Source organism: Kitasatospora sp. NPDC005748 (genome assembly GCF_040630735.1).
Classification (GTDB): Bacteria; Actinomycetota; Actinomycetes; order Streptomycetales; family Streptomycetaceae; genus Kitasatospora.
Genome location: NZ_JBEXYD010000050.1, coordinates 1 through 56,834 on the forward strand (window position 1 = coordinate 1; position 56,834 = coordinate 56,834).

Annotated in this window: 51 protein-coding genes (1 of these 51 running past the window's edge); 33 read left to right on the top strand and 18 right to left on the bottom strand. The window is 73.8% G+C overall.

What is annotated here, in order from left to right:
* Positions 1-159: 159 nt before the first annotated feature.
* The 6 genes from ABZ495_RS27935 to ABZ495_RS27960 all read left to right on the top strand — a co-directional run bounded on the left by ABZ495_RS27935 (position 160) and on the right by ABZ495_RS27960 (position 6,219).
* Positions 160-1,164, top strand: a complete 1,005-nt coding sequence (locus tag ABZ495_RS27935; RefSeq protein WP_329486915.1) for a proline racemase family protein — start codon at positions 160-162, stop codon at positions 1,162-1,164.
* A gap of 22 nt (positions 1,165-1,186) precedes the next feature.
* Entirely contained in the window at positions 1,187-2,560 is a 1,374-nt protein-coding gene (locus ABZ495_RS27940; RefSeq protein ID WP_329492054.1) for an aldehyde dehydrogenase family protein, read from the top strand.
* Positions 2,560-3,588: a proline racemase family protein gene (locus tag ABZ495_RS27945; protein WP_359807222.1), complete on the top strand. Its 1,029-nt coding sequence runs from the start codon at positions 2,560-2,562 to the stop codon at positions 3,586-3,588. The genes ABZ495_RS27940 and ABZ495_RS27945 overlap by 1 nt, the downstream gene beginning before the upstream one ends.
* Positions 3,589-3,755: 167 nt before the next feature.
* Positions 3,756-4,622 (top strand): ornithine cyclodeaminase family protein, encoded by an 867-nt coding sequence (locus ABZ495_RS27950; protein ID WP_359807309.1) that lies wholly within the window; start codon positions 3,756-3,758, stop codon positions 4,620-4,622.
* A gap of 183 nt (positions 4,623-4,805) precedes the next feature.
* Positions 4,806-5,519 carry a GntR family transcriptional regulator gene (locus ABZ495_RS27955; protein ID WP_352290960.1) on the top strand — a complete coding sequence of 238 codons (714 nt, stop codon included), beginning with the start codon at positions 4,806-4,808 and terminating at the stop codon, positions 5,517-5,519.
* A 103-nt stretch (positions 5,520-5,622) separates the two neighbouring features.
* On the top strand, positions 5,623-6,219 hold the full coding sequence (locus ABZ495_RS27960; protein ID WP_359807225.1) for a Uma2 family endonuclease: 597 nt from the start codon (positions 5,623-5,625) through the stop codon (positions 6,217-6,219).
* A 1-nt stretch (position 6,220) separates the two neighbouring features.
* Here the strand turns inward: ABZ495_RS27960 and ABZ495_RS27965 are convergent, their stop codons facing one another.
* A complete protein-coding gene (locus ABZ495_RS27965; protein ID WP_359807228.1) occupies positions 6,221-6,901 on the bottom strand; it encodes an ABC transporter ATP-binding protein in 681 nt (226 codons plus the stop codon).
* Positions 6,898-7,974 carry an ABC transporter permease gene (locus tag ABZ495_RS27970; protein ID WP_359807231.1) on the bottom strand — a complete coding sequence of 359 codons (1,077 nt, stop codon included), beginning with the start codon at positions 7,972-7,974 and terminating at the stop codon, positions 6,898-6,900. Before ABZ495_RS27970 ends, ABZ495_RS27965 begins: the two co-directional genes overlap by 4 nt.
* A gap of 185 nt (positions 7,975-8,159) precedes the next feature.
* On the opposite strand from ABZ495_RS27970, the gene ABZ495_RS27975 reads away from it, so the two are divergent.
* The 4 genes from ABZ495_RS27975 (at position 8,160) to ABZ495_RS27990 (ending at position 11,584) form a co-directional block, all read left to right on the top strand.
* Positions 8,160-9,368: a sensor histidine kinase gene (locus ABZ495_RS27975; protein ID WP_359838692.1), complete on the top strand. Its 1,209-nt coding sequence runs from the start codon at positions 8,160-8,162 to the stop codon at positions 9,366-9,368.
* Positions 9,365-10,012, top strand: coding sequence for a response regulator transcription factor (locus ABZ495_RS27980; RefSeq protein WP_359807237.1), 648 nt, complete (start codon positions 9,365-9,367; stop codon positions 10,010-10,012). The genes ABZ495_RS27975 and ABZ495_RS27980 overlap by 4 nt, the downstream gene beginning before the upstream one ends.
* A gap of 61 nt (positions 10,013-10,073) precedes the next feature.
* Entirely contained in the window at positions 10,074-11,102 is a 1,029-nt protein-coding gene (locus tag ABZ495_RS27985; protein ID WP_359838694.1) for a nitronate monooxygenase, read from the top strand.
* Between the two features lie 233 nt (positions 11,103-11,335).
* A complete protein-coding gene (locus ABZ495_RS27990; RefSeq protein WP_359807243.1) occupies positions 11,336-11,584 on the top strand; it encodes a helix-turn-helix transcriptional regulator in 249 nt (82 codons plus the stop codon).
* A 30-nt stretch (positions 11,585-11,614) separates the two neighbouring features.
* Here the strand turns inward: ABZ495_RS27990 and ABZ495_RS27995 are convergent, their stop codons facing one another.
* The gene (locus ABZ495_RS27995) at positions 11,615-13,090 is read right to left on the bottom strand and encodes an aminopeptidase P family protein (protein ID WP_359807246.1); all 1,476 of its coding nucleotides are present in this window, start codon (positions 13,088-13,090) and stop codon (positions 11,615-11,617) included.
* Between the two features lie 214 nt (positions 13,091-13,304).
* Between ABZ495_RS27995 and ABZ495_RS28000 the strand changes: the two genes are divergently transcribed.
* From ABZ495_RS28000 to ABZ495_RS28020, 5 genes are read left to right on the top strand one after another with little or no spacing between them, the layout of a single operon-like run.
* The gene (locus ABZ495_RS28000) at positions 13,305-15,056 is read left to right on the top strand and encodes an ABC transporter substrate-binding protein (protein WP_359807249.1); all 1,752 of its coding nucleotides are present in this window, start codon (positions 13,305-13,307) and stop codon (positions 15,054-15,056) included.
* Positions 15,057-15,069: 13 nt separating this feature from the next.
* A complete protein-coding gene (locus tag ABZ495_RS28005) occupies positions 15,070-16,029 on the top strand; it encodes an ABC transporter permease (RefSeq protein ID WP_329486901.1) in 960 nt (319 codons plus the stop codon).
* Positions 16,026-17,012: an ABC transporter permease gene (locus tag ABZ495_RS28010; protein ID WP_329486900.1), complete on the top strand. Its 987-nt coding sequence runs from the start codon at positions 16,026-16,028 to the stop codon at positions 17,010-17,012. Before ABZ495_RS28005 ends, ABZ495_RS28010 begins: the two co-directional genes overlap by 4 nt.
* Positions 17,012-18,010: an ABC transporter ATP-binding protein gene (locus tag ABZ495_RS28015; protein ID WP_359838696.1), complete on the top strand. Its 999-nt coding sequence runs from the start codon at positions 17,012-17,014 to the stop codon at positions 18,008-18,010. The genes ABZ495_RS28010 and ABZ495_RS28015 overlap by 1 nt, the downstream gene beginning before the upstream one ends.
* Positions 18,007-19,020, top strand: coding sequence for an oligopeptide/dipeptide ABC transporter ATP-binding protein (locus tag ABZ495_RS28020; protein WP_329486897.1), 1,014 nt, complete (start codon positions 18,007-18,009; stop codon positions 19,018-19,020). The genes ABZ495_RS28015 and ABZ495_RS28020 overlap by 4 nt, the downstream gene beginning before the upstream one ends.
* 463 nt (positions 19,021-19,483) lie before the next feature.
* Here ABZ495_RS28020 and ABZ495_RS28025 read toward each other — a convergent pair whose 3' ends face one another.
* The 4 genes from ABZ495_RS28025 to ABZ495_RS28040 all read right to left on the bottom strand — a co-directional run bounded on the left by ABZ495_RS28025 (position 19,484) and on the right by ABZ495_RS28040 (position 24,995).
* Positions 19,484-21,856, bottom strand: coding sequence for an immune inhibitor A domain-containing protein (locus tag ABZ495_RS28025; RefSeq protein ID WP_359838698.1), 2,373 nt, complete (start codon positions 21,854-21,856; stop codon positions 19,484-19,486).
* Between the two features lie 222 nt (positions 21,857-22,078).
* Entirely contained in the window at positions 22,079-24,145 is a 2,067-nt protein-coding gene (locus ABZ495_RS28030) for a prolyl oligopeptidase family serine peptidase (protein ID WP_359838700.1), read from the bottom strand.
* A gap of 114 nt (positions 24,146-24,259) precedes the next feature.
* On the bottom strand, positions 24,260-24,592 hold the full coding sequence (locus ABZ495_RS28035; RefSeq protein ID WP_329486894.1) for a metalloregulator ArsR/SmtB family transcription factor: 333 nt from the start codon (positions 24,590-24,592) through the stop codon (positions 24,260-24,262).
* Positions 24,593-24,620: 28 nt separating this feature from the next.
* Entirely contained in the window at positions 24,621-24,995 is a 375-nt protein-coding gene (locus ABZ495_RS28040; protein WP_329486893.1) for a hypothetical protein, read from the bottom strand.
* 258 nt (positions 24,996-25,253) lie between these two features.
* Here ABZ495_RS28040 and ABZ495_RS28045 point away from each other — a divergent pair, with 258 nt between their 5' ends.
* Positions 25,254-28,109: a DEAD/DEAH box helicase gene (locus tag ABZ495_RS28045; RefSeq protein ID WP_359838702.1), complete on the top strand. Its 2,856-nt coding sequence runs from the start codon at positions 25,254-25,256 to the stop codon at positions 28,107-28,109.
* 68 nt (positions 28,110-28,177) lie between these two features.
* Here the strand turns inward: ABZ495_RS28045 and ABZ495_RS28050 are convergent, their stop codons facing one another.
* The 3 genes from ABZ495_RS28050 to ABZ495_RS28060 form a co-directional block, all read right to left on the bottom strand.
* Entirely contained in the window at positions 28,178-29,080 is a 903-nt protein-coding gene (locus ABZ495_RS28050; RefSeq protein ID WP_329492052.1) for a 5'-3' exonuclease, read from the bottom strand.
* Positions 29,081-29,181: 101 nt separating this feature from the next.
* Positions 29,182-30,261: a cation diffusion facilitator family transporter gene (locus ABZ495_RS28055; RefSeq protein WP_359838704.1), complete on the bottom strand. Its 1,080-nt coding sequence runs from the start codon at positions 30,259-30,261 to the stop codon at positions 29,182-29,184.
* Between the two features lie 273 nt (positions 30,262-30,534).
* Positions 30,535-31,275, bottom strand: a complete 741-nt coding sequence (locus ABZ495_RS28060; protein ID WP_329486888.1) for a gamma-glutamyl-gamma-aminobutyrate hydrolase family protein — start codon at positions 31,273-31,275, stop codon at positions 30,535-30,537.
* 155 nt (positions 31,276-31,430) lie between these two features.
* On the opposite strand from ABZ495_RS28060, the gene ABZ495_RS28065 reads away from it, so the two are divergent.
* The 4 genes from ABZ495_RS28065 (at position 31,431) to ABZ495_RS28080 (ending at position 36,360) form a co-directional block, all read left to right on the top strand.
* Complete coding sequence (locus tag ABZ495_RS28065) at positions 31,431-32,825, top strand: glutamine synthetase family protein (protein WP_359838706.1); 1,395 nt, start codon at positions 31,431-31,433, stop codon at positions 32,823-32,825.
* A gap of 5 nt (positions 32,826-32,830) precedes the next feature.
* Positions 32,831-34,198, top strand: a complete 1,368-nt coding sequence (locus ABZ495_RS28070; RefSeq protein ID WP_359838708.1) for an aldehyde dehydrogenase family protein — start codon at positions 32,831-32,833, stop codon at positions 34,196-34,198.
* Between the two features lie 9 nt (positions 34,199-34,207).
* On the top strand, positions 34,208-35,014 hold the full coding sequence (locus ABZ495_RS28075; protein WP_359807265.1) for a 3-oxoacyl-ACP reductase: 807 nt from the start codon (positions 34,208-34,210) through the stop codon (positions 35,012-35,014).
* 143 nt (positions 35,015-35,157) lie between these two features.
* Positions 35,158-36,360: a DUF2510 domain-containing protein gene (locus ABZ495_RS28080; protein WP_359838709.1), complete on the top strand. Its 1,203-nt coding sequence runs from the start codon at positions 35,158-35,160 to the stop codon at positions 36,358-36,360.
* Between the two features lie 142 nt (positions 36,361-36,502).
* On the opposite strand, the gene ABZ495_RS28085 is transcribed toward ABZ495_RS28080, so the two are convergent.
* From ABZ495_RS28085 to ABZ495_RS28095, 3 genes are all read right to left on the bottom strand, one after another.
* The gene (locus tag ABZ495_RS28085; RefSeq protein ID WP_359807270.1) at positions 36,503-37,426 is read right to left on the bottom strand and encodes a lytic polysaccharide monooxygenase; all 924 of its coding nucleotides are present in this window, start codon (positions 37,424-37,426) and stop codon (positions 36,503-36,505) included.
* A gap of 249 nt (positions 37,427-37,675) precedes the next feature.
* A complete protein-coding gene (locus ABZ495_RS28090; protein WP_359807272.1) occupies positions 37,676-38,134 on the bottom strand; it encodes a hypothetical protein in 459 nt (152 codons plus the stop codon).
* A gap of 97 nt (positions 38,135-38,231) precedes the next feature.
* Entirely contained in the window at positions 38,232-39,464 is a 1,233-nt protein-coding gene (locus tag ABZ495_RS28095; protein WP_359807275.1) for an amino acid deaminase/aldolase, read from the bottom strand.
* 117 nt (positions 39,465-39,581) lie between these two features.
* On the opposite strand from ABZ495_RS28095, the gene ABZ495_RS28100 reads away from it, so the two are divergent.
* Positions 39,582-40,325, top strand: coding sequence for an SseB family protein (locus ABZ495_RS28100; RefSeq protein WP_329486879.1), 744 nt, complete (start codon positions 39,582-39,584; stop codon positions 40,323-40,325).
* Between the two features lie 106 nt (positions 40,326-40,431).
* Here the strand turns inward: ABZ495_RS28100 and ABZ495_RS28105 are convergent, their stop codons facing one another.
* A complete protein-coding gene (locus ABZ495_RS28105) occupies positions 40,432-40,809 on the bottom strand; it encodes a DUF1844 domain-containing protein (protein WP_329486878.1) in 378 nt (125 codons plus the stop codon).
* Between the two features lie 483 nt (positions 40,810-41,292).
* Between ABZ495_RS28105 and infC the strand changes: the two genes are divergently transcribed.
* From infC to ABZ495_RS28150, 9 genes are all read left to right on the top strand, one after another.
* Complete coding sequence (gene infC, locus ABZ495_RS28110; RefSeq protein ID WP_359807314.1) at positions 41,293-42,015, top strand: translation initiation factor IF-3; 723 nt, start codon at positions 41,293-41,295, stop codon at positions 42,013-42,015.
* 139 nt (positions 42,016-42,154) lie between these two features.
* Positions 42,155-42,349, top strand: coding sequence for a 50S ribosomal protein L35 (gene rpmI, locus ABZ495_RS28115; RefSeq protein WP_329486877.1), 195 nt, complete (start codon positions 42,155-42,157; stop codon positions 42,347-42,349).
* A gap of 109 nt (positions 42,350-42,458) precedes the next feature.
* A complete protein-coding gene (gene rplT / locus ABZ495_RS28120; RefSeq protein ID WP_329486876.1) occupies positions 42,459-42,854 on the top strand; it encodes a 50S ribosomal protein L20 in 396 nt (131 codons plus the stop codon).
* Positions 42,855-42,993: 139 nt separating this feature from the next.
* Positions 42,994-43,860 carry an RNA methyltransferase gene (locus ABZ495_RS28125; RefSeq protein WP_359838711.1) on the top strand — a complete coding sequence of 289 codons (867 nt, stop codon included), beginning with the start codon at positions 42,994-42,996 and terminating at the stop codon, positions 43,858-43,860.
* Positions 43,861-43,985: 125 nt separating this feature from the next.
* Positions 43,986-45,089, top strand: a complete 1,104-nt coding sequence (locus ABZ495_RS28130) for an ATP-binding protein (RefSeq protein WP_329486874.1) — start codon at positions 43,986-43,988, stop codon at positions 45,087-45,089.
* A 277-nt stretch (positions 45,090-45,366) separates the two neighbouring features.
* Positions 45,367-46,488 (top strand): phenylalanine--tRNA ligase subunit alpha, encoded by a 1,122-nt coding sequence (gene pheS / locus ABZ495_RS28135; protein ID WP_329486873.1) that lies wholly within the window; start codon positions 45,367-45,369, stop codon positions 46,486-46,488.
* Positions 46,488-48,989 (top strand): phenylalanine--tRNA ligase subunit beta, encoded by a 2,502-nt coding sequence (pheT, locus tag ABZ495_RS28140; protein WP_329486872.1) that lies wholly within the window; start codon positions 46,488-46,490, stop codon positions 48,987-48,989. The genes pheS and pheT overlap by 1 nt, the downstream gene beginning before the upstream one ends.
* A 276-nt stretch (positions 48,990-49,265) precedes the next feature.
* Positions 49,266-50,054 (top strand): chitosanase, encoded by a 789-nt coding sequence (locus ABZ495_RS28145; protein WP_359807317.1) that lies wholly within the window; start codon positions 49,266-49,268, stop codon positions 50,052-50,054.
* A gap of 93 nt (positions 50,055-50,147) precedes the next feature.
* Positions 50,148-50,879, top strand: coding sequence for a hypothetical protein (locus tag ABZ495_RS28150; protein ID WP_329486871.1), 732 nt, complete (start codon positions 50,148-50,150; stop codon positions 50,877-50,879).
* Positions 50,880-51,283: 404 nt separating this feature from the next.
* Here the strand turns inward: ABZ495_RS28150 and ABZ495_RS28155 are convergent, their stop codons facing one another.
* Together ABZ495_RS28155 and ABZ495_RS28160 are read right to left on the bottom strand one after the other, a co-directional pair.
* Positions 51,284-52,153, bottom strand: coding sequence for a 3-hydroxybutyryl-CoA dehydrogenase (locus ABZ495_RS28155; protein WP_329486870.1), 870 nt, complete (start codon positions 52,151-52,153; stop codon positions 51,284-51,286).
* A 246-nt stretch (positions 52,154-52,399) separates the two neighbouring features.
* A complete protein-coding gene (locus ABZ495_RS28160) occupies positions 52,400-53,338 on the bottom strand; it encodes a polysaccharide deacetylase family protein (protein WP_352290988.1) in 939 nt (312 codons plus the stop codon).
* A gap of 256 nt (positions 53,339-53,594) precedes the next feature.
* On the opposite strand from ABZ495_RS28160, the gene ABZ495_RS28165 reads away from it, so the two are divergent.
* Positions 53,595-54,473: an SAM-dependent methyltransferase gene (locus tag ABZ495_RS28165; RefSeq protein ID WP_329486868.1), complete on the top strand. Its 879-nt coding sequence runs from the start codon at positions 53,595-53,597 to the stop codon at positions 54,471-54,473.
* A gap of 187 nt (positions 54,474-54,660) precedes the next feature.
* Positions 54,661-55,167 carry an FBP domain-containing protein gene (locus tag ABZ495_RS28170; RefSeq protein WP_329486867.1) on the top strand — a complete coding sequence of 169 codons (507 nt, stop codon included), beginning with the start codon at positions 54,661-54,663 and terminating at the stop codon, positions 55,165-55,167.
* Between the two features lie 42 nt (positions 55,168-55,209).
* Here ABZ495_RS28170 and ABZ495_RS28175 read toward each other — a convergent pair whose 3' ends face one another.
* On the bottom strand, positions 55,210-55,584 hold the full coding sequence (locus ABZ495_RS28175; RefSeq protein WP_359838713.1) for an RNA-binding S4 domain-containing protein: 375 nt from the start codon (positions 55,582-55,584) through the stop codon (positions 55,210-55,212).
* 77 nt (positions 55,585-55,661) lie between these two features.
* Positions 55,662-56,063 carry a VOC family protein gene (locus ABZ495_RS28180; protein WP_329486865.1) on the bottom strand — a complete coding sequence of 134 codons (402 nt, stop codon included), beginning with the start codon at positions 56,061-56,063 and terminating at the stop codon, positions 55,662-55,664.
* 98 nt (positions 56,064-56,161) lie between these two features.
* On the opposite strand from ABZ495_RS28180, the gene ABZ495_RS28185 reads away from it, so the two are divergent.
* On the top strand, positions 56,162-56,834 hold part of the coding region annotated (locus ABZ495_RS28185; RefSeq protein ID WP_359838715.1) for a methyltransferase (this coding region is incomplete at its 3' end). Its footprint extends 397 nt past the window's final position; 673 of 1,070 annotated nt are visible.

The window sequence follows — 56,834 nt, forward strand, 5'->3', positions numbered from 1 at the left end:
GCCGCCCCCTCGATCCGCACGGGATTTCCGTCCCCGACAAACCGCCGTTCCCAGGTCAGCGGGCATTTCGCGGGCGCGTCCCGTGATCCGTCCGGATGGCTGCTGGGGCAGCCGGCCCGGCCCACCACCCCACCCACCCCCGACGGGAGTCGCCACCAGATGCGCAGCCGCCACGTGTTCCACGCCGTCGACTCGCACACCGAGGGCATGCCGACCCGGGTCGTCACCGGCGGCTTCGGTGTCATCCCCGGTGCCACCATGGCCGAGCGCCGGGTGCACTTCCAGCAGCACCTCGACCACTTCCGGACGCTGCTGATGTACGAGCCGCGCGGCCACGCCGCGATGAGCGGCGCCGTCCTCCAGCCGCCGACCCGCCCGGACGCCGACTTCGGGGTGCTCTACATCGAGGTCTCCGGCCTGCTGCCGATGTGCGGCCACGGCACCATCGGCGTGGCCACCGTCCTGGTCGAGACCGGCATGGTGCCGGTGGTCGAGCCGGTCACCACCGTGCGGCTGGACACCCCGGCCGGGCTGGTGACCGCCGACGTGCGGGTCGAGGACGGCGCCGCCACCGCGGTGACCATCCGCAACGTGCCCTCGTATGCGGTCGCCCTGGACCGCAAGATCGAGGTGCCCGGGTACGGCACGGTCGGCTACGACCTCGCGTACGGCGGCAACTTCTACGCGATCCTGCCGCTCGCCGAGTTCGGGCTGCCGTTCGAGCGCGAGCGCAAGCAGGACATCCTGGACGCCGGACTCGCCCTGATGGAGGCCGTCAACGGCGGCCCGGACCGGCCGGTGCACCCCGAGGACCCGTCGATCCACAGCTGCCACCACGTCCAACTGCTCGCGCCCGGCTCCACCGCCGAGCACTCCCGGCACGCGATGGCCATCCACCCCGGCTGGTTCGACCGCTCGCCGTGCGGCACCGGCACCTCCGCGCGGATGGCCCAGCTGCACGCCCGGGGCGAACTCCCGCTCGGGCGGGACTTCCGCAACGACTCCTTCATCGGGACGACCTTCACCGGCCGCCTGGTCGAGGAGACCGAGGTGGCCGGACGGCCCGCCGTGGTGCCGACCGTCACCGGCCGGGCCTGGATCACCGGCACCGCCCAGTACTTCCTCGACCCGAGCGACCCGTTCCCGGCCGGGTTCCTGCTCTGAACCGCCTGAACACCCCGAAGGGCTGCCTGCTGTGACGATCCTTTCGTACAACCCCGCCGATCCCGAGGACCTCGTGGCCGAGGTCGACGCGCCCGGTGCCGAGGCCGTCCGGGCCGCCGTCGGACGGGCCCGGGCCGCGCAGCCCGGCTGGCTCGCCGCCGGGGCCGCCGCGCGCTCGGCCGCGCTCACCCGGTTCGCCGGGGCGGTCGAGGAGCACGCCGAGGAGCTGACGGCGCTGATCGTCCGCGAGGTCGGCAAGCCGGTGGCCGAGGCGCGCGGCGAGGTCGGCCGCACCGCGGCGATCCTGCGCTACTACGCGCAGGCGCCGTACGCGCCCGCCGGCGCCGTCCACGAGACCGCCGCCGGCGAGGGCCTGCTGCTCACCCGCCGCCGCCCCTACGGGGTGGCCGGGCTGATCACGCCGTGGAACTTCCCGCTGGCGATCCCGGCCTGGAAGGCCGCGCCGGCGCTGGCGGTCGGCAACACCGTGGCGCTCAAGCCCGCGCCGGAGGCCACCGCCTGCGCGCTGCGGCTGGCGGAGCTGGCCTCGGCGGCGGGTCTGCCGGAGGGCGTGTTCACCGTGCTGCCGGGCGGGGCGGAGGAGGGCGCGGCGCTGGTCGACACGGCGGACGTGGTGTCGTTCACCGGCTCGACGGGCGTCGGGCGGGCCGTGGTGCGGGCCGCCACCGAGCGCGGCGTCCCGGTCCAGGCCGAGCTGGGCGGCCTCAACGCGGCCCTGGTGCTGCCGGACGCCGACCCCGAGCAGGCCGCCGCCCACCTGGCGGCCGCCATCGCCGGGTACGCCGGGCAGAAGTGCACCGCCACCAGCCGGGTGATCGCCGTCGGCGCGGCCCACGAGCCGCTGCGCGCCGCCCTGGTGAAGGCGCTCGGCCTGGTCGACGACGCGGCCTGCGGGCCGGTCATCTCGGCCGCCGCCCGGGACCGGCTCACCGGCGCCGTCGAGTCCGCCCGCGCCGCCGGGGCCACCGTGCTCACCGGCGGGGGCGTCCCGGAGCGGCCCGGCTGGTACGTCGAGCCGACCCTGCTCGCCGACGTGCCGGCCGAACACCCGCTGCGGCGCGAGGAGTTCTTCGGACCGGTGGCCGTCCTGCTGGCGGCCGCGGACCTGGACGAGGCGATCGCGCTCGCCAACGACACCCCGCACTCGCTGGCCACCTCGGTGCACAGCCGCAGCCTGGACGTGGCGCTGGCCGCCGCGGACCGGCTGGACGCGGGCATGATCCGGATCAACGCGCCCTCCAGCGGCGTCGACTTCCACCTGCCGTTCGGTGGCGCGAAGGGCGCGAGCCACGGCGAGCGCGAACAGGGCGCGGCCGCGCTCGACTTCTACACCGCGAGCCGTACCGTCAGCGTCCTCCCGGCCGGTGGCGCGTGATGCGGGTCAGCGCCGTGGACTACCACTGCGCCGGCGAGCCGTTCCGGATCGTCGTCGGCGGCGCCCCCGGCGTGCCCGGGGACAGCGTAGCCGAGCGGCGGGCCGTCGCGATCGGCGCGGGCGGCACGGCCACCGCGCCCCGGCCGGGCCCGCTCGACGAGGTGCGGCGACTGCTCGTCCGGGAGCCGCGCGGGCACGCCGGGATGTACGGCGGCTTCCTGGTGCCGCCGGACGACGACGAGGCGCACCTCGGCGTGCTCTTCTGGCACAAGGACGGCTACTCCACCGCCTGCGGCCACGGCACCATCGCGCTCGGCGCCTGGGCGGTGGACTCGGGGCTGGTCCGGGCCCCGGACGACGGGGTGGCCCGGGTGCGGATCGACGTGCCGTCCGGGCGGGTCACCGCCGCCGTGCACCGCGTCGGCGGGCGGACCACCGGGGTGACCTTCCGCAACGTACCGGCCGTCGTCAGCGCGCCGAAGCTGGCGGTGCGGACCTCGCGCGGCACCGTGGAGGTGGCCGTCGCGCACGCGGGCGCCTGCTACGCCAGCGTGCCGGCGGCCGCGCTGGGGCTCGCCGTCGAGCCCGGGCTGCTGCCCGAACTCACCGCCGTCGGGCGGGAGATCCGGGCCGCCCTGGCCGACTCGCCGGCCGTCCGGCACCCGACCGACCCGCGGCTCTCGGGGGTCTACGGGGTGATCCTCCACGACGAGCTGCCCGAGGGCCCGGCCGGGCCCGTCCAGCGCAACGTCACCGTCTTCGCGGACGGCCAGATCGACCGCTCGCCGTGCGGCTCCGGGACGTCGGCGCGCCTCGCCGTGCTCGCCGCCGAGGGGCGGCTGGCCCCGGGCGGGGAACTGCGCCACGAGTCGCTGATCGGGACGGTGTTCACCGGCCGGGTGCTGCCCGGCGGCGACCCGCTCGGCGCCGGTGTGGTCACCGAGGTCACCGGCACCGCCCACCGCACCGGCGAGCACACCTTCCTGCTCGACCCGGCCGACACGCTGGGGACGGGGTTCCTGCTGTGACCGCCCGCCGTCCCGAACCCCTCCTGCTGCCCGGCGCGGCGGCTGAGCCGCTCCAGCGCGTCGCGCCGGGCTCCGACCGGCCGGGCGCGGCCGGGCCGGTTTCCGAAGCTGGGCCCGTTTCCGAGGCCGGACCGGTCCACGTCGTCGGGCCGGGCGCGGTCGGCTCGTTGGGCCCGGCCCGGGCCGCCGAGGCGATCGAGCGGGTGCTGCTGGCCGGCCTCGACCCGGAGGCCGGGCCCGCCCGGTCGGCGGTACCGGTGCCGGCGGGTGAACTGCTGCTGATGCCGGCGGCCACGGCCGAGTACGCCGGGGTGAAGATCGCCGGGGTGGCCCCCGGGAACGCCGCCCTCGGCCTGCCCCGGATCACGGGCAGCTACCTGCTGCTGGACGGCCCGACCCTGCGGCCCGTCGCCCTGCTCGACGGCGCGGCGCTCACCACGCTGCGCACGCCCGCCGTCACCGCCGTCGCGCTGCGGCGCCTCGCCGCGCCGGACGCCGCGCACCTGGTCCTGTTCGGGGCCGGCCCGCAGGCGTACGGGCACCTGGACGCGCTGCTCGCCGTCCGGCCGCTGACCAGGGTCACCGTGGTGGCCCGCAGCGAGGCGCCCGCCGAGGCGCTGGCCGGGTACGCGCGCCGGCTCGGGCTCGCGGCCGCGGTGGGCACGGCCGCCGCGGTGGCCGAGGCGGACCTGGTGGTCTGCTGCACCACCGCGCGCACGCCGCTGTTCGACGGCGCGCTGGTGCCCGACCACGCGGCGGTGGCCGCGGTCGGCTCGCACGAGCCGGACGCGCGGGAGGTGGACGCGGTGCTGGTGGGCCGGGCCGAGCTCTACGTGGAGGCGCGGGCGGCCGCGCTGCGGGAGGCGGGGGACCTGCTGATGGCGGGGGTCACCGGCGCCGGTCCGCTCTGGAACCTGGCCGAACTGGTGCGCGGCGAGGTGCCGGTGCCGAGCGACCGGCCGCGGTTCTTCAAGAGCGTCGGGATGGCCTGGCAGGACCTCGCCGTCGCGGCGGAGGTCCACCGCCGGGGCTGAGCCCGGCGGGGGCGGGGGTCCTCCGGCGGGGTGGCCGCCGACCGTTGCGACGGGCGGCGGCCACTGCCACGATGGGCCCGCCGGGACGCGGCCGCCGCCGGCTGTCCGAATCACGAAATGTTGCACACTCAACGTAACGTGACATTGTACGCTGGTGTTCTGCGACCCATCCGGAGGAACACCATGGCCGACCTCAAAGCCCGCACCCTGATCTCCGTGCAGGAGCGGCTGCGCGACCAGGTCGCCCACGCCCTCCGTGCCGCACTGATCTCCGGCGAGCTGCGCCCCGGCGTGGTGTACTCCGCGCCCGCGCTCGCCGCCGACTTCGGCGTCTCCGCCACCCCCGTCCGCGAGGCGATGCTCGACCTCGCCCGGGAGGGTCTGGTCGAGGCCGTCCGCAACAAGGGCTTCCGGGTCACCGAGCTGACCGAACGCGACCTCGACGACTTCACCGAGATCCGCGCCCTGATCGAGGTCCCGACCGTCGGCCGGGTCACCCGCACCGCCACCGCCGAGCAGCTGGAGGCGCTGCGTCCGCAGGCGGAGGCGATCGTGGCCGCCGCCCGCAAGCACGACCTGATCGGCTACCTGGAGGCGGACCGCCAGTTCCACCTCGACCTGCTCGGCCTGGCCGGCAACGCCCGCCTGGTGGAGGTCGTCGGGGACCTGCGCAAGCGCTCCCGGCTCTACGGCCTGAACCGCCTCGACCAGCGCGGCGAGCTGGTCTCCTCCGCCGAGGAGCACCTGGAGCTGCTCGACCTGATGCTCTCCGGCGACGCGGAGGCCGCCGAGGCCTGCATGTCCCGCCACCTCGGCCACGTCCGCTCGCTCTGGGCGGCCGGCCAGGAGGAGGCGGAGGAGGAGGCCCGCCCGGCCCTGCGGCTGCGGGCCCGGTAAGGGCCCCGGGCCGCTCGTTCGGGTGAACACCGACGATCGGGCGGCGGGCGGGGCAGGCGCTCTACGATGATGTTCTCGACATTCGGCAGTCAGGAGGAACTCCATGTCCGCCGCAACAGTGGAAGAACCCGGTGAGCAGCTGACGCTGCTCGAAGCCGCTGAGCTGATCTCCAATCAGCTGGTGGGGCACCGAGTCGAGATCATCGGGGGTCAGATCACAGTGACGCCGCCGCCCAATGGCCAGCACGGCGATGCCCTGACGAGCATCAGCATTCCGCTCCTCCTGGCGGGCCTTCACGGGGAGACGACCCGCGTCATCCAGGGGATGGGCCTCTGGCTGCCGGACGGTCCGTCTGACTTCGCCATCCCCGATCTGTCTGTGGTCGACGCGGACTACGCCGACCATCTGGTCGATCGCAACAGCTACGACCCCGGGGTCTTCCGGCTCGTGCTGGAGGTCACCTCCTCGAACCTGAGTGACGATCTGAAGAAGAAGCCTTCCGCCTACGCGTCCGCAGGCATCCCCGTCTATGTGATCGTCGACCGGACGAACGGGCGGGTATTGGTGCTGACCGACCCGCGGGACGGCGAGTACCGGGTGCACGCCGTCCACCGTCCCGGGCAGTCGTTCACGCTGCCGGGGTCGATCGGGGCGGCGGTGACCTTCTCGGTGGACGGGATGCTGGGGCCCCAGAAGTAGCTCACACCGCCGCCGGCACCGTGAGCCGGCCGTCATGGACCTCGGCGACGCGGTCGACGGCCGTGAGGTGGGCCCGGTCGTGGGTGACCAGCACGGTGGCGGTGGCGCGGCGGTGGGTGAGTTCGGTGATCAGGTCGATCACGGCGGCGCCGCGCTCGTGGTCCAGCGCGCTGGTGGGCTCGTCGACCAGCAGCACCGTCGGGTCGTTCATCAGGGCGCGGGCGATGTTGACGCGCTGGCGCTGACCGCCGGAGAGCTGGTGCGGTCGGCGCGCCGCCTGGTCGCGCAGTCCGACGGCGGCCAGGAGCTCCAGCGCGCGGGGGAGGGCGCCGCGCGGGGAGCGGCCGTCGAGGTGGGCCATCACCTGGAGCTGTTCGGCGGCGGTGAGCGAGGGCAGCAGGTTGGCCTGCTGGAAGACGACGCCGATCCGGCCGCGACGCAGCGCCGTCAGCTCGGCGCGGTTCAGTCCGGTGGTCTCGACGCCGTCCACCACCACCCGGCCGGTGTCCGGGGCGGTCAGCGTGGCGGCGACCGCCAGCAGGCTGGACTTGCCGGAGCCGGACGGGCCGACCACCGCGGTGATCGAGCCCTTCGGCACGGTCAGCGAGACGTCGTCCAGCGCGGTCAGCCGGCCCTCGCCGTCCGGGTAGGTGAGGGTCACGCGGTCGAGGTGCAGGCTCATCGGGCACTCCCCAGGGCGGTCAGCGGGTCGACGGAGGTGATCCGGCGGATGGACAGGGCCGCGCCGACCGCGCCGAGCGCGATCATCACGACGGCCGGGACGAGGACGGTCGGGGCGTCCAGGACGAACGGCACCGCCGAGCCGAGCAGGGTGCCGGCCCCGACCGCGATCGCGGTGCCGGCGGCCGTGCCCAGCACCAGCAGCAGGACCGCCTGGCCGAGCGCGTCCGTGAGCAGGTAGCGGGTGGAGGCGCCGAGTGCCTTCAGCACCGCGACGTCGCCGCTGCGCTGGATCGTCCAGACGGTGAAGAAGGCGCCGATCACCAGCGCCGAGATGGCGAACAGGAAGCCGCGCATCAGTTGCAGCGAGCCGTTCTCCGAGGTGTAGGAGCCGATCGCGGCGAGCGCGTCCGCCCGGCTCCGGGTCTCGGTGCCGTACCGGGCGTCCGCCGTGCCGAGGTCCGCGCCGGGGGCCGTGGTCAGGGCGATCACCGTGGCGTGCCCGGCGCCGCCCGGGGCGACCGCCTGCCAGTCGGTGAGGCTGGTCCAGACCACCGGGGTGTGGCTGAAGGAGGCGTCGCCGGCCACCGCCGCGACCTGGAGCGGGCGGCCCGCCAGGGTGAAGGCCGCGCCGGGACGCAGACCGCCGAGCTCCTCGGCGGCGGCCTGCGACAGCACGGCCCGGCCGGGGCCGACCGCATCGCCCCGGGGGGCCAGCGGCGAGCCGTCCGGTACGCCGAAGGCGGAGAGCGCGGTGGTGCGCTGCCCGGCGGCGGCCTTGGTGGTGGTGATCCCGAGCGGTTGCGCGGCCGTGACCCCGGGGGCCCGCGCCCAGCCCTGCCACTGCTCGGGGGTGACCTGGGAGTCGGTGAAGGAGAGCCGCTGCCCGTCGGCGGGGACGGCGAAGGCGAGGTGGTCGGCGGGCAGGCCGGTGATCGCCGAGACGTTCTGCCGACCGAGCCCGGCCGTCAGGCCGGACAGCAGGCCGACCAGTACGGTGATCAGTACGACGACGGTTCCCATCAGGGCGAACCGCCCCTTCGCGAACCGCAGGTCCCTCCAGGCGACGAACACGTCCGGGCTCTCCTCTTCCTCGGGTCCGCCGCGGCTTGCGCAGCGGCGGCGACGCTCACCACCGTCCCGCGGAAGGGGGCCGTGGGGCATCGCGCGCGGGATTGGAACCTCGGCATCGAAGGGGAGAGGCGGAGTTCAACCTTTTGATTGATCCGTCCGGGCGGCACGGACCCTAGGCTGGACGGATGGCGACCGAACGACCTCGAACCACCCCCGTCGCCCGCGTGCTCCAGGTCTGCCTGCACCTGCTGGTGGCGGGCCTGCTCGCACTCGCCGTGGCCCGTGCCGTGGTCGGCCGCAGCGCCGAGCCGGCGGCCGTCGTCGCCGCCGGCACCGCGATGGCCGCGGTGTACGCGGCCGGGCCGCTGGTCGGGGCCGTCCGGCGGTCGCGGTGGTCCACCGTCCTCTGGCTGGCCGTGCTCGGTGTGACCTGGGTGGGAGTGCTGACCACCACCCAGGACGGCGTCTGGCTCGCCTTCCCGCTGTACTTCCTGGAGCTGCACCTGCTCGGCCGCCGGGGCGGGCTGGTGGCCGTCGCCGTCACCGCCGTCACCGCGGTCGTCGCGTGGTCCTGGCACCAGCACACCGTCGGCTTCGCCGCGGCGATCGGGCCCACGCTCGGTGCGGCCGTCGCCGTCGTCACCGTCTTCGGCTACCAGGCGCTCTACCGGGAGAGCGAGGAGCGCCGCCGGCTGATCGACGAGCTCACCGCCGCCCGGGCCGGCCTCGACGCCGCCCACCACACCGCCGGTGTGCTGGCCGAGCGCGAACGGCTGGCCCGGGAGATCCACGACACCCTCGCCCAGAGCCTGTCCAGCATCCAGCTGCTGCTGCGGGCCGCCCAGCGGGCCCTGCCCGACCGGACCGAGGCCGCCGCCGACTACGTCGAACAGGCCCGTCGGGCGGCCCAGGACAACCTCGCCGAGGCCCGCCGCTTCGTCCGCGCGCTGACCCCGCCCGATCTGGAGAGCGGCTCGCTGGCCGGCGCCCTCGAACGGCTCTGCGCCACCACGACCGCGCACGCCGGCCTGCCCGTCCGGCTGCACGTCTCGGGCGACCCGGTGCGGCTGCCGGTGCCGCACGAGGTCGCGCTGCTGCGGATCGCGCAGTCCGCCCTGGGCAACACGGTGCGGCACGCGAAGGCCTCGCACGCCGAGGTGACGCTCAGCTACATGGAGGGCGAGGTCGCGCTGGACGTGTTCGACGACGGGGCGGGTTTCGACCCGGCGCGGGCAGCCGCCGACGCCGGCGGGGACGGCGGCTTCGGCCTGCCGTCCATGCGGGCCAGGGCGCGGGCGCTGGGCGGTACCTTCGCCGTGGAGTCCGCCCCGGGAGAGGGGACGGCGCTCGCCGTACTGCTGCCCGTCGCCCCCGCCACCGAGGACTCCCCGTGACCGACGCCGTGATCCGCCTGCTGCTCGCCGACGACCACCCGGTGGTCCGGGCCGGGCTGCGGGCCGTCCTGGAGAGCGAGCGGGACTTCGTCGTCGTCGCCGAGGCCGCCACCGCCGAACGGGCCGTGCAGCTGGCGGCGGAGGTCGAGGTGGACGTCGTGCTGATGGACCTGCAGTTCGGGCCGGGCTCGGCGATGAACGGCGCCCAGGCCACCGCCGCGATCACGGCCCGGGCGGCGGCGCCCCGGGTGCTGATCGTCACCACCTACGACAGCGACGCGGACACCCTGCCCGCGCTGGAGGCCGGGGCCACCGGGTACCTGCTGAAGGACGCGCCGCCGGAGGAGCTGGCCCGGGCCGTCCGCTCGGCCGCGCAGGGGCGGACGGCGCTGGCGGCGGCGGTGGCGGACCGGCTCCTGGAGCGGATGCGGACGCCGTCGGCGGCGCTGAGCGCGCGGGAGACGGAGGTGCTGGGACTGGTCGCGGACGGGCTGACCAACCAGGGGATCAGCCAGCGGCTGCATCTGAGCCAGGCCACGGTGAAGTCCCACCTGGTGCACGTCTACGCCAAGTTGGGGGTGGACTCGCGGACGGCGGCGGTCCGCGAGGCACGGGCGCGGGGGCTGATCCGCCGGGGGGCCTGAGGGCCGCGGGCGTAGGGTTGGGCGGAGCCCGAAGCCGTCACGCGCAGTGGAGGAACCCGGAATGGCCGTCCGCCTCGACGAACTCGCCGTGCCCGTCATCGCCGCGCCCATGGCGGGCGGGGCGACCACCCCGGAGCTGGTCGCCGCGGTGAACGCGGCCGGGGGGCTGGGGTTCCTCGCCGCCGGGTACCGGAGCGCCACCGCGATGGTCGAACAGATCGACCGGGTCCGCGAGTTGACCGACCGGCCGTTCGGCGTGAACCTCTTCGTGCCCGCCGCGCCCGGCGATCCGCGGGCCGTCGCCGCCTACCGCGCGCGGCTGCTGCCGGAGGCGCGGCGCCTGGATGTCCGCCTGCCGGAGGAGATCGCGCCGGACCGCGACGACTGGGACGCCAAGATCGCCGCACTGCTGGCCGGGACGCCGGCCGTCCCCGTGGTGTCGTACACCTTCGGGCTGCCCTCGCCCGAGGAGGCGCGGGCGCTGCGGGCGGCCGGGATCCACCAGGTCGCCACCGTGACCACGCCGCAGGAGGCGCGGCGCGCCGAGGCGGTCGGGGTGGACGCCCTCTGCGTGCAGGGTCCGGAGGCGGGCGGCCACCGGGCCACGCACGGCGTGGCGGACCGGCCGGGGGACGTCCCGCTGCTCCGACTGCTGCCCGCCGTGGGCGCGGTGACGGCGCTGCCGCTGATCGCGGCGGGCGGGCTGGCCGACGGCCCGGCGGTCGCGGCCGCGCTGCGGGCCGGGGCGGTGGCCGTCCAGGTGGGGACGGCGCTGCTGCGCGCGGACGAGTCCGGGGCGAACGCGGCGCACCGGGCCGCGCTGACCGAACTCCCGGAGACGGTGGTGACGCGCGCGTTCACCGGCCGCCCGGCGCGCGGGCTGCGCAACGCGTTCATCGACCGGTACGAGCCGTACGCCCCGGCCGCCTACCCGGAGGTGCACCACCTCACCCAGCCGCTGCGGGCGGCGGCTGCCGCCCGGGCGGACACCGCGGCGATGCACCTGTGGGCCGGCACCGGCCACCGCGCGGCCCGCGGCGGCCCGGCCGCGGAGATCGTCGGCGAGCTGTGGCGGGCGGCCCGGAGCTGAGGCGGACGGCCACTCGCCCCACCGGGCGCACACCGGGGGCGCGAGGGATCGGCGGTGTCATCCCCCGCGAGGTGGCGGGACGGCGGAGCCGCGCTACGGCCGGGCCGGTGTGGGGGAATGGGCCGGTGAGGGAGCGCGCGCATGAAGGGTCGTAGCTGGACCGAGGTGAGGGCAGAGTCCTGGAGCGGTTCCCCGCGCCGGCGACGCCGGAGGCGGAGGCGGAGCGGGCGCGGATGCGGGCGCGGATGCGGCAGGAGTCGTTGGCGCGGATCCGTGGTCACGAGCTGGCGGAGCTGCGGCGGAAGGTGGGGCTGACGCAGAAGGAGGTGGCGGGGCTGCTCGGGGTGAGCCAGGCGCGGGTGTCGCGGATCGAGCACGGGCAGGTGGACAGCCTGGACGACCTGCGGGCCTACGCGGCGGCGATCGGCGGCGAGGTGGAGGTCACCGTGCGGCAGGGGGACCGGACGATCAAGGTGGCCTGAGCCGGCCCCCTGCCCGTGGCGCGGTGGTGGTCAGGCGAGCAGTTCGGCCATCCAGGCTTCGACGGCGGTGGCGGTGCGGGGGAGTGCGTCGGACATCAGCCGGGCGCCGTCGGCGGTGATGACGAGGTCGTCCTCCAGGCGGATGCCGAGCCCGCGCAGTTCCAGCGGGAGGGTCTCGTCGTCGGGCTGGAGGTAGAGGCCGGGCTCCACGGTGAGGACGTGGCCCTCCTCCAGGACGCCGTCGAGGTAGGTGTCGGCGCGGGCCTTGGCGCAGTCGTGCACGTCCAGGCCGAGCATGTGGCCGCTGCTGCAGAGGGTGTAGCGGCGGTAGAGGCCGCTGTCCTCGGCGAGGGCCTGCTCGGCGGGGATCCGCAGTACGCCCCAGTCGGCGAGGCCCTCGGCGAAGACCCGCATCGCGGCGAGGTGGAAGTCGCGGAACCGCGCGCCGGGGCGCAGCGCTGCGATGCCGGCGTCCTGGGCGGCCAGTACCAGGTCGTAGGCCTGGCGCTGGGCGGGGCTGAAGGTGCCGCTCAGCGGAAGGGTGCGGGTGATGTCGGCGGTGTACAGGGTGTCGGTCTCGACGCCGGCGTCGAGCAGCAGCAGGGCGTTCGGGTCGAGCGCGCCGTCGTTGCGGATCCAGTGCAGGACGCAGGCGTGGGCGCCCGACGCGGCGATGGTGTCGTAGCCGGTGCCGTTGCCCTCGGCGCGGGCGCGCAGGTTGAAGATCCCCTCGATCCAGCGCTCGCCGCGCGGGTGGCGCAGGGCGGCGGGGAGGGCGCGGACGACGTCCTGGAAGCCGAGCACGGTGTGGTCGACGGAGAGCTGGAGCTGTTCGACCTCCCAGGCGTCCTTGACCAGGCGCAGCTCGGACAGCACCGAGGCGAGGGCGGCGTCGTCCGCGCGCCGGGCGGGTGAGCCGGGCCGGTCGGTGGCGGCGTCCAGGGCGGTGTCGACGCCGGCCAGCACGCGGGTGGCGGGCTGCGGTCCGGTGAGCAGCTTGTCGAGGTCGTCGAGGTGCTCGGTGCGCAGGCCGGTGAGGCGGGTGGCCTCGGCGAGGTCGGGGCGGCGGCCGACCCAGAACTCGCCGTAGCGGCGGTCGCGGTAGAACTCGCCGCCGCGGGCGGAGTCGCCGCCGCGCGGTGAGCGGGGGCGCAGGTAGAGGACGGGCTCGTGGCCCTCGGGGCCGGCGGGCTCCAGGACGAGGATGTGGCCGGGCTGGTCCTCGCCGGTGAGGCCGGTGAGCCAGGCGTAGGCGCTGTGCGGGCGGAACCGGTAGTCGTCGTCGTTGCTGCGCACCTTGAGCTCGCCGGCCGGGACGATCAGGCGTTCGCCGGGGAAGGCGGCGGAGAGCCGGGCGCGGCGGCCGGGCATGGCGGCGTACCCGGGGACGCGCCGGTCGTCGGTGAGCGGGGTGGGGGCCCAGGCGGTGGCCATGTAGGCCTCCAGGGCGGGGGAGGTCGGCAGGTCGTGGCTGCTGGTGTTGAGACCGGTCTGACGGAGGGTCACCGGGGGGTCTCCTCTACGGGGCGGCGGGGTGGCACGGACACAGCTCGATAACGGGACGCGTCATCTCTTGTGCAGTGCAATTTCACATTACTATGTTACGGGTCACACCGCGGAGCGGCCAGACCTGTCGAGGCGCCCTCCCGGTCGATCCCCGGATCACCTCCGGGGTCGGACGACGGGCCATCAACGGCGGCCCCCCACTGCGGAGTTGCACATGAACAGGCGCACCCACGCCGCCCTCGCGGCGGCCATCGCGGCGACACTCACCCTCGGCCTCGGGGCCTGCAAGAACGACAAGAGCGACACCGCCGGTGACACCACGGCCGCCGGAACCAAGGGCCCGGGCGCGGCGGCCGGCTCCATCGTCGGCGGCTCCCCGGTCAAGGGCGGCACGCTCACCGTGCTGACCAACCAGGACTTCGCGCACCTCGACCCGGCCCGCAACTGGGTGCTGCCGCACATGGACTTCGGGACCCGGCTGATCTACCGCACGCTGGTCACCTTCAAGTCCGAGCCGGGCAGCGCCGGCAGCGAGATCGTCCCGGACCTCGCCACCGACCTCGGCAAGTCCTCCGACGGGGGCAAGACCTGGACCTTCACCCTGCGCGACGGCCTCAAGTACGAGGACGGCAGCCCGATCAAGTCCGCCGACGTCAAGTACAACGTCGAGCGGTCCTTCGCCCCGGACCTCACCGGTGGCCCCGACTACGCCATCCAGTACCTGGCCGGCGGCGAGAACTACAAGGGCCCGCTGAACGGCGAGCACCTGCCCAGCATCGAGACGCCGGACGACAAGACCATCGTCTTCCACCTGAAGCGCCCGGTCGCCGAGTTCTCGTACACCGCCACCCTGCCGACCTTCTCGCCCGTGCCGCAGTCGCAGGAGAAGGGCCCCCTGTACGACGCGCGGCCGTTCTCCTCCGGCCCGTACAAGATCGCCTCCTACGACCGCGGGAAGCAGCTCGTGCTGGTCCGCAACACCAACTGGGACCAGGCCTCCGACACGGTCCGCAAGGCGTACCCGGACAAGATCGTGGTCACCCAGGGCCTCAAGGGCGGTCAGGCCGACGACCGGGTCATCGCGAGTGACGGCGCCGACGCCTCCACCATCGAGATGCCGTGGATGCAGCACGAGTCCGTCTCGAAGGTGCTGCCCAAGGCGGACGTCAAGGCCCGCATGGTGGCCGAGCAGACCGGCTGCACCGACATGCTGTACCTGAACACCGCCAAGGCGCCCTTCGACGACCCGAAGGTGCGCGAGGCGATGATGTACGCGGTCGACCGCGAGGCCCAGGTCACCGCCTTCGGCGGCCCGGCGATGGCGGACGTCGCGACCTCCTTCCTGCCGCCCTCGCTGACCGCCGGGGCCAAGGCCGATCCGCTGAAGATCCCGGCCGCCGGTGACCCGGAGAAGGCCAAGGACCTGCTCAAGGCGGCGGGCAAGACCGACCTCAAGGTCTCGCTCCTCGTGTCCATCGGTGACAAGAGCCGCGGCGAGGCGCTCCAGCAGTCGCTGGCCAAGGCCGGCGTCCAGGTCACCGTCAACACCGTGGACGCGTCGGCCTTCTCCGACACCGTCGGCGACACCAAGAACGCCCCCGAGCTGACCATCAACGGCTGGTGCCCGGACTACCCGTCCGCCGCGACCTTCCTGCCCTTCCTCTTCGACGGCCGCACCATCAAGGAGAAGGGCAACCAGGGCAACTACAGCCAGTTCCGGGACCAGGCCACGATGGACCGGATGGACCAGATCGCGGCCATGACCGACCTGGCCGAGGCCAACGCCGCCTGGAAGCAGCTGGACGAGGACCTGGTGAAGAAGGCCCCCGCCGTGCCGCTGATGTGGCAGCGCCGCCCGCTGCTGGTCGGCACCAACGTGGCCGGCGCGTTCGGCAACTCCGGCTACGCCGGCATGATCGACATGGCTGTGGTCGGCCTCAAGGACCCCGCGAAGAGCCAGGGCTGAGGGAACGTCAGCGATGAGTACTACCACTGACCCCGCCGCCGTGGAGGACACGGCGGCGGGCCCCGCGAAGGCCGCCGGGCGCGGGCCCTGGCGGCTCGTCGGGGAGCGGCTGTGGGCCCAGGGCTCGGCCCGGTTCGGCCTGATCACCGTCGCCGTGCTGGTCCTGGCGGCGGCCCTGGCCGGCCCGTTGAGCTCGCTCGGCGGCTGGACCCCCGAGGAGTTCGACAAGCGCGCCATCGACCCCTACATGGGCGGTACGCCGATCGGCGCCTTCGGCGGGATCGGCACCCGGCACTGGCTCGGCGTCGAACCCGGCTCGGGCCGCGACCTGTTCGCCCGCGTGCTGCACGGCGGGCAGGTCTCCCTGCTGATCGCGTTCACCGCCACTGCGCTGGTCGTGATCGCCGGCACCCTGGCCGGGATCGTGGCCGGCTACTTCGGCGGCCGCGTCGACGCGGCGCTCTCCCGGCTGATGGACCTCACGATGTCCTTCCCCTCGCTGATCTTCATGATCGCCATGATGTCGGTGGCCAAGGACGTCAACCGGATCCTGCTGATGACCCTGGTGATCGGCCTGTTCGGCTGGCCCGGCATCGCCCGGGTGGTCCGCGGCCAGACCCTCTCGCTCAAGCACCGCGAGTACGTCGAGGCGGCCAAGGTCGGCGGCGCGCGCTCCTGGCGCATCCTCACCCGGGAGATCCTGCCGAACGTCTCCGGCCCGATCATCGCCTACACCACGCTGCTGATCCCCGGCATGATCGCCACCGAGGCCGCCCTCAGCTACCTCGGCGTCGGCGTCCGCCCGCCCACCGCGTCCTGGGGCCAGATGATCGCCGAGAGCATCCTCCACTACGAGACCGATCCGACCTACTTCCTCATCCCGACGGTCTTCCTCTTCATCGCGGTGCTCGCCTTCACCCTGCTCGGTGACGCGCTGCGCGACATCCTCGACCCCCGGGGAGGCCGGTCGTGATCATCTACCTCGGCCGCCGGCTGATCGGCGTCGCGGGCATCATGCTCGCCATCTGCGCCATCACCTTCACCATCTTCTACCTGCTGCCCAACGACCCGGCCGCGGCCGCCTGCGGCAAGACCTGCAGCCCCGAGCGGCTCGCCGCCGTCAAGGCGGCGATGGGCCTGGACGCGCCGGTCTGGGACCAGTTCGGCAGCTACCTGGGCGGCATCTTCGCCGGCCGCGACTACGGCAGCGGCCCCAGTGCCGTGCACTGCGGCTTCCCCTGCCTGGGCTACTCCTACGAGTACGGGCTGCCGGTCTGGGACCTGCTCACCGACCGCCTGCCGGTCTCCGTCTCGCTCGCCTTCGGCGCGGCGGCGCTCTGGCTGGTCCTCGGCCTCGGCGCCGGCATCACCTCGGCCCTGCGCAAGGGCGGCCTCACCGACCGCACCCTGATGGTGCTGTCGGTCGGAACCGCCTCGCTGCCGGTCTACTTCACCTCGATCATGCTGATCTGGGGCGTCGTGCGGACCGCCGGCCTGCTGCCCTACCCGTCCTACCACGCGCTCACCGAGGACCCGTTCGGCTGGGCCTCCAACCTGCTGCTCCCCTGGATCGCGCTGGCCCTGCTCTACGCGGCCATGTACGCCCGGCAGAGCCGCAACTCGATGATCGAGACGATGGCCGAGCCGTACATCCGCACCGCCCGCGCCAAGGGCCTGCCCGCGCTCACCGTGACGGTCAAGCACGGGCTGCGCTCCGGGATGACGCCCATCCTCACCATCTTCGGGATGGACCTCGGCGGACTGCTCGCGGGCGCCGTCATCACGGAGTCGATCTTCGGTCTGCCCGGGGTCGGCCGGCTCTTCTACGACGGGCTGATCCGCTCCGACCAGCCCGTCATCCTCGGCGTCACCCTGCTCGCGGCCTTCTTCATCGTCGCGGCGAACCTGCTGGTCGACCTGCTCTACGCCTACGTCGACCCGAGAGTGAGGTACTGATGGCACTGTTGGAGGTCGAGGATCTCGCCGTCTCCTTCGACACCCCGCGCGGCACCGTCCGGGCCGTCGACGGCATCTCCTTCACCGTCGCGTCCGGGCAGACCCTCGGCCTGGTCGGGGAGTCCGGCAGCGGCAAGTCCGTCACCTCGCTGGCCGTGATGGGCCTGCACCGCGGCGCCGCCGTCACCGGCTCGATCCGGCTGGCCGGACAGGAGCTGAACGGCCTGGGGGAGCGGCAGCTGGGCACCGTCCGGGGGCGGCGGATCGCCATGATCTTCCAGGACCCGCTGTCCAGCCTGCACCCCTTCTACACCGTCGGCGAGCAGATCGCCGAGCACTACCGGGTGCACTTCAGGGCCGACCGCAGGGCCGGCCGCGCCCGGGCCGTGGAGATGCTGGGCGAGGTCGGCATCCCCGAGCCGGCCCGCCGGGTCGACGAGTACCCGCACCAGTTCTCCGGCGGCATGCGCCAGCGCGTGATGATCGCCATGGCGCTCGCCTGCGAACCCGACCTGCTGATCGCCGACGAGCCCACCACCGCCCTGGACGTCACCGTCCAGGCCCAGATCCTCGACCTGATCGCCCGCATCCAACAGGACCGCGGCCTCGGCGTCGTCATGATCACCCACGACCTCGGCGTGGTCGCCCGGGTCGCCCACGAGGTGCTGGTGATGTACGGCGGCCGGGCCGCCGAACAGGCCCCGGTCGACCGACTGTTCGGCGCCCCCGCGCACCCGTACACCCGCGGGCTGCTCGACTCGCTGCCCCGCCTCGACGACACCGACGACGCCCCGCTGCGGGCCATCCCCGGCAGCCCGCCGTCGCTGATCACCCCCGCCCCCGGCTGCACCTTCGCCCCGCGCTGCGCCCGCACCAGCGCCGCCACCGCCGAGGAGCACGCCCGCTGCCTGGCCGAGCGCCCCGCGTTCGGCCCGCTCGCCCCCGGCCACCAGGCCGCCTGCCACCTGCCGCTGGTGCCGCTGGGAGCCCGCTCATGAACGACCGACCGCTGACGGCCGACCGGCCGCGCTCCGCCGAGCCGCTGCTGTCCGTCCGGGACCTGGTGAAGACCTTCCCCGGCCGGCGCAGCCGCACCGGCCGGGCCGGCGCCCCGATCCGGGCCGTCGACGGCGTGAGCTTCGACGTCGCCCAGGGCGAGACGCTCGGCCTGGTCGGGGAGTCGGGCTGCGGCAAGTCGACCACCGGGCGGATGATCGTCCGGCTGCTCGACCCCACCGCGGGCACCGTCACCTTCGACGGCACCGAGATCGGCGGCCTGTCGCAGGCCGCGCTGCGCCCGCACCGGCGGCACCTCCAGATGGTGTTCCAGGACCCGTACTCCTCGCTCAACCCCCGCCAGACGGTGGCCCGGATCATCTCCGAGCCGCTGCTGGTCCAGGGTGCCGGCGCGGCCGGGGCGCGCAAGCGGGCCGCCGAGCTGATGGAGCTGGTCGGGCTGATCCCCGAACACCTGGACCGCTACCCGCACGAGTTCTCCGGCGGCCAGGCGCAGCGGATCGGCATCGCCCGCTCGCTGGCCACCTCGCCCCGGCTGGTCATCGCCGACGAGCCGGTCTCCGCGCTGGACGTCTCCATCCAGGCCCAGGTGGTCAATCTGATGGAGCGGCTCCAGGACGAGCTCGGCCTGGCGTACGTCTTCATCGCGCACGACCTCTCGGTGGTCAAGCGGGTCTGCGACCGGGTCGCGGTGATGTACCTCGGCCGGATCGTCGAGATCGGCGACAAGGCGGAGGTCTACGGCAACGCCGCGCACCCCTACACCCGGGCGCTGCTCTCCGCGGTGCCGCTGCCGGACCCGGCCGCCGAGCGGGCGCGCGAGCGGATCGTGCTGCTCGGCGACCCGCCGAGCCCGGCCAACCCGCCGTCCGGGTGCAGCTTCCACCCGCGGTGCCCGAAGGCCCAGGAGCTCTGCCGGACGGAGCGTCCGCTGCTGCGGATCGCCGGACCGGGCACCCGGCAGGCGGCCTGCCACTTCCCGGAGGCCTGACGCCCCGGCCGCCGGACCACCCCTGCCCGCCTGTGGGCCGGGCGGTCCGGCGGCACCCCGGGGGCCCGTCCGCGGGCCCTCCTCCCGACCCCCGGTCGGGCGCGGCGGGGAACCTCTTGAGGGCCGCGTCCGACCGGGTTCCAACGTCTCGAAGGCCCGTACCCGCTGGTGGGTACGGGCCTTCTGCGGTCGGGGGGCCGGGGGTCTCGCGGGCCGGTGGGGAGCGTCGGGGGCCGGCCGGTGGGGGCGGGGGCGGACGCTGTGCCCGGTGCGGACGCGGTGCCCGGCGTGCCCGGCGTGCCCGGCGTGGTCGGTGCGGTCGGTGCGGACCGGGCCGGGCGGCCGGCGGGTCGCGGAGCCCGGCCGCCCCCGCGGTCGCGCCCGGCCCCGGACGACGCGAGGCCGTGGCCCCCGGACGGATCCGGGGGCCACGGCCGTTGTGCGGAGCGTGCGGGGGCGGGTCTCAGGAGGCCGGGCCCACCCGGACGGTGGTGATCCGGCCGTCCTGGGCTTCGCGGACGACCTCGATCTTGGTGTTGGTGTCCGGCACCTTCACGCCGAGCTGCGGCGTGGCGGGGTCGGAGTAGACCCCGGTGCGGTCGTTGAAGGCGGCGACGGCCGGCTCGGCGCCGATCCGCACCGGGACGCCGGCCTTGTGCAGGGTGAAGCCGGTGGTCCGCTTCAGCGAGAAGGTCGCGTCGAAGGTCTGCGCGCGGGCGTTGACCAGCGTGCCGTCGGCGAACCGGATCGGCGCCGGGTGGGCGTCGACCGGCAGGATCAGCCCGCCGCCGGGGTGGTCCTTGGTGTTGTTGTCGCCGTACCCGGTGTCCCAGAGCCAGACCAGCACGCCCTCCTGGTACGGGTAGGTGTCGACGATGTCCTTCTTGCCGTCGACGCCCGTGTACCCGAAGTTGTACGGGCCGGTCTTCAGGAAGGCGCCGTAGCCCGCGTACCGGCGGTTCTCCACCAGGTAGGCGCGCGGGTGTGAGGTGACCGCGGTGCGGCCGGTGACCACCGAGAACCCGGTCGCGGTCCAGCCGTCGGCCCCGTTCTCGGCGCCGTCGGCGAAGAGTTCGGTGGCGCCGGCGGCGACCCGGACGGTGTCGACCAGGACGCCGCGGCCGTGGGTGTTGTTGTCCGAGGTGACGTGGAAGCGCAGCCGGACCTGCTGCCCCGCGTAGCCGTCCAGCGGGACGGACAGCTGCCGGTATGCGCCGGACGTGCCGGTCAGACCGGGGGTGTTGGCGGTGGTGTTGCCGATCGGCGTGCCGTCGACGGTGCCGCCGAGCGCCTTCCAGGTCTTCCCCTCGTCGGTGGAGGCCTCGACCGCGAGGAAGTCGTAGTCCTGCTCGATGTCGTACCAGGTGGCGGCGGTCAGCGTGACCGGTCCGCTCACCGGGCGCAGGTCGACCGTCCGGGCCAGCGAGTTGTCCAGGTTGTCGCCCGTCCCGCTCCACCAGTGCTTGGCGCCCTGGTTCGGGTCGGCCAGGTCGGTGCTGGTGGTGCCGTCGGGCAGGTGCACCAGCACCGCCTGGGCCTGGTCGGTGTTGTAGCCGCTGACGCCGAGCGCGTGGCTGGAGCGGGTGGCGGCCTGCGCCTCGTCGTAGTCGAGCCAGCCGAACTGCAGCTTGCTCCAGGCGTCGAGGTCACCGGGGTAGCCGCCGGTGGTGTTCTTGCCCTTGCCGAGGTACGAGCCGGAGGACATCAGCGACCAGAAGTTGACGCTGTTGTCGCCGCCGGTGGTGCTGTACAGGTCGGGCAGGCCGAGGTTGTGGCCGAACTCGTGGGCGAACAGGCCGACGCCGCTGTTCTCGCCGCCCTGCACGTAGTCGTAGACGTACAGGCCGGTGTCGCCGACCGGGGCGCCGCCGATCCGGTTGCCCACCGGGCCGGTCTGGCCGGCCGGGTCCGGGAAGGCCCAACTGCGGTGCGCCCAGAGGGCGTCGGCGCCCTGCGCCCCGCCGCCCCAGGTCTCGTCGACGCCCGCGTGCACCACGATGACGTTGTCCAGGTAGCCGTCAGGCTGGCTGAACTCGCCGTCCTTGTCGTGGTCGTAGCGGTCGTAGACGTCGTACTGGGCCAGCTCGGCCTTGACGTCCGCGGCGGAGCGGCCCTTGCGGACCTCGCCGTCGTACCAGGCCTTGACCGCGTCCCGGACGAACTCCTGCCCCTGCGTCCAGGCGCCGGACCCCTGGGGGCCCTTGTTGCTGCCGTACCGGGCCTCGTTGTACGGCACGGTGACCCAGTCGCTGACCGTGCCCTCGACGTCGTAGCGGCCGGAGGACTGGGTGCGGTAGTAGTTGCGCATCGAGACCGCGCCGGGCGCGTCGTCGAAGAACAGCTGCTGGTAGTAGTCGCGGTCGAAGTCCTTGGACCAGAGCGTGTGGTTGTCGCTCCTGCCCGGCTTGGGGATCGCGTTGTGCTGCGGGCCGGGCGTGCCGCCGTAGCGGGGCTGCCCGTTGTACTCGGTGGTGTTGTCCACCTGGTCGCCGAACTGGGCGAGGATCACGAAGACCTTGTCCGTGCGCTGCTGCGCGAGCTGGACGTAGTCGTTGCCGATCTTCACCCTGGCGGGCGCCCGCTTCTGCGAAGTCTTGGCCACGGAGCCCTTGTTGACCTGCTCCAGGGCCTTGGTGCGAAGCGACTGGCGCTCGCGTTCCTGGGGGGCGAGCGGGCCGGGCGGGGCCTCGGCGCCACCCTCCTCGGCGCCTTGGGCGGCGGCCGCCGCGGTGAGGGCGGGGGAGGGGGGAGCGGCCTGGGCGGGGGTGCCGAGGAGGGAGGCCGCTATCGCGCTCGTGGTGAGCGCGGCCGCGAGTGCCGCGGACAGTCTGCGCAACTGACCGGTCCTTTCCGGACGGTGGGTGGTCTGGGGAGTCGGTGGAGTCGGGAAACAGTCGGTGGAGCGCAGGTAATATTTCACATGTCATGGGTCACACGGAAGGGATGGGACGGGGGCGACGGGCCGGACGCGCGACCGGCCGCCCCCGTGGGAGCGGCCGGTCGCGGTCCTGCGGTGGCGGGCACCCGGGCGTCGACGCCCCGGCGTGCCCCGCCGCCGCTACCCCAGGGCGCCCCGCAGGAAGGCGAGTTCGGCCGCCGTGACCTGCTCGCCCACCCCGTCCGGGGTCATGTGGGTGACGCCCGGCAGCGGCAGCACGCTGTGCGGGCGGCCCGCCCGGGTGAGCGCTCGGGAGAGCAGCAGGGTGTGCGAGGGGTGCACATTGTCGTCGGCCAGGCCGTGGATCAGCAGCAGTGGCCGGGTGAGTGACGGCGCGTCGTCGATCAGGCAGTCCGCCGCGTAGCCCTCGGGGTTGTGCTGCGGCAGGTCGAGGTAGCGCTCGGTGTACGCGGTGTCGTACCGGCGGAAGTCGGTGGGCGGCGCGCCCGCGCAGGCGGCGTGGAAGACGTCCGGGCGGCGCAGCACGGCGAGAGCGGCGAAGTACCCGCCGTAGGACCAGCCGCGCACACCCACCCGGCCCAGGTCGAGGTCGGGGTGGTCCGCGGCGAGCGCGTGCAGCGCGGCGACCTGGTCCTCCAGCGCGGCCGCGGAGAAGCGGCGGAAGATCGCCCGGGTGAAGGCGGGGGAGACGAACGGGGTGCCCCGGTTGTCGGTGGTGACCACCGCGAAGCCCTGGTCGGCCCACCACTGGCGGAGCTGCCAGCGGCGCGGTTCGTTGGCCACCGCCTGGTAGCCCGGGCCGCCGTAGACGTCGAGCAGGACGGGCAGCCGTCGGCCGGGCAGATGGCCGCGCGGGTACACCACGGCGGTGGGCAGGCCGTGTTCGGTGACCCGGGCGAGCCGCGGTTCGACCCGGTACGGCAGGGCGGCGGACAGGTCGGTGGGCGCCGCCTCGCCCCAGGGGCCGGTCAGCCGGCGGCGGACCCCGTCGGGGCCGGCCGAGACGAGCAGCAGGGTGTCGGCGGCGGCCAGCGCGGAGTGCACGCCGGGGCCGGAGCTGACCGGCTCGGGGGCGCCGCCGTCCGGGTCGACCAGGTGGACGTACTGGTCGGCGGGGTCGCCCTGGCCGGTCTCGCAGAGCAGCCTGCCGCGCAGCCGCCCGACCACCCGGCGGATCTGCAGGCCGGTGGTGTCCAGCGGCTCGCCGTCCACGGCCAGGCCGCGGGCGGCGGGGGTGTCGTGGGCGGTGAGCAGCCGGCCGCCGTCCAGCCGGGCGGGGGTGCCGGGCAGGTCGTCCACCCAGAACTCGTCGGTGGTGCGGGAGAGTTCACGGGTGGTGCCGGTGGCCGGGTCGGCGGTGAGCAGCAGCACGTTCTGCTGGAGGCGGTCGGCGACGGTGAGCAGGACCTCCCCGGTGCCGGCCCACTCGGCCGCGCAGAGGTAGGGGAACGCCCCGGCGTCCCAGCGCAGCCGGGTCCGGGCGCCGTCCAGGCCGAGGACCCAGAGCTGGACGTCCGCGTTGGGCCCGCCGGCCTGCGGGTAGGCGAAGTCCTCGGGCCGCTCGTCCGGGTGGGCCGGGTCGGCGAAGTAGCGCCGCGGCAGGGCGGCCTCGTCCACCCGGGTGGCCAGCAGCGCGCCGCCGTCCGGGCGCCACCAGTGGCCCCGGGCGCGGCCCAGCTCCTCGGCGGCGGCGAACTCGGCGACGCCCCAGCGGGCGCCGTCGGCGGGGCTCAGCGGCGCGGGCGCCGGGGTGACGTGGAGGGCGTCGTCGGCGACGTAGGCGACGCGGTGGCCGGCCGGGTCGGGGCGCGGGTCGAAGGCCGGTCCGGTCACCGGGAGTTCGGCGCAGGTGTCGGCGGTGGTGTCGGCGCGGAACAGCCGCCCGTCCAGGGTGAACACGGCGACCGCGAGGTCGGCGGTGGCGGCGAAGGTGCCGATGCCGGCGGCGGTCAGCCTGGTCCGTTCGCGCAGCCGCCGCTCGACGGCGGGCAGGTCGTCGCGGTCGCCGCCGCGGCCCGGGGCGAGCACGGCGGGGTCGGCGACCAGGCGTTCCTCGCCGGTGGCGAGGTCGAGGAGGTGGAGCCGGTCGACCCGGTCCTGCGGGCCGGCCGAGCGGAGCAGCAGCAGTCGGGTGCCGTCCTCGCTGAGGGTGATGGCGCGCGGGGCGCCGTGGCCGAAGCGGCCGGTGCGGGCGCTGAGGTCGAGGAAGGGATCGGTGAGGGTCACGGCCCGATGGTCGCCGGGAGGTACCTTCCCGGACCAGTAGGGTGTCATGTGAAATGTCACACATCACCCGCCGATGTGAGGTGACGCGGCGTCCAGGGGCCGTCGGGCCGGGCGTCAGTCGGCGCCGGCGCGGAGTTCGGCGAGCAGGACGCTCTGCTCGGCGATCAGCCCGGTGAGGATCCGCCGGGCGGTGAGCAGCAGGTCGGCGACCTCGGTCCCGGACAGCGCGTACACCACCGTGCTGCCCTCCCGGGTGGCGGTGACGATGCCGGACCGGCGCAGCACGGCGAGTTGCTGGGAGAGGCTGGACGGTTCGATCGCCAGCTCGGCCAGCAGGTCGCGGACGGGCGTCGGTCCGGCCTGCAGTAACTCCAGCACCCGGATCCGGACGGGGTGGCCGAGCATCCGGAAGAACTCGGCCTTGGCCTGGTACAGCGCGACCGCCACAGCGCTCCTTTCCTGGTGCCCGGCCCGGTCAGATCTCCAGTCCGACCTCGATCCGCTTGAGGTGGTGGCGGGCCATCGCCAGGTTGGCGCGGCTGCGGTTGAGCGCCAGGAACAGGAAGAGCCCCCGGCCGTTCGGCATGGTGAGCGGCCGGAGCAGGTGGTACTGGCTGGTGAGGCTGACCAGGATGTCCTCGATCTCGTTGTCATGGAGGTTGAGCAGCTCCATGGCCCGCATCTTGGCCCGGACCACGTCGGTGTTGCCGGCGGCGGCGACGTTGAGGTCCAGCTCGCCGCCCTCGCCGAGGGTGCCGAGCGCCATGCCGCTGCCGTAGTCGACCAGGGCCACGCCGATCGCGCCCTCGATCGCCATGGCCTCCTTGAGCGAGGTCTCCAGGTTCGCCATCGTCTTCTCCTCCTGTGAGCGGGGGACTCCCCTGCGTGGTGGCTGTGGGACCGAATGTAGGGAGAGGGGACGGCGTGGCACCGGGAATGACCAGAGACGTTCGAAGATGGCCGCTTCGTCGCTGCTTGAAGACATTTGCAACTATGGATGTGAGAGAGAACCGATCCGGTAGCGCGAAAAATCGGTGCTATCGATGTCAGTCCTCCCGGGTAACCTCTCGCTGAGATGCGAGATCACACCAATCACACCCGGACGGCGATGAACACCCCTGAGCCCGAGCAGCCCGAAGACCGGGAGCTCAGCCCCGCCGAGGCGTACGCGGCCTTCCGCCGCCGGGCCAAGGAGCAGGCCAGCGCCCTGTACGGCTTCCAGCAGCTCTACGACTTCCCGCTGGACGACTTCCAGCTGGAGGCCTGCCGGGCGCTGGAGGGCGGCGACGGCGTCCTGGTCGCCGCGCCCACCGGCTCCGGCAAGACGATCGTCGGCGAGTTCGCCGTGCACCTCGCCCTCCAGTCCGGGCGCAAGTGCTTCTACACCACGCCCATCAAGGCGCTCTCGAACCAGAAGTACGGGGACCTGGTCAAGCGCTACGGCGCGGCCAAGGTCGGTCTGCTGACCGGTGACAACAGCGTCAACGGGGACGCCCCCGTGGTGGTCATGACCACCGAAGTGCTGCGCAACATGCTCTACGCCGGCTCCTCCTCGCTCAGCGGCCTCGGCTACGTGGTGATGGACGAGGTGCACTACCTCGCCGACCGCTTCCGCGGCGCCGTCTGGGAGGAGGTCATCATCCACCTCCCCGAGTCGGTGGTGCTGGCCTCGCTCTCCGCGACCGTCTCCAACGCCGAGGAGTTCGGCGACTGGCTGGACACCGTGCGCGGCGGCACCAAGGTGATCGTCTCCGAACACCGCCCCGTACCGCTGTGGCAGCACGTCATGGCCGGCAACCGGATGTACGACCTGTTCGCCAACCCGGACCGCGACGGCCGCCCCAAGGACGCCCCGCGCAACCCGGCCAAGGCCGTCAACCCCGAGCTGGTCCGGCTCGCCCGCTCCGAGCTGGACCGCAACCCGCGCGACCGGTTCGGCCGCGGCCGGGGCCGCTCGATGCCCAACGGCCGCCCGGGCAAGGTCTGGACGCCCGGCCGGGTCGACGTCATCGACCGGCTCGACGCCGAGGGCCTGCTCCCCGCGATCACCTTCATCTTCAGCCGGGCCGGCTGCGAGGCCGCCGTCCAGCAGTGCCTCAGCTCCGGGCTGCGCCTCAACAAGGAGGAGGACCGGGGCCGGGTGCGGGCCATCGTCGAGGAGCGCTGCGCCGACATCCCCGACGAGGACCTGCACGTCCTCGGCTACTTCGAGTGGCTCGACGGGCTGGAGCGCGGCATCGCCGCCCACCACGCGGGGATGCTGCCGCGGTTCAAGGAGGTGGTCGAGGAGCTCTTCGTGAAGGGTCTGGTCAAGGCCGTCTTCGCGACCGAGACACTGGCCCTCGGCATCAACATGCCCGCCCGCTCGGTGGTCATGGAGAAGCTGGTCAAGTGGAACGGCGAGACGCACGCCGACATCACCCCCGGCGAGTACACCCAGCTCACCGGCCGGGCCGGCCGCCGCGGGATCGACATCGAGGGCCACGCCGTGGTGCTCTGGCAGCGCGGGCTCGACCCGGAGGCGCTGGCCGGCCTGGCCGGCACCCGCACCTACCCGCTGAAGTCGTCCTTCCGGCCCTCGTACAACATGGCCGTCAACCTGGTCTCGCAGTTCGGCCGGCACCGCTCCCGCGAGCTGCTGGAGACGTCCTTCGCGCAGTTCCAGGCGGACCGCTCGGTGGTCGGCATCGCCCGCCAGGTCCAGCGCAACGAGGAGGGCCTGGACGGCTACCGCGCGTCCATGACCTGCCACCTGGGCGACTTCGACGAGTACATGGGCCTGCGCCACCAGCTCAAGGACCGCGAGAACGAGCTGGCCCGCGAGGGCAGCAGCCAGCGCCGCGCGGCCGCCGTCGAGTCCATCGAGCAGCTCAAGCCGGGCGACGTCATCCACGTCCCCACCGGCAAGTTCGCCGGTCTCGCGCTCGTCCTCGACCCGGGCCTGCCGCCGGTCAGCCGCAACGGCCGGGTCGGCTCGCGCCACCCCGACTTCCAGGACGGCCCGCGCCCGGTGGTGCTCACCGCCGAGCGGCAGGTCAAGCGGCTCGCCATGATCGACTTCCCGCACCCGGTCGCGGCCCTGGAGCGGGTGCGCATCCCCAAGTCCTTCAACCCGCGCAGCCCGCAGTCCCGGCGCGACCTCGCCTCCGCGCTGCGCACCAAGGCCGGCCACCTGGAGCCCGAGCGGTTCCGCAAGGGCCGCGCGGCCGCCGCCGACGACGCGGAGATCAGCCGGCTGCGCGCCGCCCTGCGCCAGCACCCGTGCCACGGCTGCGACGAGCGTGAGGACCACGCGCGCTGGGCCGAGCGCTACCACCGGCTGCACCGCGACACCGAGCAGCTGGAGCGCCGGATGCGCTCCCGCACCCACACCATCGCCCGCACCTTCGACCGGGTCTGCGGCCTGCTCACCGACCTCGGCTACCTCCGGGGCGACACCGTCACCGACGACGGCAAGCGGCTCGGCCGGCTCTACGGCGAGCTGGACCTGCTCGCCTCCGAGTGCATCCGCGAGGGCGTCTGGAGCGGTCTGGCCGCCGCCGAGCTGGCGGCCTGCGCCTCGGCGCTGGTCTACGAGTCCCGGCAGTCCGACGACGCCGCCGCCCCCCGGGTGCCCGAGGGCGGCACCAAGGAGGCACTCGGCCAGATGATCCGGATCTGGGGCCACCTGGACGCCCTGGAGGAGCAGCACCGGATCAACACCGCCGAGGGCGTCGGGCAGCGCGAGCCGGACGTCGGCTTCGCCTGGGCCGCGTACCGCTGGGCCCTCGGCCACAACCTGGACTCGGTGCTGCGCGACGCCGACATGCCGGCCGGTGACTTCGTCCGCTGGACCAAGCAGCTGATCGACGTGCTCGGCCAGATCCAGGACGCCGCCGGCGAGGACGCCGAGCTCCGCCGGACGGCCCGCAAGGCCGTCGACGGCCTCCGCCGCGGCATCATCGCCTACTCCTCGGTGGGCTGACCGTCGCACGCCGAAGGGGGGCCGTGGTCATCGACGACGGCCCCCCTTCGTGCTGTGCTGCCGGGGTGTCAGCGCGCCGCGAGGACGGCCAGGACTCGCTCCAGGGACGTGCCGAGGCCCCAGCGGGCGGAGAGCTCCTCCAGGGTCATCGGGTCCAGCGGCTCGCGCGGGAGGGCCGGGTCGAAGGGCGGCAGCGGCGCGTCGGCGGCGACCCGGACCACGGTCGGGGCGACGTCCAGGTAGGCCGCGCCCTCGACGATGTTGCGCCGGCGGGCCGGGGTGAGCTTCGAGCGGATGTCGAGGGCGGCGGCCCGGATCGCCGGGAGGTCGCCGTACTCGTTGATCAGCTGGGCGGCCGTCTTCTCGCCGATCCCCTTGACGCCGGGCAGGCCGTCGCTGGGGTCGCCGCGCAGGGCGGCCATGTCGGCGTACCGGGCGCCGCGCACGCCGTACTTCTCCAGCAGCAGCGCGTCGTCGGTGACCTGGAGGTTCCCCATCCCCTTGACCGGGTAAAGCACGGTGATCCCGCGGGCGTCGTCGACCAGCTGGAAGAGGTCGCGGTCCCCGGTGACGATCTGCACCGGGCCCTCGGCCCGGGCGGTGAGGGTGCCGATCACGTCGTCCGCCTCGTAGCCGGGGGAGCCGACCCGGGCGATGCCGAGCGCGTCCAGCACCTGCTCGATCACCGGTACCTGCGGGGCGAGCGTGTCCGGCACCTCCTCCTCGCCGTCCACGGCCGCCTCGGCGACCCGGTGCGTCTTGTAGGAGGGCACGAGGTCGACCCGCCACTGGGGGCGCCAGTCGGCGTCCATGCAGGCGACCAGCTGGTCGGGCCGGTGGTCCTGGACCAGTCGGGCGATGAAGTCCAGCAGGCCCCGGACGGCGTTGACCGGTTCGCCCTGCGGGGAGCGCAGGGAGTCCGGCACGCCGTAGTAGGCCCGGAAGTACAGGCTGGCGGAGTCGAGCAGCATCAGTCGCGGTGCGGTCACGTCTCAGATCATGCCGTACCCGGCCGACAGCCCGCCGGTTCCGGCGCTCCGGGGTCCGCTGTCCCGGCTTCGGCGCCCCGGGCTCAGTGCTCGTGCGGTCCGGCGCGGTGGACCGGGCCGTGCGAGTCGGCGCAGTGCTCGGGGAGGTCGCCGGCGGGGGTGGTGATCTGCAGCAGGGCGCCCGCCTCGTCCTCGCCGACGTGGTCGACCTGGAGGGTGCTGTGGGTGATCCCGTACTCGCCCGCCAGCCGGCGCTGCAGCTCCCGGCGGACGGCGTGGCAGTCACCGCCCGGGGTGACCAGGATGTGCGCCGACAGGGCCGGCTGGCCGGAGGTGATCTCCCAGATGTGCAGGTCGTGGATCTCCTCCACCAGCGGCTGGGCGACCAGCCGGTCCGCCACCGCGTCCGGGTCGACGCCGGCCGGGGCGGCCTCCAGGAAGATCCGCCCGGAGGCGCGGACCAGGCCGATGCCGGCCTTCAGCATCAGCGCCACCACGATCAGCGAGGCGATCGCGTCCGCCCGGGCGAACCCGGTGGTCAGCATCACCGCGCCGGCGACGGCGGTGGCGATGAACGCGTAGAGGTCGGTGACCACGTGCTGGAAGGCGCCCTCGACGTTGAGCGAGCTGCGGTTGGCCTTGGACATGCACCAGGCGGCGGCCAGGTTGACCACGATCCCGATCAGCGCGGTGACCAGCACCAGCGAGCCGGTCACGTCCGGCGGGTCGATCAGCCGGGTGACGGCCTCGTAGCCCAGCCAGGCCGAGAGGACCAGCAGGGTGACGCCGTTCGCCTGGGCGGAGAGGATCTCGGCGCGCTTGAGCCCGTAGGTGTAGCCGCCGCGGGCCGGGCGGGCGGACAGTCGCATCGCCACCAGGGCCAGCACGATCGAGGCGGCGTCGGTGAGCATGTGCGCCGCGTCGGAGATCAGCGCCAGCGACCCGGCGGCGAAGCCGACCACCACCTCGCCGGCCATGAACACCACGATCAGCGCGAGGGCGCTCACCAGCCAGCGGCGGTCGGCGTCGACGGCCACGCCGTGCGAGTGCCCGCCGTGACCGTGCGCGCCGTGACCGTGCCCGCCGTGCCCGCTCCGCGCGGGCCCGTCGCCGTGCCGGTGGTCATGCGCATGATCATCGGGGGAGTGGTCGTGCCCGGCCATCGAAGTCCTCTCCTGGACGCGCGGGGGTGGAGGCAGGGAGGCGAACGCCCCGCAGTCGAAGTGAACCGCAGATCGAAGGAAGATCCAAAGACTGCACTGGAGACCGTTGTCATTGCCGCGGCGCGACCCCCGCCCGGTGCCGCCGCACCACCGCTGAGCAGGGAAAACGGGAATCGGGCAGGTCGGACGGCTCGGCCCCACCGTGGCGGCCGACGCGGTGACCGCGGGGCCCACCGGACCGGTGGCCGTGACCGCCCGGCGGGCCGGGTGGGTCTAACCGAGCGCGCCGACCGGCTCCAGCGGGACCGTCCGGGCCGCCGTCGCAGCCCGGACCAGGGCCTGCATCACCCGCAGGTCGTCCCCCTGCTCGGGGTGCCACTGCACCCCGAGGGTGAACCCCGGTCCCTCCACCGCCTCCACGGTGCCGTCCGGCGCGTGCGCGCTCACCCGCAGCCCCGCGCCGAGCCGGTCCACCGCCTGGTGGTGGAAGGTCGGCACGGTCAGTTCGCTCTCCGGCAGCAGCCCGCCGAGGAGCGTCCCGGGCACCGGCCGCACCGTGTGCTCCCCGTACGTGCCGGGCGTCCCGGCGTGCACGTCGGGGTGCACCACGTCCGGGAGGTGCTGGACGAGCGAGCCGCCGCAGACCACGTTCAGCACCTGCATGCCCCGGCAGATGCCCAGCAGCGGCATGCCCGCCGCCAGGGCCGCCCGCAGCAGCGCCGACTCCCACTGGTCCCGCTCCGGCGAGTCCGCCTCGGTCAGCGGGTGCGGCGGCTGCCCGTAGTACGCCGGGTCGATGTCCGGTCCGCCCGTGATGACCAGGGCGTCCAGCCGGGCGAGCACCTCCGGCGCGCGCTCCGGGGAGTCCGGCGGCAGCAGGAGCGCGATCCCGCCCGAATCCCGCACGTACGCGGTGTACCGCTCGGGCACCAGTGCCACCGGGCGGTTCCGCCAGTCGCTCCAACTCACGTCCACCTGGTAGGTGCTGACGCCGATGAAAGGCCTGCGATCCATGGCGCGCATTCTCCTCCAGCCCCGCCTGATACCCCGTCAACCACGCGTATCGGCGCGCCACACCCGCCCGCCCTCTTCCGCGCTGTCCGTGGCAGGCCGTACGGTTCGCTGTGACCGTGTGATCTCGCTGAGTGAGCGAAGGGGAGGGTCCCGTCATGCCCGACAACACCGCCGCGACCGCGCGGCCGCGCGCGCCGCTCACCCTCGGCGAGCTGCGCACGCTGGTCGACGCCGGCGAGATCCACACCGTCGCGCTCGCCTTCACCGACATGCAGGGCCGGCTCCAGGGCAAGCGCTTCGCCGCCCGGTTCTTCCTCGACGAGGTCGCCGAGCACGGCGCCGAGGCCTGCGACTACCTGCTCGCCGTCGACATCGACCTCAATACCGTCGACGGCTACGCCCAGTCCTCCTGGGAGACGGGCTACGGCGACTTCGCCATGCGCCCCGACCTCGGCACGCTCCGGCTCACCCCCTGGCAGCCCGGCACCGCCCAGGTCACCGCCGACCTCGCCCGGCACGGCGGCCACCCCGTCGACACCGCGCCCCGGCAGGTGCTGCGGCGTCAGATCGAGCGCCTCGCCGAGTACGGCCTGGCGGCCGACATCGGCACCGAGCTGGAGTTCCTGGTCTTCCGCGACACCTACGAACAGGCCTGGCTCGGCGGCTACCGCGGCCTCACCCCGGCCAACCAGTACAACGTCGACTACTCGCTGCTCGGCACCGCCCGGGTCGAGCCGCTGCTCGCCCGGATCCGCAACGAGATGGCCGGCGCCGGCCTCGTCGTCGAGTCGGCCAAGGGCGAGTGCAACCTCGGCCAGCACGAGATCGCCTTCCGCTACGCCGACGCCCTCACCACCTGCGACCAGCACAGCGTCTACAAGACCGGCGCCAAGGAGATCGCCGCCCAGCAGGGCTGCGCACTCACCTTCATGGCCAAGTACGACGAGCGCGAGGGCAACAGCTGCCACATCCACCTCTCGCTGCGGGACCTCCGCGTCCCGGGCGGCGCCCCGGCCTTCGCCGACCGCGACGGCCGGATGACCGACACCATGCGGCACTTCCTGGCCGGCCAGCTCGTCGCCCTGCGCGAGTTCAGCGTGCTCTACGCGCCCAACATCAACTCCTACAAGCGCTACCGGCCCGGCTCCTTCGCCCCGACCGCCGTCGCCTGGGGCCGCGACAACCGCACGTGCGCCTACCGGGTGGTCGGCCGCGGTCCGAGCCTGCGGATGGAGAACCGCGTCCCCGGGGGCGACGTCAACCCGTACCTCGCCGTGGCGGGCATGATCGCCGCCGGTCTGCACGGCCTCCAGCAGAAGCTCGAACTGCCCACGCCCTGCCTGGGCAACGCCTACGCCGTCGACGAGTACACCCGGGTGCCCGGCTCGCTGCGCGAGGCCGCCGACCGCTGGTCGCAGAGCGAGCTCGCCCGCGCCGCCTTCGGCAACGACGTCGTGGAGCACTACCTGCACATGGCCCGGGTCGAGCAGTCCGCGTACGACAGCGCCGTCACCGACTGGGAGCGCTACCGATCCTTCGAGCGGATGTGAGCCGCGTGGGGAGTCCCGCCGTCAGCACCGTCCTCAACCCGGCCACCGGGGAGGTGCTCGGCACCGTCCCGGACACCACCCCGGCGCGGCTGGACGCCGCCGTCCAGCTCGCCCTCAAGGCCCAGCAGGGCTGGGCCGCGCTCGCCCCCGGCGAACGCGCCCGGCTGCTGCGCCGCTTCGCCGACCAGGTCGAGGTGCACATCCCCGAGCTGGCCGCCCTGGAGGTGAGCGAGGCCGGGCACACCGTGGGCAACGCCCGCTGGGAGGCCGGCAATGTCCGCGACCTGCTGGAGTACGCCGCCGGCGGGGTGGAGCGGCTGACCGGCCGCCAGATCCCGGTGGCCGGCGGCCTGGACGTCACCTTCCACGAGCCGATCGGCGTGGTCGGGGTGATCGCCCCGTGGAACTTCCCGATGCCGATCGCCGCCTGGGGCTTCGCCCCGGCCCTGGCCGCGGGCAACGCCGTCCTCCTCAAACCCGCCGAGGCCACCCCGCTCACCGCGCTGCGGCTGGCCGAACTCGCCCTCGCCGCCGGGCTCCCGGAGGGCCTGTTCCAGGTCGTCCCCGGGGCCGGCGCCACCACCGGCCGGGCGCTGGTCGACCACCCTGCCGTCCGCAAGATCGTCTTCACCGGCTCGACCCTGGTCGGCAAGGAGGTCGCCGCCCGGTGCGCCGCCCAGGCCAAGCGGGTCACCCTCGAACTCGGCGGCAAGAGCCCCAACATCGTCTTCGCGGACGCCGACCTCGCCCGCGCCGCCGACCCGATGTCCTTCCTCGACAACAGCGGCCAGGACTGCTGCGCGCGCAGCCGCATCCTGGTCCAGCGCGAGGTCCTCGACGACTTCCTCGCCCTGCTGCTGCCCGCCGTCGAGGCCGTCCGCACCGGGGACCCGGCCGACCCGGCCACCGAGCTCGGCCCGCTGATCTCCGCCGCCCAGGTCCGCCGGGTCGCCTCCTACGTCACCCCCGAGCTGCCGGTGCTGGCCCGTGGCGCGGTCCCCGACGGCCCCGGCTTCTGGTACCCGCCGACCGTGCTCGCGCCCACCGACCCGACCGTGCCCGCGGCGACGGAGGAGATCTTCGGCCCGGTCGCGGTGGTGCTCCCCTTCGACGGCGAGGCGGACGCCCTGCGGCTGGCCAACGGGACCCGCTACGGACTCTCCGGGTCCATCTGGACGCGGGACGTCGGTCGCGCGCTGCGCCTGGCCCGGGGCGTCGCGGCGGGCAGCCTCTCGGTCAACTCGCACTCCTCGGTGCGGTACTGGACGCCCTTCGGCGGGTTCGGCGAGTCCGGCGTCGGCCGGGAGCTCGGGCCGGACGCGCTGGTCCCCTTCACCGAGACCAAGAACGTGTTCATCCAGAGCGAGGAGTAGGAGCCAGCCATGAGCGAGAAGCCTGCCGCGGCCGGGAAGGACGGCCCGGTCTGCCGACGCCTGGTCGGCCGTACCGCCGTGATCACCGGCGCGGGCAGCGGCATCGGCCTGGCCGCCGCCCGCCGGCTCGCCTCCGAGGGGGCGAAGGTCGTGTGCGCCGATGTCGACGAGCCGACCGGCGAGGCGGCCGCCCAGGAGGTCGGCGGCCTCTTCGTGCACACCGACGTGACCGACCCGTACATGGTCGAGGCGCTCTTCGACCAGGCCTACGAGACGTACGGCAGCGTGGACGTCGCCTTCAACAACGCGGGCATCTCGCCGCCCGAGGACGGCTCCATCCTGACCACGGAGCCGGCCGCCTGGCGCAGGGTCCAGGAGGTCAACCTGACCTCGGTCTACCTCTGCTGCAAGGCGGCGCTGCCGTACATGCGGCGGCACGGGCGCGGTTCGATCATCAACACCGCCAGCTTCGTGGCCCGGATGGGCGCGGCCACCTCGCAGATCTCCTACACCGCCTCCAAGGGCGGGGTGCTGGCGATGTCCCGCGAGCTGGGCGTGCAGTTCGCCCGCGAGGGCATCCGGGTCAACGCGCTCTCGCCGGGGCCGGTGGACACCCCGCTGCTGCGCGAGCTGTTCGCCGCGGACCCGGAGCGGGCGGCCCGCCGGCTGGTGCACATTCCGCTCGGCCGCTTCGCCCGGCCCGAGGAGATCGCGGCCGCGGTCGCCTTCCTCGCCAGCGACGATTCGTCCTTCATCACGGCGAGCGAGTTCCTGGTCGACGGAGGCATCGCCGGTGCCTATGTGACCCCGGTCTAGAGTCGATCCGGGGCCGACCGGGGGCTGATCCGGGGCCGATCGGGGCCTTCGTTCGGCCTTCTCACCGTAATCTCATGGAGAATGCCGGAAATCGGCGGTCGCGCTGATATCGCGTTTATCCGGCTGCCTTTAGATTCTCTGACGTGAGCGAGCAGATTCCCGCCGGGTGGTACCCGGACCCGAAGGACACCACCAGCGATCCGCGACCGCAGCGCTGGTGGGACGGTAAGGGCTGGACGGCCGACACCCGGCCCGCACCCTCGGACGCCCCGCCGGAGCCGGTGGCTCCCGCGGCCCCGGGGCCGGACGAGACCGCCGAGACCCGGGTGCTGGAGGGGGAGGTGCTGGGGAGCGGGCCGACGGTCCGCTACCCGGAGCCGCCCCCCTTCGGCGCCGCCTACGGCGCCATCGCACCCCCGGCGCCCACGACCAGGCGCAGGCCGTCCAAGCTGGTGATCGCGGCCACCGTCGCGGCCCTGCTGGGCCTCGGCGCCGGCTCCGGGATCACCTACCTGGCGATGGACGGCCACGGCGAGCCGCGTGCCACGCACCGCACCTCGCGGCAGGCCCCGCCGATCGGCGAGGAAGGCCCGTGGGGCGGTCTGCCCGACCTGGGCGGCCCCGGTAACGACGGTGGCCAGGGCGGCAACGGCGGAAGCGGTCAGGGCAACGGCAACGGCAACGGCAACGGCAACGGCGGCAAGGGCAACGGCCAGGGCCGGGGCAACGGCGGCAGCGGCCAGGGCAACGGTGGCCAGGGCAACGGCGGCCAGGGCAACGGCGGGAACGACGGCACCTCCCAGGGCAGTGACACCGCCGCCGACCTGGTGAACCGGATCACCCTGCCCGTCCCCTCCGGCTGGCAGGGCGGTACCACCCCGGACGGCTTCGCCGCGCTGAGTGTCGGCGCCTACACCTGTGACGGGGGCGGCAGCTGCTCGCTGGGCGGTGCCAACACGGGTGTGGTCGCCGGCGGCACCGACGTCCAGGCGGCGGCCAAGGCCGACATCGAGAAGGCCGCCAAGGACTCGTACAACGACCTCAACTCGCACCAGGAGCTGAAGTCCGAGGCGGTCAAGGTCGACGGCCGGGACGGCTACCTGGTCCGCTGGAAGGTCGACGCGGCGAAGGGCAACGACGGCTACGTGCAGACCGTCGTCTTCCCGTCCACCGACGGCAAGTCGCTGATCTCCGTCCACCTCGGCTTCGACATCGCCGACAAGGCGCCCGACGTCGCCGTGATGGACACCATCGTCAAGGGCATCGCCGCCTACACCGGCAAGCTGCCCGCCTTCCCGGGCGGCGGCGCCGGCCCCGGCGGGGGCACCGGTACCGCCACCACCTGATCGCACCGCTCCGCTCACGTACGGCGGCCCACCCGGACACGTCCTCCGGGTGGGCCGCCGCCGTGTTCACACGCCGAGCTGGGGATCGCCTGGGCCGGACCGCACGGGGGGCGGTGTGCGGTCCGGCCCAGGCCTCCGGCGGTCAGGAGTCGCGTCGAACAGCCTCGAAGCGACGGCGCCGGAGCACCATGCCGGCCCAGCCGACGCTGATCGCGGCGGCGCCGGCCAGCAGCAGCGGACCGGTGGGCGAGCCGCCGACGGCCGCGCTGGCGGTCGGCACCACCGCGCCCGCCGGCTCGTTCGCGTTGCCGCCGTGCCCGTGGTGGGAAACGGTGGACCGGGACTGGCCGGCGGCGATCTGCGCCTCGCTCGGCGCGGCCGGGGCCTGCGCGGCGAGCGCCGACACGGGCTGGTCCACGGCGGCCGCCGTCTTGCCGAAGTCGACGTCGGAGCAGCTGTAGAACGCCTCCGGGCTGTCGCTGCGCTGCCAGACCATGTACAGCAGCTGGCGGCCGGTGCGCTGCGGCAGCGTCCCCGTGTAGGTGTAGTAGCCGTCGGTGGCGGTACGGGTGACCTGCACCTGGGCGACCGGGGCCGACTCCAGGTCGGACCACTTCAGCGGCTTGGTCGGGTCGTAGCCGGCCTTGGTGATGTAGACGGTCTGGGTGCCGACGTGCGCCGCGGTGACGCGGAACTTGAAGGCGAACGAACCGGCGCTGACCGGGGTGGCCGGCCAGTCGGTGCGGGGCATGTCGAGCGCCTTGTACTTGTCGCGGTTGGCCGAGCAGAGCTTGCCGTCCGGGATCAGCGCCTGGTGGTTGCCGTTCGCGTTGGCGATGTTGACCTCGTTCCAGTCGTACAGCGGCTGGGTGCCGCTCATCGCCACGAGGTCCTTGCAGACCTGGGACTTGGGAGTCTCCGGCCCTTCGGCGTAGCAGGCCGCGATGCGGCTGACCGGGTTGGTCATGGCACCGTGGGCGCTGGCGGTGCCGGCGGCGGTCGTCGAAACGGCGAGGACCGCGGCGCCTATGACGCCGAGGGACAGAGCGCTTCTCTTGATGGACATGGGGTGGGGACTCCTTGACCGTGTTCCGGGCCGAGAGTGTGGGGGAGTGGGCACGTCTGCCCGGGGCCCGCCGGCCCGGCGCGCGGGGCCCGGGCTGAGCGTATGATTGGACTAGACCAACTGGCAATAGCCCGTTGTGGCGTACTTTTTGACGGACTGTAGCCGTACGCGCAGCACAGAGGCCCGGGGGGCGCCGGAGTTCGGGCGCCCCTCGGGCCTTCTTAAGGTGGGGGAAAGGCCGGGAAAAGGTCAGCGGCCGCCGGAAGGCCGGCCCGGGCCCTGCCCGTACTGGTGGAAGTGCGCGCCCCCGTGCACGTTCTTGGCCTGGATCACCATGCCGTGCATCGTTCCGCCGGTGATGGTGTTGTTCAGGGACTCGCCGCCCGGTGCGGGCAGCCGCGGCTCGAACTCCGCCAGGATGGCGCGGAGTTCGTCGGCCACCTCGGGGTTCTCCAGGAGTGCCTGGCGGAGCCGGCCGCGCCAGGTGCCGGTCAGGTCGTCGACGGCCCCGGTGTCACCGGTCTCCCGGGCGCGGGCGATGACCGTCCGCGAGCGCTCCAGGGCCGCGGCCTCCGCCTCGTCGGTCTCGCCCCGCCCGAACAGCGCCGCGAAGCGCGAACGCGCCTGGTTCCAGGCCTCGGTGGCCATCAGCCCGACCAGGGTGGTGGCACCCGAGGTCACCAGCCCCTGCACGATCTCGGCCTCCATGGCCCCCCCTGACGTCGCGTCCGGTCCTGTCGAGAACCACCGTAGGGCAACGAGGGCGCCGCGGCGGCCCGTTCGGCCGTGGTGGCGTACCCGGTGGTCAGAGGAAGGTCCGCTGCTCGCCCCGGTAGGTCGGGACGGTGCGCACCACCCGCTCGCCCTCGATCAGGTGCAGCTCGGCGAAGCGCTCGCACAGCTCGCCCGCCTTGGCGTGCCGGAACCAGACCCGGTCCCCGATCAGCAGGTCGTCGGCGGCCGCGCCGAGCAGCGGGGTCTGCACCTCGCCGGCCCCCTCCATCGGGTCGTAGCGCAGCCCGGGCGGCAGGTGGGGCACCGGCGAGCGGTCCGGCCCGGCCGCGCCGGAGGCCGGGTAGCCGCCGCCGAGCACCGTCACCACCCCGAAGCCGGGCCGACGCACCACCGGCTGGCCGAACAGCGCGGCCGGCCGGCCCCGGAACGAGCGGTAGTTGTCGAACAGCCGCGGCAGGTACAGCCCCGAGCCCGCCGCCACCTCGGTGACCGCCCGCTCCGCCACGGTCGACTCGACGCTGCCGGTGCCGCCGCCGTTGACGAACTCCAGCTCGGTCACCCGGCGCAGCCGCCGGACCGTCGCCGCGCGCCGCTCGGCCAGCTCGGCCCGGGCCTTCGCCTGCATCAGCCGGATCATCCGGGAGCGCACCGGCCGCCCGGGCACGCTGTCGCCCACCCCGGCGATGTGTCCCTCGTAGGCCATCAGCCCGACCACCCGGAACCCGCGGCGGCGCTGCACCAGCTCGGCGAAGGCCCCGAGGTCCTCGGGCGTGCGCATCGGCGAGCGCCGGGCGCCGACCCGCACCCGCCCGCCGAACAGTTGCAGCGCGGTGTCCAGCTCCAGGCAGACCCGGACCTCGGCGGGGCCGGTCCGGGCCGCGTCGATCAGGTCGAGCTGGGCCGGGTCGTCGACCAGCACGGTGACGGCGGCGGCCAGCTCCGGATCGCCGGTCAGTTCGGCGAAGCCGGAGCGGTCCGTCGAGGGGTAGGCCAGCAGGACGTCGCGGACGCCCGTGCGGGCCAGCCAGAGCGACTCGCCGAGGGTGAAGCTCATCACCCCGGCGAAGCCGTCCATGGTCAGCACCCGCTCCAGCAGGGCGCGGCAGCGCACCGACTTGCTGGCCACCCGGACCGGCTTGCCGGCCGCCCGGTGGACCAGGTCGGCCGCGTTGGCGTCGAAGGCCGCGAGGTCGACGACGGCCACCGGGCCGTCGAGATGGGCGGTGGCCCGGTCGTACCGGGCTCGGTCGGCGGCCGGCGAGGGCACGGCGGCGGTACGGGCAGCAGCTTCGAGCGTGGCCATGGGCGCAGAGTGCCACACCCCGCTACCGGTGGGTAGGCCTGCGGCGGACGATCCACCCCGACGGCGCGGATCCGCCTCGCCCCGGCGGCGGGTGTGAGGTGGCATAGGGTCGGCCGGGTGGACCGCAAGAACATTCCGAACCCAGGATTCGCCGCCGACGACGGCACCGCCGACCCGGCACTCGCCGAGGCGCTCGCGCGCTGGTCGCAGGAGCCCGGGGCCGAGCCGGAGGTGCTCGCGGCGCTGACGCCGACCCGGCTGATGGTCCCGATCGTCGCCGTCCTCGGCGAGGTGGAGCTGGACGAGCACGGGCACAAGCACGAGAAGACCAGTGACATGGCCGTCCCGGTGATCGAGGCCGCGGACGGCCGGCGGGCGCTGCCGGCCTTCACCTCGATGGAGGCGCTGACCCGCTGGCGCGCCGACGCCCGCCCGGCACCGGTCGCCGCCCCGCAGGCCGCGATGGTCGCCTACTCCGAGCGCGCGGACACCCTGCTGATCGACCCGGCCGGCCCGGTGCCGTACCGGCTGTCCGGGGCCCGGCTGCGCGCGCTGGCGGAGAACCGGCCGTACCTGCCGCCGGTGCGCGACCCCGAGGTGCGCGAGGCCGTCCGGGCGCTGCTGGCGGCCGAGCCGCAGGTGGTGAGCGGTCTGCTGGCGCCCTACCAGGAGGGGGACGGCCTGCTCGCGGTGGTGCTGGACCGGGCGCTGGACCAGGAGGCCGTCCAGGCGGCCGCCCGGCGGATCGGGCAGGCGGTCGCGGCCGACCCGGTGCTGCGGGTCCGGCTCGACCGGGGCCTGAACCTGGCCGTGCTGCCGGCCGACTCCGCGTTGCCCGGCGAGCCGCTGTACCGCCGCTAGCGGTGCCCGGCCCACGCGCGGCGCCCGGCCCACGCGCGGTGCCCGGCCCACGCGCGGTGCCCGGCCCACGCGCGGTGCCCGGGCACCGCCCGTGTCCCGGTGGGGTTCAGGCGTAGACCGGCCCGGTGAACTTCTCGCCCGGCCCGGTGCCCGGCGCGTCCGGCACGATGGACGCCTCGCGGAAGGCCAGCTGGAGCGACTTCAGGCCGTCCCGCAGCGGGGCGGCGTGGAAGTTGCTGATCTCGGGGGCACCGGCGGTGACCAGCCCGGCCAGCGCGGTGATCAGCTTGCGCGCCTCGTCGAGGTCCTTGTCGGCCTCGCCGCCCTCGGCCAGGCCGCACTTCACGGCGGCGGCGCTCATCAGGTGCACCGCGACGGTCGTGATCACCTCGACGGCGGGGACTTCGGCGATGTCCCGGGTGAGGTCGTCGAAACCGATCGCCTCGTCGTCCGCGGCGGGGTTCTGGGTGGGCTCGCTGCTCAAGGGGGGCTCGTTCCGTCGTGCCGGTGTCCGTACCCGAGGAGCGTACAAGGGGGCCGGCCGGGGGCCGGGCCGTGGGGAGCGAGGGGCGGAATACCGGGCGCGGCCGAAACGCTGTATGCTTCGAGACTGACCGGCCAGGAGCTCCTGAGGAGCGCCCGGCCAGCAAGAGGAGGCTCCACCCAGGAGGCCCGAGAGGGCAACCGCGAAAGTCTCCCACCCGATCGGCCTCACGGTCGACGGGTCCCGGTCCGCGACGGGCGCCCAGGCGCCGAGTCGCCCGCTGCACCCCTCACCGGGTGCAGCCCCCGGTTGTGTGGAGCCCCGCTTGTACCGAGCGGGGCTTTTTTCGTGTCGCGGTGCATGCAGTGCCAATCAGCAAGGTAGGCAGCGCAGCACGAATGAAGCCCCGCCCAGTGGTCGAGTCCACTACGTGCGACCGCCGTCCGACGGCCGCATCGCAGAAGGTGCAACCTAGGAGGCCCCATCAGCACCGAGCCCCGCATCAACGACCGGATTCGCGTCCCCGAGGTGCGACTCGTCGGTCCCAGCGGCGAGCAGGTCGGCATCGTGCCGCTTGCCAAGGCGCTGGAGCTCGCGCAGGAGTACGACCTCGACCTCGTCGAGGTCGCGGCGACCGCCCGGCCGCCGGTGTGCAAGCTCATGGACTACGGCAAGTTCAAGTACGAGTCGGCCATGAAGGCCCGTGAGGCGCGCAAGAACCAGGCGCACACGGTCATCAAGGAGATGAAGCTCCGGCCGAAGATCGACCCGCACGACTATGACACCAAGAAGGGTCACGTCGTTCGGTTCCTCAAGCAGGGCGACAAGGTCAAGATCACGATCATGTTCCGCGGTCGCGAGCAGTCGCGCCCCGAGCTGGGCTTCCGACTGCTGCAGCGGCTGGCCAACGACGTCCAGGACCTGGGCTTCGTCGAGTCCTCGGCCAAGCAGGACGGCCGAAACATGATCATGGTTCTCGGCCCGCACAAGAAGAAGACCGAGGCGATGGCCGAGGCCCGCGCGATCGCGGACGCCCGCAAGGCCGAGCGTCAGGGCCGCACCCCCGGCTCCGACGCCGCCGAGGCCGACGAGGACGCAGCGCTTGAGGCCGAGAACGCCGCGGCCGAGGCGGAGGCCGACGAGGCCGACGCCGAGGACGACGCCGCCGAGGTCGAGCAGCCGGCCGAGGCCTCCCAGGACGCCTGAGCCTTCACCGGCCAGGGCGGTTCGGGAGACCGGCCACCAAGGTGAACGGGCGTCCGCCCGGTCATCGCAGATCCATCCTTCACGCCCGCGCGGCGCACACCGCGCGGGCGTGGACGGACCGACGAGGAGATACGGCGAAATGCCGAAGCAGAAGACGCACAGTGGCGCCAGCAAGCGCTTCAAGATCAGTGGCTCTGGCAAGGTGCTGCGCGAGCGCGCCGGCCGCCGCCACCTCCTGGAGCACAAGCCCTCCACGCTGACCCGCAAGCTGGCCGGCACCGTCGTGGTGGCCCCCGCCGACGCCAAGAAGATCAAGAAGCTTCTCGGCAAGTGATCGCCCTCCCGCCCGGCGCGAGCCGTGAGCGGGGCAGCTGATCCTTCCCGACCCATTCGAATGACGGACCGCGTGAAGTAGTCCGTGGTCCAACCCAAGGAGTAATCAAGTGGCACGCGTCAAGCGGGCAGTCAACGCCCACAAGAAGCGCCGGGTCATCCTGGAGCGCGCCAGCGGCTACCGGGGCCAGCGCTCGCGCCTGTACCGCAAGGCCAAGGAGCAGGTCACCCACTCGCTGGTCTACAACTTCAACGACCGCAAGAAGCGCAAGGGCGACTTCCGTCAGCTGTGGATCCAGCGCATCAACGCTGCGGCCCGTGCCAACGGCATCACCTACAACCGCTTCGTGCAGGGACTGAAGGCCGCCAGCGTCGAGATCGACCGCAAGATGCTGGCCGACCTCGCGGTCAACGACCCGGGCGCGTTCGCCTCGCTCGTCGAGGTCGCGCAGAAGGCGCTGCCGGCCGACGTCAACGCCCCGAGGGCCGCCGCCGACGCCGCCTGATCCTCCTGGATCGGCCTGATCCCCCCGGGATCGGTTCGTCGCACCGACCGGACCCGCAGGCTCTCCCTGCGGGTCCGGTTTTGCGTTTCCCCGCCACAGTCCCTGCACGCCACCGGCGCCCCGCCTCAGAGACGAGACCATGTCGAGCACCGACACCCCCCTGCTGACCTCCCTGCGCTCGCCCCGCGTCGTCGCCGCCCGCCGGCTCGCCAAGCGGAACCAGCGCACCAAGGAGCGCCGCTTCCTCGTCGAGGGCCCGCAGGCCGTCCGGGAGGCCGTCGCGTTCGGGACGCTGCCGGGCACGGCCGACCCCGCCGTGGTCGAGGTCTACACGACCCCCGAGGCCGCCGAGCGGCACGCCGGCATCGTCGCCGCCGCCCGCGCCGAGGGGCTGCCGGTGCTCACCGCCACCGACGAGGTCATCGCGGACATCTGCGACACCGTGACCCCGCAGGGCATCGTGGCGCTCTGCCGGTTCATCGACACCCCGTTCGCCGAGGTGCTGGCGGCCCGTCCCAAGCTGGTCGCGGTGCTCGCCCACGTGCGCGACCCCGGCAACGCCGGCACCGTGCTGCGGACCGCCGACGCGGCCGGCGCGGACGCGGTGGTGCTGACCGACGCCTCGGTGGACCTGTACAACCCGAAGGCCGTGCGCGCCTCCGTCGGCAGTCTGTTCCACCTGCCGGTCGCCGTCGGCGTGCCGGTGGAGGAGGCGGTCGGCCGGCTGCGCGAGGCCGGCGTGCGGGTGCTGGCCGCCGACGGCGCGGGGGAGCGCGACCTCGACCAGGAGCTGGACGAGGGCACGCTGGGCGCGCCCGGCGCATGGGTGTTCGGCAACGAGGCCTGGGGGCTCCCGGAGGAGACCCGCGCCCTCACCGACGAGGTGGTGCGCGTACCGATCCACGGACACGCCGAGAGCCTCAACCTCGCGACGGCCGCCGCCGTCTGCCTCTACGCCTCCGCCCGGGCGCAGCGCTCGCCCGGCGGCTGCCGGGCGCGGGCGTAGGCCGTACCCGGACGCTCCCGGAAGTCGTCATCGCGACGCCGCGGGCCCTACTGCGGGGGGCCGCGAGACGCTAGGGTCTGCCTCGGTGGGGGGAAAGACACGGTGGGTAATCGGGGAGGACACCCATGGTCGGCAGCGGGCCAGAGCTCGACCCGGACGACCTGCCGGACGGCCTGGTGGTCGCCGACGCCCTGGGCCGGGTGGTCTGCTTCAACCGCACCGCCGCCCGGCTGACCGGCATCCTCCAGGAGGCCGCGCTCGGCAGCCCGCTGGAGCACGCCCTCCCGCTGGAGGACCTGGACGGCCGCCGCTGGTGGCAGCTGACCGACCCGTACGGCGGCCTGGCGACCCGGACCAGCCAGCCCGAGCGCAATCTGCTGCTCCCCGGCGGCCGCGAGGTGCTGGTGTCCGCCCGCTACGTCCGGACGCGCCCGCAGGCGCCGCTGGAGCGGCTGGTGATCGCGCTGCGCGGCACCGAGGCCCGCCGGCGGACCGAGCGCAGCCACGCCGAGCTGATCGCCACCGTCGCGCACGAGCTGCGCTCGCCGCTCACCAGCGTCAAGGGCTTCACCGCGACCCTGCTGGCGAAGTGGGAGCGGTTCACCGACGGGCAGAAGCGGCTGATGCTGGAGACCGTCGACGCCGACGCCGACCGGGTCACCCGGCTGATCGCCGAGCTGCTGGACATCTCCCGGATCGACGCCGGGCGGCTGGAACTGCGCAAGCAGGTGGTCGACCTGGCCGCCTCGGTGCGCCGGCACGTGGACCGCAAGGTCGCCACCGGCATCCCCGAGGACCGTTTCGACATCCGGATCAGCGAGCCGCTCACCGTGCTCTGGGCCGACCCGGACAAGGTGGACCAGGTGCTGGCCAACCTGCTGGAAAACGCGGTGCGCCACGGTGAGGGAACTGTCACGATCGAGGTGGCACCGGCCAAGGAGGTCGTCGAGGCACCCGTCTGGGAGCGCTCCGGCACTCCGCCCCGAACTGTGGAAGGCACCGCGGTCACCGTGAGCGATGAAGGCACCGGCATCCCCGAGGACTCGATGCCGCGCGTGTTCACCCGCTTCTGGCGCGGTTCCAAGCGCGGCGGCACGGGCCTGGGCCTCTACATCGTCAAGGGCATCGTGGAGGCCCACGGCGGCTCGATCCGCGTCGACCGCGCGCCCGGCGGCGGCGCCCGGTTCCGATTTATCCTGCCCGCCGGCGTGCCCGACTTCATGCTCTGACGGAGCCTGGAGGCAGCCGCACCGGGCTCCGGGGCGGCGCCGCCGCCCCTGGAGCCCGGTGCGGATCGGGAGGCCGGACGGGCTTGACGGCAGCCGCACCATGCGCTGCGACTACACTCGACCTTTGGCGTTGTGGGACGCCCTGCGCGGCCGTGCCGCGGACACCCCTTCCGAGCACCTGCGGCGGGGGCTGCCCGTGCCCCGGCCACGCCGGGCGTCACGCGAAGGCACGAGCCCTTACCTGAGCACGGACGAGCAGGAGCACGGGAAGATAGAGATGTCGGCACCCAACAAGTCGTACGACCCGGTCGAGGTCGAGGCCCTCAAGCCCGAGGTGGTGGAGCAGGCGCGGGACGAGGCCGTCCGGGCCTTCGCCGCCGCCACCAGCCTCGACGAGCTGAAGCAGGCCAAGGTCGCCCACACCGGCGACCGCTCCGCGCTCTCCCTCGCCAACCGCGAGATCGGCGCTCTGCCCCCACACGCCAAGGCCGCCGCCGGCAAGCTGATCGGCCAGGCCCGCGGCGCCGTCAACCAGGCCCTCGCCCGGCGCCAGGCCGAGCTGGAGGCGGAGCGCGACGCCCGCGTCCTGGTCGAGGAGGCGGTGGACGTCACGCTGCCCTACGACCGGACCCCGCGCGGCGCCCGCCACCCGCTGACCACGCTGGCCGAGCGCATCGAGGACACCTTCGTCGCGATGGGCTACCAGGTCGCCGAGGGCCCCGAGGTCGAGGCCGAGTGGCTGAACTTCGACGCCCTCAACCTGGGACCGGACCACCCGGCCCGCTCGATGCAGGACACCTTCTTCGTCCAGGCCCCGGACGGCTCCGCCGACTCCGGCGTGGTGCTGCGGACCCAGACCTCCCCGGTCCAGGCCCGCACCATGCTCGACCGCGAGCCCCCCATCTACGTGGTCTGCCCCGGCCGGGTCTACCGGACCGACGAGCTGGACGCCACCCACACCCCGGTCTTCCGCCAGGTCGAGGGTCTGGCCGTGGACGAGGGCATCACCTTCGCCGACCTCAAGGGCACCATCGAGCTGCTGGTGTCCAAGCTGATCGGGGACGGCCTGGAGCTGCGCTGGCGGCCCTCGTACTTCCCGTTCACCGAGCCGAGCGCCGAGATCGACCTGCAGTGCTTCGTCTGCCGCGGCGAGAGCGTCGGCAACCCGGACCGGCCCTGCCGCACCTGCTCCTCCGAGGGCTGGATCGAGCTCGGCGGCTGCGGCGTGGTCAACCCGCGGGTGCTGGTCGCCTGCGGCATCGACCCGAGCCGCTACAGCGGGTTCGCCTTCGGCCTGGGCCTGGAGCGGATCCTGATGAACCGTCACAACGTCGCCGACATGCGCGACATGGTCGAGGGTGACGTGCGCTTCACCCTCCCGTTCGGGATGGAGATCTGATGCGCGTCCCGCTTTCCTGGCTGCGCGAGTACGTCGACCTGCCGGCCGGCGAGACCGGCCGCGACGTGGCGGAGCGACTGGTCCGGGCCGGGCTGGAGGTCGAGACGGTCGAGCAGATCGGCGGCGACCTCAAGGGCCCGCTGGTGGTCGGCCAGGTCCTCTCCATCGAGGAGCTCTCCGGCTTCAAGAAGCCGATCCGGCACTGCTTCGTCAACGTCGGCGACGCCAACGGCACCGGCGAGCCGCAGGAGATCGTCTGCGGCGCGACCAACTTCGCCGTCGGCGACAAGGTCGTCGTCGTCCTGCCGGGCGCCGTGCTGCCCGGCCCGTTCCCGATCGCGGCCCGCCAGACCTACGGCCACACCTCGGCCGGCATGATCTGCTCGGCCCGCGAGCTGGGCATGGGCGACGACCACGACGGCATCATCGTCCTCCCGCCGGAGTACGAGCCTGGCACCGACGCCGTCGAGCTGCTCCAGCTCGTCGACGAGGTGCTGGACATCGCCGTCACCCCGGACCGCGGCTACTGCCTCTCGATGCGCGGGGTGGCCCGCGAGGCCGCCGCCGCGTACGGGCTGCCGCTGGCCGACCCGGCGCTGCTCGACGTGCCGCCGGCGAACTCCTACGGCTACCTGGTCAAGGTCGCCGACCCGGCCGGCTGCGACCGCTTCGTGGCCCGCACGGTGATCGGCCTCGACCCGACCGCCAAGTCGCCGATCTGGCTCCAGCGCCGCCTGCAGAAGGCCGGCATCCGGCCGATCTCGCTGGCCGTGGACATCACCAACTACGTGATGCTGGAGGTCGGCCAGCCGCTGCACGCCTACGACAAGCAGCGCGTGGACGGCCCCATCGTGGTCCGCCGGGCGGAGCAGGGCGAGACCCTGACCACCCTCGACGGCGTCGCGCGCAAGCTCTCCGCCGAGGACCTGCTGATCTGCGACAACAGCGGCCCGATCGGCCTGGCCGGTGTCATGGGCGGTGCCTCCACCGAGATCCTCGACCCGGCCGCCGGTCCGGGCACCACCGAGGTGATCATCGAGGCGGCGCACTTCGACCCGGTCGTGATCGCCCGCGGTGCCAAGCGGCACAAGCTGCCCTCCGAGGCGTCGAAGCGCTTCGAGCGCGGCGTCGACCCGGAGGCCGCCCGCGCCGCCGCGCAGCGCGCCGTCGACCTGCTGGTCCTGATCGCCGGCGGCACCGCCGAGGCCGGGGTCACCGACATCGCGGCCCCGCACCCGGTGCGCACCATCACCATCGCCGCGGACCTGCCCGACCGCGTCGCCGGCACCGCCTACGGCCGGGAGACCGTCACCCGGCGGCTCCAGGAGATCGGCTGCTCCGTCGCGGGCGCCGACGTCCTGGAGGTCACCCCGCCGACCTGGCGCCCCGACCTCACCGACCCGTACGACCTCGCGGAGGAGGTCATCCGCCTGGAGGGGTACGACAATGTCCCCGCCCGGATGCCCACCGTGCCGCCGGGCAAGGGCCTGACCGAGGCCCAGCGCACCCACCGCCGGGCCGGTGTCGCGCTGGCCGGCGCCGGCTACGTCGAGGTCAACAACTACCCGTTCGTCGGCGAGGCCGCCTTCGACGGGCTCGGCCTGGAGAAGGACGACCGGCGCCGCCGCACGGTGAAGCTGGTCAACCCGCTCAACGACGAGGAGCCGGCGCTGCGCACCACGCTGCTGCCGGGCCTGCTCGGGGCGCTGCGCCGCAACGTCGGCCGCGGCAACACCGATCTGGCGATCTTCGAGACGGGTACCGTCTTCCTGCCCAAGGACGAGCAGTCCGTCGCGCCGCGCCCGGCCGTCGACCGCCGTCCGAGCGACGAGGAGCTCGCCGCCCTCGACGCCGCCCTGCCGGACCAGCCGCGCCGGATCGCCGCCGCCCTCGCGGGCGAGCGGGTGCCGTCCGGCTGGTGGGGCAAGGGCGCCCCGGCCTCCTGGGCCGACGCGATCGAGGCCGCCCGTGCGGTGGCCCGTGCGGCCGGCGTCGAACTGGCCGTCCGCCAGGGCCGGCTGGCCCCGTGGCACCCGGGCCGCTGCGCCGAGCTGGTGGTCGCGGGGACCGACCGGGTGGTCGGTCACGCCGGTGAGCTGCACCCGCGCGTCGTCAAGGCGCTCGGTCTGCCCGAGCGCACCAGCGCGATGGAGGTCGACCTCGACCTGCTGACCGCCGACGGCGCCGTCCGGGTCTCCGGCCCGGCCGTCTCCGCGTTCCCGGTCGCGACCCAGGACGTGGCGCTGATCGTCGACGGCGCCGTCCCGGCCGCCGAGGTCGAGGCCGCGCTGCGGGCCGGCGCCGGCGAACTGCTGGAGGCCATCAGGCTGTTCGACGTCTTCACCGGCGAGCAGGTCGGCGAGGGCAAGAAGTCGCTGGCCTACGCGCTGCGCTTCCGCGCGGCCGACCGCACGCTGACCGCCGACGAGGCCAGCGCGGCCCGCGAGGCGGCCGTGGCCGAGGCCGTCGCCCGGACCGGCGCGGTGCTCCGCGGCGCCTGACGCGCATCCCGGGGGAGGGCCCCGTCGCCGGTTTCCGGCGGCGGGGCCCTTCGTCGTCCCGGCGGTGGCGGTCCGGCCGGTGCGGCTGACCTGGCTCTTTGAGGAGTTTCCGTCAAAACCCTTGCGGAGCGGGGATCGTGGGCGCTATTCCTTGGTTAGGAAAGTTTCCTAACTCCCGGTCGACGGCATCCCCCCGCCGTCCCCCCACGGAACACGGAGCGTCAGATGCACCGTCCCCAGCACCGCACCGTCCGGATAGCCCTCGCCGCCCTGCTGATGGCCGCGCCCGCCACGGTCGCGGCCGCCGGCGCAGCCCACGCGGCGCCGACCGCGGCCGTCGTCCAGGCCAAGGCCGCCGGCCTGGACGACCCGCACAAGAAGGACATCGCGATGCAGCTGGTGTCCAGCGCCGAGAACTCCTCGCTGGACTGGAAGTCGCAGTACAAGTACATCGAGGACATCGGTGACGGCCGCGGCTACACCGCCGGCATCATCGGCTTCTGCTCGGGCACCGGCGACATGCTCGACCTGGTCGAGCACTACACCGACCTCAAGCCGGGCAACGTCCTCGCCAAGTACCTGCCGGCGCTGCGCAAGGTGAACGGCACCGAGTCGCACGCGGGCCTGGGCAGCGCCTTCGAGAAGGACTGGGCCACCGCGGCCAAGGACGGCGTCTTCCAGCAGGCGCAGAACGACGAGCGCGACCGCGTCTACTTCAACCCCGCCGTCAGCCAGGCCAAGTCCGACGGCCTGCGCGCGCTCGGCCAGTTCGCCTACTACGACGCCATCGTCATGCACGGCCCGGGCACCAGCTCGACCAGCTTCGGCGGGATCCGCAAGACCGCCATGAAGAAGGCCAAGACCCCGGCCCAGGGCGGCGACGAGGCCACCTACCTCAAGGCCTTCCTGGACGCCCGCCGGGCCGCCATGAAGACCGAGGAGGCGCACTCCGACACCAGCCGCGTCGACACCGAGCAGCTGGTCTTCCTCAACGCCAAGAACTTCGACCTCAACCCCCCGCTCAAGTGGAAGGTCTACGGCGACAGCTACAGCATCAACAGCTGACCCGTGCCGACCGCGGAGGCCGTTCGCCCGGCCTCCGCGGTCGCCCCGTTTATCGGGTGACACCCCGCCATGATCGCTGATACGTTCGACGACGTGGCAAAGCTGAACCAGATCATCGCCGTCGAAAAGGGCGTCAAGTCCAAGTCCTTCCAGGAGCTGACGCAGTCCCACCAGGACTTGCAGAAGCCCGCGCTGCTGGCCGGCATCTCCCGGACGTACCAGCCCAAGGACGAGGAGGGCGAGCAGCTCCCCCCGGAGTCCACCCGCGTCCAGGTGAAGGCCGAGGACGTCCTGCGGACCACGTCCGCGACGCTGTCCCGGCTGTTCGACGTCACCGCGACGAAGGACTGGGCCAACACCGAGGCCCGCGCCGACGTCGTGGTCGACGGCCGGACGCTGGTGGCCCAGGTGCCGGTCACCTACCTGCTCTTCCTGGAGAAGCAGCTCACCGACCTGCGCACCTTCGTGCGGAAGCTGCCGGTGCTGGACGCCGCCGAGGCCTGGAACCACGACGCCTCGACGGACTCCTGGAAGACCGAGGCGGTGCGCACGATCCGCACCAAGAAGGTGCCGCGCAACCACGTGAAGGCCGAGGCCACGGAGAAGCACCCGGCGCAGGTCGAGGTGTACTACGAGGACATCGCGGTCGGCTACTGGACGACGGTCAAGTTCTCCGGGGCCCTTCCGGCCCGGCGGGTGAACGAGCTCCTGGAGCGGGTCGAGAAGCTCCAGCAGGCCGTCCAGTTCGCCCGCGAGGAGGCCAACGGCTCGGAGGTCACCGACCGCCGGGTCGGTGAGGCGGTGTTCGGCTACCTGTTCGGGTAGCCCCCAGATCGCCCCCGTATGAGAGCGGGGGTGGCGCGAAGAGCGCAAGCTGATACTGAGGTTGAAGCTGATATCAGGGGAGAATGTGGAGGTTCGAGTCCTCCCTCCGGCATTTCGCGCCGGAGTGGCCCAACATGGCAGAGGCGCCCCTGTAAGACTCAGACTCTCGCTCCAGGCTCAGCATTCGCCGCCGAGCGCCGGATCGACCGGGTGTGTGCTGTAAGCGTCGGATGCGGGTTCGACTCCCGTCTGCGCCTCTATCGTGGCGCGGTAGCTTCAATGGCAAAGCGCGATGCTGTGAGAATGACCCACACCCTTAAACGTGCCGGTGCAAGCAATTGGGTGGCACCTCAGGGGCCCGGGTAGCTGGATACCGCTCCCGGGCCCCGTCACCGTTCCCGGGTTCAGACGCTCGCGGTGTAGTCGTAGAAACCGCGGCCGGACTTGCGGCCCAGCAGGCCCGCGTCGACCATCCGGGAGAGCAGCGGGGGAGCGGCGAACAGCGGCTCCTTGTACTCGTCGTACATCGACTCGGCGATCGACACGATGGTGTCCAGACCGATCAGGTCGCACAGCCGCAGCGGGCCCATCGGGTGGGCGCAGCCGGCCTCCATGCCCTTGTCGATGTCGGAGGCGGTCGCCACGCCCGACTCGAACATCCGCACCGCCGACAGCAGGTACGGCACCAGGAGCGCGTTCACCACGAAGCCGGCCCGGTCGCGGGCGCGGATCGGCTCCTTGCCCAGCACCTCGGAGGCGAAGGTCTCGACCCGCTCGGTGGTGGTCGCCGAGGTGGTCAGCGTCGGGATCACCTCGACCAGCTTCTGCACCGGCGCCGGGTTGAAGAAGTGCAGGCCGATCACCTGCTCCGGGCGCGAGGTGGCGGCGGCCAGCTTCACGATCGGGATCGACGAGGTGTTGGAGGCCAGGATGGCGTCCCGGCGCTCGACCACCTGGTCCAGCGTCTGGAAGATCTGGACCTTGATGTCCTCGCGCTCGGCGACCGCCTCGACCACCAGGTCGCGGTCGGCGAAGTCGGCCAGGTCGGTGGTGAAGGACAGCCGGGCCATCGCCCCGTCGCGGTCCTCGGGGCTCAGCTTGCCCCGCTTGACCGCCGTCTCCAGGGAGTTGGTCAGCCGGGTGCGACCGAACTCCAGGGCCTCCCCGCTCGCCTCCGACACCAGGACGTCCAGCCCCGCCCGGGCGAACACCTCCGCGATGCCCGACCCCATCAGACCGCAGCCGATCACTCCGACGCGCGCGATGTCACTCACTCAGTTGCCCTTCGGTGGTGCCGGGGGTCTCCCAGCGACAGGTGTCCCAGCAAGCTGCTGTTCAGCGGGCGGGCGCACCGATAGGTGTGCACCGGTGCACCGCCCCGACGACGTTACTACTCCGTACCCGTCGGTAGGTCATCCCCTCCCAGGCTGAACCGGGTCCGCGGGCGCTGCTCCGAAGGGGTGGGCCCGGGTCGCGGGACCCGTGCGTCCGGGTGCCGGCGCACCCGCCGCCCGCAGGGCTCAGGCGCAGAGCCGGCTGGCGGTGACCGGCGCGAGCCCCGCCCTGGTGAGTCCGTCCAGGATGCCCGGCAGCGCGTCCACCGTGCACTGGTGGCCCATGTGCAGGGCGACCACCGAGCCGCCCTTCACCGAGGCGAGCACCCGGCGCTGGAGTTCCGCGGCGCTCGGATCGCTGTAGTCGCGCGGGTCGACGTCGAAGGAGAGCACGTGCTCGTACCCGACCGCCCGGGCCTGCTCGCGCACCATCGGCGTGGCGTACTGGGCGGCGGAGGGCCGGAACCAGCGGCCGATCGAGCCGGTGAGCCGTTGCAGCCGCTCCGCGCACTGGGCGATCTCGGCGCGCGCCTGGTCGGGGCCCATCGCGGAGATGTTCTGGTGGTTCTGGGTGTGGTTGCCTAGTTCGTGGCCGCCGTCCAGGATCCGGCGGGCCATCTGCGGCTGCTGGTCCAGCCAGCTGCCGACGGCCATCACGGTGAGCGCGGCGCCGCGCTGTTCGGCGATCTCCAGCAGGGCGGTGGCGATCCTCGGGTCGCCGCTGCCGTGGAAGGTCAGGGCGACGTTGCGGCCGGTCCGCGGTCCGTACGCGACCTCGACGGGGGTGCCCGGGGCGAGCGGCGTGAGGGTGGGCGGGACCGGCGGCGCCACGGTGGTGGCGGCCGCGGTGGGGGAGGCCGCCCCCTGCGGTCCGGCCGGGGCGGTGGGGTCCGGGGCGGGGGAGGCGGCGCCCTCGCCGGCCGCCCAGGCCGGGTCGACCGCCGCCGGGTCGCCGCCGGCCGGGTCCACGGTGCCGGGGTGGACGGCGAGCGCCCCCGGGTCGGCCCGGCGGGGGGAGGTCCCGGCGCAGGCCGCGAGCAGGCCGCCGACGGCGGTCAGGGCGGCGAACCTGGCGGTGGCGCGCAGGACGGTGCGGCGGTCGGCGGTCATCCGGTCGGCAGTCATCGGCAGCCAGCATAGAGACGGTGAAACCCCGGGGCGATTCGAGCGCGCCGACCCGACCCGCCGGGAGGACGTGCCCGCACCACGGCCGGGGAGCTGCGGAATCCTGAACTCCCGCTGTCTCCACGGCGTGTCGTCGGATACGATCACCGCGCGCCGCGTGGTGGGCCCGGCAGGCCGGGCCGCCCGCGCAGCGCGGCGCTCCGGCGCCGTGACGGGCAGGCATTCCGGCAGTGGGCTTGAGGGGGCGGAAAGCAGGATGCACGAGGACACCGCGACGACCGACGTCGGTACGGACTGGGACTGGGTGAAGGCCGAGGACTGGCAGCCGCCGACCGAGCTGGACACCGGAGTTCCGCACACCGCCCGGATGTACGACTACTACCTCGGCGGCAAGGACAACTTCGAGGCGGACCGCAAGGCCGCCGAGGCCGCGATAGCGGCCTACCCCGCGCTGCCGCTGCTGGCCCGCACCAACCGCGAATTCCTCGGCCGCGCCGTCGAGTTCGTGGCCGGCCAGGGCATCCGCCAGTTCGTCGACATCGGTACCGGCATCCCCGCCGTCGGCTCCACCAGCGAGGTGGCCCGCCGGGCCGCCCCGGACGCCCGCGTGGTGTACGTCGACAACGACCCGATCGTGGCCACCCACGCCCGCGCCCTGTTGGCGAGCCACAAGGCCGGCCACACCTCCGTCATCGAGGCCGACCTCCGCGAGCCGGCGACCATCCTCGACCACCCCGGCCTGCGCGCCGCCGTCGACCTGGACCGGCCGGTGGCCCTGATGCTGGTCGCGGTGCTGCACTTCATCCGCGACGAGGACGGCGCCCAGGAGATCGTCCGCACCCTGCGCGACGCGCTCGCGCCCGGCAGCGCGCTGATCCTCTCGCACGGCAGCCCCGACTTCGCCTCCCGGGAGAGCGCGGCCGAGGGCACCCGGATCTACCGGAGCGCCAGCGCGCCGCTGGTGCTGCGTCCGCGCGCCGCCGTCGAGCCCTTCTTCGGCGACTTCGGGTTCGCCGGGCCCGGTCTGGTCCAGCTCCCGCTCTGGCGCGCCGGGGCCGGCCACGTCCCGACCGACGAGCTGCCCGCCGGCTGGCAGGACGTCTCCGCCTACGCGGGTGTCGCCTTCAAGGCCTGAACCACCCCTCGGGGGCCCGCGCCGTGCGGCCCCGACCACCGTGCGGACGGCCGGCCCCGGTGTCCGTGCCGGGCGCGGGCCCCGACCCGTCCCGGGCCGCAGGCGGGCGCATCGGGTGGCGCACAGCGGGGCGCTTCGGTGGAAAATGCCGCGACCGCCCGGCGCGCTCGGTGTTACGTTGCGAATCATGAACCCCCTGAGCGAGAACGAGATCCGCGGCTCCTTCGTCAACTGTTCCAAGGGCGAGGCCCGTCGGCTCAACCTGCCCCGGGGTCTGGCCGAACTCCCGTGGGAGCACCTGGACTTCCTCGGCTGGCGGGATCAGGGCGCGCCCGACCGCGGCTACCTGGTCGCCGAGCACGGCGGCGAGCTGGTCGGCGTCACACTGCGGGTGCCGTCCGTGCGCCGCAGCCTGACCAAGACCAACGTCTGCTCGCTCTGCCTCTCCGCCCACGCGGGCTCGGGCGTGGCGCTGCTGGCCGCCCGCCGGGCCGGCGTCTCCGGCCGCGAGGGCAACACCGTCGGCACCTACATCTGCGCCGACCTGGCCTGTTCGCTCTACCTGCGCGGGCTGAAGAAGTCCGCCCTGGTCAGCCGACCCGAGGAGTCGCTGTCGCAGGAGGAGCTGGTGGCCCGCACGGTGGCGAACCTGGACGCCTTCCTGGCGAAGGTCCTCACCGACACCCCGGCCTGAGACCGCCGGGCCCGGGGCGGTCCGCCGGCCGTGCCGCGTCCGCTAGCCGTGCCGCAGCTGGTCGAGCTCGCGGCGGTCCCGCTTGGTGGGCCGGCCGGCGCCCCGGTCGCGCTCGCCGGCCGCCGCCAGCAGTTCGCGCGGCGGCCTCGGCGGGCTGTTGTCCACCAGGCACTCGGCCGCGACGACCGCCCCGACCCGCTTGCGGACCAGCCGCTTCACCACGACGATCCGCTCGAAGCCCTCCTGGCGCACGCGCACCTCGTCGCCGGCCTTCAGCGCCTGCGCGGGCTTGACCCGCTCGCCGTTCACCCGGACGTGTCCGGCCCGGCAGGCGACCGCCGCCAGCGCGCGCGTCTTGGTGAGCCGCACCGACCAGATCCAGCTGTCCACCCGGACGCTTCCCTCGTCTTCGACCATCCTCCGAGCCTACCCACGGCCGGCCCGGCGCCGCGCCGGGGTCTGCGCCGGGCTCCGGGCCGGCGAGGGCGCCGGGGTCAGCCGGGCGGCGACTCCTGGACCGCCCAGCCGTTGCCGTCCGGGTCGTTGAAGAAGACGAACGAGTTCCACGCCCCGCCGCGGCCGTCCACCCGAGCGCCGTCCTCGAAGTGCTGGACCGGGCTCACCTCCACGCCCCGCGCCACCAGCTCGCCGTGCGCCTTGACGATGTCCGGCACCACCAGCTGCAGGCCCTTCACCGAGCCCGGCGGCGCGTCCGTGACCCCGGTGCCCACCACGATCGAACAGCCGGAGCCCGGCGGCGTCAGCTGCACCACCCGGACCCCGTCCCGGATCCGGGTGTCGTGGTCGACGGTGAAACCGGCCTGTTCCTCGTAGAAGATCTTGGCCCGGGCCACGTCCGACACCGGGACCACCACCACTTCGAGCTTCCAGTCCATGGCCCAATCCCCTTCCGGTCAGGACCTTCCGGTCGGGCCCCTCCAGTATCGGCCGACCGGACGGTCGGCGCCCGGTGGTCGGCTAGCCTGAGATCACGATGAACCGCCTCAGCACGCCCACCGCCGCGACCCCCTTCACCACCCCGTGGGGCACCTTCGACCTCACCCGCTTCCCGGAGGACCCGCGCGAGCGGCTGCGCGCCTGGGACGCCGCCGACGAGTACCTGCTGCGCCATCTCGCCGGGGAGGCGGACAGCGCCCAGGGCGCGGTCACCGAGCTCACCGGCCGCACCGTCGTCGTCCTCGGCGACCGCTGGGGCGCGCTGACCACGGCGCTGACCACCGCGCTGTCCTCGGCCCCGACCACCGGGACGGCCTCGGCGCCGGCCACCGGGACGGCCCCCGTGCCGGCTCCCGCCCCGAGTACCGCGCCGGTCCAGATCAGCGACTCCCACCTCGGCCGGCAGGCCACCCTGGCCAACCTCGCCCGGGCCGGCGCCGCCCCCGACGCGACCCGGTTGCTCACCACCCGCGACACCCCGCCCGGGCGGGTCGACGTCCTGCTGGTCCGCGTGCCCAAGAGCCTCGCGCTGCTGGAGGACCAGCTGCACCGCCTCGCGCCCGCCGTGCACCCCGGCACGGTGGTGATCGGCACCGGCATGGTCACCGAGATCCACACCTCCACCCTCCAGCTCTTCGAGCGGATCCTCGGCCCGACCCGCACCTCGCTCGCGGCCCGCAAGGCCCGGCTGATCTTCTGCACCCCCGACC

Coding starts and splice junctions, on each gene's coding strand:
- ABZ495_RS28045 (WP_359838702.1), top strand. CDS start 25,254: ATGAACACCCCTGAGCCCGAGCAGCCCGAAGACCGGGAGCTCAGCCCC.
- ABZ495_RS28175 (WP_359838713.1), bottom strand. CDS start 55,584: ATGGTCGAAGACGAGGGAAGCGTCCGGGTGGACAGCTGGATCTGGTCG.
- rpmI (WP_329486877.1), top strand. CDS start 42,155: ATGCCGAAGCAGAAGACGCACAGTGGCGCCAGCAAGCGCTTCAAGATC.
- ABZ495_RS28005 (WP_329486901.1), top strand. CDS start 15,070: ATGAGTACTACCACTGACCCCGCCGCCGTGGAGGACACGGCGGCGGGC.
- ABZ495_RS28145 (WP_359807317.1), top strand. CDS start 49,266: ATGGCCGCGCCCGCCACGGTCGCGGCCGCCGGCGCAGCCCACGCGGCG.
- ABZ495_RS27975 (WP_359838692.1), top strand. CDS start 8,160: ATGGCGACCGAACGACCTCGAACCACCCCCGTCGCCCGCGTGCTCCAG.
- ABZ495_RS28050 (WP_329492052.1), bottom strand. CDS start 29,080: ATGCTGCTCGACTCCGCCAGCCTGTACTTCCGGGCCTACTACGGCGTG.
- ABZ495_RS28055 (WP_359838704.1), bottom strand. CDS start 30,261: ATGGCCGGGCACGACCACTCCCCCGATGATCATGCGCATGACCACCGG.
- ABZ495_RS28065 (WP_359838706.1), top strand. CDS start 31,431: ATGCCCGACAACACCGCCGCGACCGCGCGGCCGCGCGCGCCGCTCACC.
- pheS (WP_329486873.1), top strand. CDS start 45,367: ATGTCGGCACCCAACAAGTCGTACGACCCGGTCGAGGTCGAGGCCCTC.
- ABZ495_RS28075 (WP_359807265.1), top strand. CDS start 34,208: ATGAGCGAGAAGCCTGCCGCGGCCGGGAAGGACGGCCCGGTCTGCCGA.
- ABZ495_RS28095 (WP_359807275.1), bottom strand. CDS start 39,464: ATGGCCACGCTCGAAGCTGCTGCCCGTACCGCCGCCGTGCCCTCGCCG.
- ABZ495_RS28090 (WP_359807272.1), bottom strand. CDS start 38,134: ATGGAGGCCGAGATCGTGCAGGGGCTGGTGACCTCGGGTGCCACCACC.
- ABZ495_RS27960 (WP_359807225.1), top strand. CDS start 5,623: ATGTCCGCCGCAACAGTGGAAGAACCCGGTGAGCAGCTGACGCTGCTC.
- ABZ495_RS28160 (WP_352290988.1), bottom strand. CDS start 53,338: ATGACTGCCGACCGGATGACCGCCGACCGCCGCACCGTCCTGCGCGCC.
- ABZ495_RS28165 (WP_329486868.1), top strand. CDS start 53,595: ATGCACGAGGACACCGCGACGACCGACGTCGGTACGGACTGGGACTGG.
- ABZ495_RS28040 (WP_329486893.1), bottom strand. CDS start 24,995: ATGGCGAACCTGGAGACCTCGCTCAAGGAGGCCATGGCGATCGAGGGC.
- ABZ495_RS28060 (WP_329486888.1), bottom strand. CDS start 31,275: ATGGATCGCAGGCCTTTCATCGGCGTCAGCACCTACCAGGTGGACGTG.
- ABZ495_RS27965 (WP_359807228.1), bottom strand. CDS start 6,901: ATGAGCCTGCACCTCGACCGCGTGACCCTCACCTACCCGGACGGCGAG.
- ABZ495_RS28085 (WP_359807270.1), bottom strand. CDS start 37,426: ATGTCCATCAAGAGAAGCGCTCTGTCCCTCGGCGTCATAGGCGCCGCG.
- pheT (WP_329486872.1), top strand. CDS start 46,488: ATGCGCGTCCCGCTTTCCTGGCTGCGCGAGTACGTCGACCTGCCGGCC.
- ABZ495_RS28000 (WP_359807249.1), top strand. CDS start 13,305: ATGAACAGGCGCACCCACGCCGCCCTCGCGGCGGCCATCGCGGCGACA.
- ABZ495_RS28180 (WP_329486865.1), bottom strand. CDS start 56,063: ATGGACTGGAAGCTCGAAGTGGTGGTGGTCCCGGTGTCGGACGTGGCC.
- ABZ495_RS27935 (WP_329486915.1), top strand. CDS start 160: ATGCGCAGCCGCCACGTGTTCCACGCCGTCGACTCGCACACCGAGGGC.
- ABZ495_RS27990 (WP_359807243.1), top strand. CDS start 11,336: ATGCGGGCGCGGATGCGGCAGGAGTCGTTGGCGCGGATCCGTGGTCAC.
- ABZ495_RS28020 (WP_329486897.1), top strand. CDS start 18,007: ATGAACGACCGACCGCTGACGGCCGACCGGCCGCGCTCCGCCGAGCCG.
- ABZ495_RS28170 (WP_329486867.1), top strand. CDS start 54,661: ATGAACCCCCTGAGCGAGAACGAGATCCGCGGCTCCTTCGTCAACTGT.
- ABZ495_RS28125 (WP_359838711.1), top strand. CDS start 42,994: ATGTCGAGCACCGACACCCCCCTGCTGACCTCCCTGCGCTCGCCCCGC.
- ABZ495_RS27955 (WP_352290960.1), top strand. CDS start 4,806: ATGGCCGACCTCAAAGCCCGCACCCTGATCTCCGTGCAGGAGCGGCTG.
- ABZ495_RS27945 (WP_359807222.1), top strand. CDS start 2,560: ATGCGGGTCAGCGCCGTGGACTACCACTGCGCCGGCGAGCCGTTCCGG.
- ABZ495_RS27985 (WP_359838694.1), top strand. CDS start 10,074: ATGGCCGTCCGCCTCGACGAACTCGCCGTGCCCGTCATCGCCGCGCCC.
- ABZ495_RS28130 (WP_329486874.1), top strand. CDS start 43,986: ATGGTCGGCAGCGGGCCAGAGCTCGACCCGGACGACCTGCCGGACGGC.
- ABZ495_RS28015 (WP_359838696.1), top strand. CDS start 17,012: ATGGCACTGTTGGAGGTCGAGGATCTCGCCGTCTCCTTCGACACCCCG.